Genomic DNA, 57,671 nt, shown 5'->3' on the forward strand with positions numbered 1-57,671 from the left:
ACAAAATAATATACTCATATACAACTATTTGTGAACTAAATGGGTAACCCTATAATAAAATTCCAAATTATAAGATTTATTTTGATATTGGATAGAATATTTTCATAACTTTAGAATCAAATTATAAAGCTATGAGTACTACTATCAATCGTAAGCCTGTAAGATTTTACAGTGATCCCAAAAGAGTTATTGTTCGTTTCTTTTTTCCTGGCGGAGAACCTAGAGTTCAGTCGATTATCCAAAAAGTGATTGATATGCCCGAAGAAGCAGCGAAATTGAGTTTGAATCAGTCTTTACGTAACTTTTCTGGTCGACATAGAAATATATCTAAGATTTTTTTAAAGCATTTTAATAGAACAAAAGACATCATGAAAGATCGAAATGGTGACTTAAATATTCTTTCTGATGCTAAAAAACTCCTCATAGGAGCTTTCTTTACTTCCGAGTATTCTATAGAATCTGCAGCATTTTTTAATCCTTCTATGGTAGAAGACCCAGATCAAACTGGACTTCAAGAAGGTCAGAAAAGAGTCATTATTAGTTTCCGGGCTACCGGAGAAGGACATATCTCGGCTATTGTTTTTAGAGGAGGGATATTAGATAAGGATAATAATCTGGAGCTCATCCCTACAGGGAGGTTGATTGACGAAGCTGAAAAAGTAAAAAATCATATATATACCAAGGATATTTTTCGTCAAAAACTATGTGAAATTCATGGTTTTTGTAGTGCCGATTTATCTGAAGGAATTAATAATAAGTATTTTAATAAGTTTGGGTATATCGATTTGGACGAACAAGATCAGGTGGTAAGTACAGTTCTTAATAAATTAGGAGATCATTTCGATTATCATGAAATGGACCGCGCATTAGAGGAAACCCATCATGAATTGCAAGCTGATGCTTCACAGCTGAATATTTTACAGACCATAAGATGGTTGGCCAAATCCCACTATGAGATTATATTTTCTTTGGATACAGGTATTTCTGATAGAGTGATTTTTCCCATTGCAGCATCAGAAAGCAATGGTATAGAAGATGCCCGATTTGTGAAATTCACCGATGATAAAGGTACTGTGCGTTATTATGCAACCTACACTGCATATAATGGTAGAAGTATCATGCCAAAACTTATAGAAACCAAAGATTTCTATAAGTTCAAAATCATGCCCATTCATGGGGAAAATGCTCAAAATAAGGGAATGGCATTGTTTCCCAGAAAGATTAATGGAAAATATGTGATGCTGTCGCGCATAGATGGTGTGAATAATTATATCATGTATTCCGATGATATCAATCTATGGGGAGAGGCTTTGAAAATACACTCTCCTAAGTATCCATGGGAGTTTATTCAGGTCGGAAATTGTGGTTCACCTATTGAAACAGATTATGGTTGGTTGGTTTTGACACATGGTGTTGGTGTGATGAGAAAATATGTAATGGGTGCCCTATTACTTGATTTGGATGACCCTACAAAAATCATTGGACAATTAAGTGAACCATTATTATCACCTAATGAGGAGGAAAGAGAAGGTTATGTTCCCAATGTAGTATACTCTTGTGGTTCAATCGTTAATAATGATGAGTTAGTTATTCCTTATGCAATGTCGGATACTTCATCAACGTATGCAACTGTTTCTTTGCAGGAATTACTCACAAGTTTGGTTCCTTCCGATTTAAAGAAAGGACGAACTAACCAAGTAAAAGCTAAAGCTAGAGTTTTGATAGTGGAAGATGAAGTTATCTACCAAAAGATGCTAGCTGTGATATTGAAATCTGAGGGTTATGAAGTTGAGATTGCTCCCGATGGAATTGTTGCACTCATGAAAATTGGAAAAGAACCCTTCGATGTCATTTTATCAGATATTGCTATGCCTAACCTAGATGGTTATCAAATGTTGGACTACATGAATAAGCATAACTATAATACTCCAGTCATATTTTTGTCAGGATATACGAGCATTGCTGATGAGATTAAAGGCATTGGTTTAGGTGCGGTTGATTACATTAAAAAGCCCATTGATAAAAGTGTTCTATTAACAAGATTGGAAAAAATTCTTAATTTATAGGATCATTAAAATAGGGTTCGGCGAAAAAGTAAGAGATCAAATAGGATATCATACTTTCTGCCCCTTGATTTCTATTGATGCTAAATTCTTCAATGCCATCATGACAGCCATTGGATTCTGAATCAATGAGGCTAATGTTTAGGTCGTTATATCCTAGAAACCAATAAAAGGATATGAGGAGTTTGTCTATCATTACACTGTCATTTGTCACCTGATAAGCTTTTTCATACATGATAACCATTGCCATGGCATCTACAGGTTGCTGGCCGAAAAGTGCAAAATCATCTCCTTTTCTCAACCACCTCACGTTACCTATCAGACTGAGCCAATCTTCTCTAAAACATTTAGATTCTAAAAAAAGTCTACTTTCTTCAGCTATTTGAAGATACTTGTTATCTTGCGTGATCTGATAGGCCACATATAGACTGGCTGGCATTAATCCATTATCATAAGTAATGGTATCTTCAAACCAATTCCAATCTTCCTTTCTAGTGTAGGTGTATTTATAACATAGCCGATCTGCCACATCCTTGAGCATAATTCTGTATTTTTCTTGATCTGGAAATCGTTTGATGAGTTGTTCTAGTCCTAGAATTACATTGGCGTATCCACGAGCATAACTGAGGTCCTGTATCTGGTTTTCAAATCGATTTAGCATATCAAGACCGAATGCATACATGCTGTCAGTAGGAGCAAGGTTAATCAAAAAAGCTAAAGCCCAGAAGGTTCGTCCTAATGCATCATCTGAAACACCATCTACAAAAGAAGTCCTCTGAAAATCTAGGAAATTATTGAAGCTACCATCTTCTTGTTGCATGAAAGAAATATAAGAGAGGTAAACATCCATTAATTCAAGTAACTTTCTGTCCTTTGTTTTATTCCAAACATAAAGACTTAAAACTAGGGCTCGGCTATTGTCGTCGAGACAATAGCCCGTTTTAAAATAAGGAATACTGGTTCTGGCATGTTGTAAAATACCAATTCTATCTGTTAACCTATACACATGGCTCAGGTTAAATTGAGGCACGGGTATGGTTTGAAAAATGTCTTTTTTTGATAGTTGCTCCTCCTTAATTGCTTGATGGAAAAGTGATAAATAAGAATCTCCAATGATTGGCCATGTCATTGTTTTCCCATACTCAAAAGCTTTACTTTTTAATTGGTATAATTTTTCGGGATTTTCAACAAGCTCAAGTATGATATTCGACAGTTCTATTGTATCGTTAAAATCGAACAGCCTTCCTCTGTTATCGGCGAGTAGCTCTTCGGCATGCCAATAGGGAGTAGAAATAACAGCACAACCACTGGCAACGGCATAGCTTAAGGTTCCACTGGTGATTTGAGCTTTATTCTGATAGGGTGTAACATAAATATCCGCAGCTGCTAAATAATTCTTGAGCTCGTTTTCTTTTACATATTTATTGATAAATATCACATGGTTTTCTATTTTTAATTCGTGAACCATATCCATCAAATATTCTCTATATTCCTCTCCAGCGTGTTTAATAATATTGGGATGAGTTTTCCCGAGAACAACATACAAAACCTCGGGATTCTTTTTTATTACTTTAGGAAGCGCTTTCAGTACCATATCTATTCCTTTGCTTCTTCCTATTAAGCCAAAAGTTAAAATCACTTTTCTATTTTTCCAATCTTTGGGTTTTGAAAGCTCAGAAGGTGTTAAAGAACTAAAATCTGGAACGCCATGTTGAATACGAACTATTTTTTTTGGTTGTATCTGGAAGCTATTCTTCAGAAAACCAATGGCAAGCTGATTCATGACTACCAGTTTTTGTGAATAGGCTGCAACTCTCTGAAGAACTTCTTTTTGGTGAAATGTTGGTTTTTGGAGAACAGTATGACAAGTTGTATAAATAGGGACTTTTAACCTCCTCAATAAAGCCAGCAAAAAGAGTCCACTTTCACCCCCATAAATACCATACTCATGCTGTACAAGACAAATGTCGACGCTAGAGTGATTTATATAATTAGCTGCCTCTACATAATCTTCTTTCTTCTGCTCAGAAATTGTTTTGACCACAAAAGCGGGGTATGGATACTCTTGAATAGTGTCGTTGATGGCTATGATCTCCACATCAAGTATTTCATTTTTAATTTCTGCCGATTTTAAAATAGATTGGATTAAATTTTCTGTAAACGTAGCAATTCCGCATTGACGAGGAGGGTAATTTCCTAAACAAATAATTTTCATAACCTTTTATTTTAATTCTTTTTCGCCAAAATCATTAATTAGCTAAAATACAAAAAAAATCAATAGGTGAGATAGAAGGGTGCGAATATTTTAAAGGTTTATCTATGAGGACATTTTGTGCTACAAATACAAAACAGAGTGGTTATGCTTGATTTGTTGTTAAAACCTTAACCTCCCCTTAACTATTTTTAACCGGAGCTAAAGGTATTTGAAAGCGGCTATATTTACTTTTGCTAGCAGAAACAAAACAAAAAAACGATATTATGAAAAACGGGAATCTTTACAAATTTTCAGCCTTAATAATGGCTTTGGTATTCTTTGCCACAACGAGCTTTGCGCAGACTAAAGTGAAAGAAGAAAAGAAGGAACAAAAGTATGTGATTAAGGTAGCGGTTGATGAAGATGGCGAACATACAGAGGTTGATACCATAATCATTATGCGACCAGATATTGATGTAGATATAGAATCTATCATGAAAGATATTGAGGTTGAAATGGAGCTCACCAAAGATCAAATGAGGGAGATTCATATTAATATGACTGAAGAAATGTCAGAAATGAGTAAAGTGATTAAAATGGAACTTAAAGAAGCCAATGAAGAGGTTGAGAAAGCATTGGAGAGCTTGCAAAAAGAGTTGGAAGGGCTTGATATTGAAGCTGAAGTTCGTCAAAGAATCGATGAGGCCCTGAAAACTTTAGAGGAGTCAGATTTGAGAAATGTTGCACATAAGAATAAAATATTCATTGGAGATGAGCATTCCATGTTTATGCATGAAGATAGCAATGTTGAGTATATTATTGATGGTAATGATACCACTGAAGTTCATACAAGTATGATTTGGATTGGAGATGAGGAGGATATGGAGCATCATCATGACTCTGATGTTAATGTATGGGTTGAGGAGGATGGTGAACATAAAGTAATCATCAAGAAAAGTAGCAAAGGTAAAAGTGGAAATGTAATGTTCTATAGTGGTGAAGATGGCCATAATCATGGAGAAAAAACCTTTGTAGTAGAAACGATAATTGATGGTGAAGGTTCTTATTCAGATATGATTATGATTCAAGCAGCTAGTGAAAAAGATTTCGACAAAGCTGTTGATGCTGGTTTACCAGTAAATGAAAATCAAAGACTTGAAGAAATGGATATCAATGTAAATATTGATGGTGATAGTAATCCAGTTATTGGTTTCAAAACCAATGAAGAGGGTAAAATGAAAGTCACTTATTACGACGAGAATTTTGAGAAGATTAAGTCAATGAAGCTAAAAGAGAATAATGGGATGCATGAATTCGATTTGAATAAAGATGAACTTAAAGGTTCGAACGCTAAATATTTATTGATAGAACAGAATAAAAAATATGATCTACTGAGGCTCAAATAAAACATGTTTAATATGGAGATCCTACTCGATTGAGTAGGATTTTTTTTGGCTTAGACTCTCTTTAAGCATTTTGGAATATGAACATGAAAGGTTGTTCCACGGTCTGTATTCTGCTCATACCAAATGCTTCCATTCATAAAGTTGACAATTTTTTTCGACATGGTCAGTCCCATTCCAATACCATCAAACTTTCTATTATGACCAGATTCCACTTGTCTGAAATTCTCAAAAACGGCATCACCATGAGAATCATGTATTCCAATTCCCTTGTCCCTTACGCTAATCACCAATCCAGATTCATGAATTATTTCACCATACATTAATACAGGTTTATTGTCTCCAAATTTTACTGCATTTTCCAGAATGGCGTTTACTACAGATTCTAGTTTTTCATATTGTATATATAAATATTGACTCTTAATTTCCTCAGAAAAATTGATTTCCAATTCTGCATTTGGTTTGTCATGTCTGCTTTTATAAAGATCGAAATTGGAGAAGTTTCTGTGAATAAATGTTTTCATACCCACTTTTTCTATTTTACCTAAATCAGCCTTAGATTGCAACTCACTAAATTCTAAAATACTACTCAAAACTTTTAAAAGTTGGTACCCTTGTCGATTAATAGATTCAGCAGCTACTTTAGTGTCTTCGTCATCAGGCTCATCAAGTAGAATGTCACTAAAGCCAATAATCCCATTTAACGGAGTTCTTATTTCATGAGACATGGTACTTAAAAAACTAGTTTTAATCCTGTCACTTTCTCTACTTTTTTCTAGGGCTTTTTGAATTTGTTTTTTTTCCTCTAGTAACTTCTCATTATAATCATTAATAAGATAAGCACCAATAGTTGCAAGTAAAGACATGGAACTTAAAAATAGCATATTATTGAAAAAAGTAGGGAAATGGGGACCGTTTGTACTAAATAATAACATATTTTGCAATGTAATGGCAAAGTATCCATAAACAATAATTGTTATGGAGGAAAAAACAATAATGATTTTATAATTGAGTTTAAAAATAAATGCAGCCCAAAGAATAACCAGAATTAATCCAACATAATAGTCATCATGCCCTTGTTCTTGCGGATATGCATTAAAAATCATTAAAAAAATACCTAATTGAGCAACTGACACTAAGAATGTGGTAAAAAGTCCTAGGAAATTATGGAACCTTCTCTGATAGGAAAGAATAAATGGGACGATGAGTGTTGGGCCAACTAGGTAAAAACGAATATTCCATGCAAGTTCATGTGTTTCTGGTAACATATAATAGTCTAGAAATCCATAGACAGAATAGAGTATAAAACCTGAAATAATACCTACCCTAAAAGTCTTAGGTATTATATTGGCTTGGTTAATGAAGTCCTTGGTTGACATGCTTTAATTTTAAGTTGGATAAATTTACGTTAAATCTCGTTATTTAACAAGTTATAAATGAAAAAATATTGCTGCTATTCACACAAATTTTATACTTTCGAATTCTCAAAAAAATCATATTCATGAAAGACTATAAAGCTTATTTTCAGATTAAAGCAGAACCACAAGATGTATTTACTGCCCTGACAAATCCATTTACTATAGAATTGTGGTCAGGCGACAAAGCAGAAATGAGTAAGGAAATTGGTTCTGAGTTCTCTTTATGGGGTGGAGATATCGTAGGAAAAGTACTTGAAGTTATAGAAAATGAGAAAGTAGTACAACAATGGTATTTTGGTGACGAAGATGATGAAAATCCCAGTATTGTTACCATGAAAATTTGGAAAAAAGGAGGAGGTTCAAGTGTAGAACTTAATCATACTAATATTCCTGGGGAGGCTTTTGAAAATATAGTAGAGGGTTGGGAGGAATCATATCTTGGTGCAGTTAAAGCATTATTGGAAATTTAATGGTTTCAACTAGTAAATACGACATTATAGTTATTGGAAGTGGTTTGGGCGGATTGGTTTCTGCAGCTGTTTTAGCTAAAAATGGACTTCGTGTATTGGTATTGGAGAAAGGGAAGAAAATAGGGGGGTTATTACATACTTTTAAGCGTGAGCATACCATCTTTAATACAGGGATGAACTATATTGGCGCACTTGAAGAGAATGGCTTTTTACATCAGTACTTTAAATACTTAGGGATATTAGATAAGCTTCATCTTAAGAGATTGGATATGGATGGCTTTGAGGAGCTTAGTTTTGCAAATAACTCCAAGACTTTTTATTATGGTCAAGGCAAAGAAAACTTTAAACAGCAATTAGTACAATCTTTTCCTCAGGAAAAATCTGTTATTGATCAATACACCAATAAACTATGGAAAATTACCGATAAATTTCCTCTTCTTTATTTAAATAATTATGACCAAATTAAAAAAGGAGAGGATTATTTGAATGGAGGAGCCTTTGAGTATATCTCAACTTTACAGGCAAGTGATACATTAAAGGCTGTACTTGGGGCAACCAATTCATTATATGGTGGAGTGAAGGGGAAAACACCACTCTATGTCCATTCATTGGTAAACCGACAGTTTATTGAAAGTGCTTGGCGTTTTGTTGGTGGAAGTCAGCAATTAGCTAATGCTTTAGTAGAAGTGATACAGAAGGCGGGTGGAGAAGTGATAAATCGATCTAAAGTGGTTACCATTTCCACGGAAGATTCTGATAATACTTGGATAGAAACGGAGGAAGGAAATAAATATTATTCCAAGAATATTATATCAAATATTCATCCTGCTCAAACCATGCAAATGATTGAGGATAGAAGGATTAAAAAAGTGTATCGGAAACGAATTAATGATTTGCAGAACACAACTAGTTTTTTCAATCTGTATTTGGTATTCAAGCCTAATTCTTTTCCATACTCTAATCGCAACTTTTATCATTTCATGGATAATCGCGTTTGGGGATTACAAAATGCAGATAACTGGCCTAATTTCTTTTTATTCTATACAGGATGTTCTACACAAAATCAAAAATGGGCCGATAATGCAAATATTCTTACCTATATGAATTATAACGAATTAGGGGAGTGGAGAGGGACTCAAAAAGGAATGCGTGGTGAGGGTTATGAAGATTTTAAAAATAGAAAAGCGGAAAAGCTTTTGGTAGAATTAGAAAAAAAATTCCCTGGAATTAGATCTAAAGTCCAATCTTGGTATGCCGCAACGCCATTAACATATGAACATTATACTGGCGCACCTCAAGGCTCAGCCTATGGTATAGAAAAAGACCATAATAACCCCTATAAAAGTATCATTCTTCCGAAAACTAAAATTCCTAATTTGTTTTTCACTGGACAGAATTTAAATATGCATGGAGCATTAGGTGTCACTATTAGTGCTATTTTAACCAGTGCGGAAATTCTAGGTTATGACTATTTGCTTCAAAAAATAAGAAAAGAAGTCTCCTTATGAAATTAAAGAAAGTAATTGCTTTGATATTCCTATTGATATTGTCATTTTTATTGATGACTCTACTTTGGGGCTTCAGTATTAGTCAATTAGAGGAGCCTGAATTAGCAGCATTTGAGATTAATAAGGAAGAATTGACTCAATGGAATGATACTACTTTCCAATATCAAGATGCTTGGTTACGGAAGAATAGATTTGGATTATGGGAAATGTATATTTCAGGAAGTCCTGAGGAATTAGGCATCAAAAATGGAATCTTAGCTCAAAACTTAATCAAATATCAGGAATACGCATTTGTCAAGCAAATTAAAAAGATGATTCCCTCAGAATCTTATCTTAATTTCTTAAAATACGTCCTCTCGTTTATAAACTATCAATTGCCTGAACGTATTCCAAATGAATACCTAAGGGAAATAAAAGCCGTATCTTTATTTGCTTCTGAAGATTTTAACTTCATTGGGGATAATTATGCTCGTCAACTTAATTACCATGCGGCTCACGATATTGGACATGCCATGCAAAACCTACACCTAGTTGAATGCACTGCTTTTGGCGTAAATAATGGTCGGTCTTCTGATTCTAGCCTCCTCATAGGGCGTAATTTTGATTTTTATGTGGGTGATGAATTTGCGAAAAACAAAATCATCTTATTTGTAAAACCAGAAACAGGATATTCTTTTGCCAGTATTACTTGGGGAGGGATGATTGGAGTTGTAAGTGGCATGAATGATCAGGGATTATCGATTACTTTGAATTCTGCCAAATCAGAAATTCCTCTTTTTGCGAAAACACCAGTTTCTATCATTGCTAGAGATATTCTTCAATATGCCTCTAATATTGAGGAAGCCTATGAGCTAGCTCAAAAGTATAATTCTTTTGTTGCTGAAAGCTTCATGATTTCTTCAGCTAAAGATAATCAAATGGCTATTATCGAAAAAACTCCTGAGCAAACTATTTTGTATCATACATCAGAGGATGAATTAATTTTAACCAACCATTTTCAAAGTGAGGAGCTTTCTAATTCAGAAATTAATCTAGATAATATTAAGGAGAATGTAACGGATTATAGATTTGATAGGGTAGAGGAGTTGTTGGAAGAGCAAAATAAGTTTAACGAGTATGACTTTGCAAGAGTATTGAGGGATACCAAGGGATGGGCAAATGAAGATATTGGACTAGGTAATGAGGGAGCCATCAATCAGTTGATAGCTCATCATTCTATCATCTTTAAACCCGAACAAAAAAAGTTTTGGATTTCTACTGCTCCCTATCAAATGGGTCCTTATTTATGTTATCAATTGGATAGTATTTTCCAAGAAAAGTATCCTCCATTCTTAAGCCATGATTTAGTGAATCATTTTATTCCGGCAGATTCTAATTTTCTATTGGAAGTCTATCCTAATTTTTTACAGTTTAAAAGCTTCAAAGATAAAATAGAACAGCATGCTCTGGTGGATATAGAGAAGCTGATAAATTCCAATCCTCATTATTTTTATACCTATGAACTAGCTGGCGATTATTTTCAAGTTCAAGGAAATACCAAAAGAGCTAAAGAGTATTATGATAAAGCCCTTGATTATTTTATTCCCAATCAGCATGAGGTAAATCGCATTAATGATAAAATCAGCAAAATGGAATAATTCTGAGCTTCTCGGTAATTACTATGTTTTATTTCATTTATAATAGCTTTATCTTTCAATAATTTCAATTTTTGAATCTTTTACCAATTTCATGGTTTTTATCCAAATTTCAAAATCGAGCTATTTTTAACTAGTGTACATGGTATTGTTTATAGGAAAACATCCAAAATAAGATACGATTCTCAAATTGGGAAAGTGTAGGCTTAAGATATTTTTTTAACTATCATAAAATGAGTATTATAGCTATGTTGGCATGTTTGTTGAAGAATTGAGGTGTTCAGTTTAGATACTGATAAAGCAAAGAGTTAATCAAAATCAAAAGGTCATTTGACAAGAATTATTGGATGAAAAAGCAAATAATTTCTATATTTCTATTATTACTCTTGATATGTATTCCATTGATATCTTGGTTGTTCTGGTACGGGCAAGAGGATAAGGAATTAAGTGTTTTAGTAGTGGATAAGACTGTCTTAAATAAGGATGTCCAAGAGCATAGTTCTCTAAATTGGATTCTGAACCATGAAAGATATGTAAAAGCGAATGGTGATCTTTATAATCCAGAGCTCGACTATTTTGGATTTTTCCCTGATGAAAAAGGAGGATACGAAGTAAATGATTTTAATGATTATAAGGAGTATCAACTAGATTCTTTGGTAAATGCATACGATATGCTTTACTATACTGATTTATATGGAATATATGTTGCTGAATGGTGGGATGCTTATCCAAATGTTGCACCGATGAATTATAAGAAATTACCTCCAATGGAGCGATCAAGGCATATATATGGCAAGTTGACTCCCTCAGAATTATATGTTTTAAAGGGGATGAAGGAACAGAAGAAACTCATCATGACAGAATTCAATATCATAGCTTCACCTACAAATAAAAGAGAAAGAAAAGAATTTGAAGAAATGTTTTCCATGGAATGGAGTACGTGGGTAGGAAGATATTTTGATATTTTAGATACTGCTGTAAACTTGGAGCTGCCAGGTTGGGTAAAAAGAAATTATGTAAATCAATATGGAGAATGGCCATTTGAGAAATCTGGGATAGTTTTTGTAAGAAACGATGATAGAATAGTGATAGTGGAAAATGGAATTCACCTTGAGGACGAAGTACCATATATTCATACTTCTGATAATTATTGTGAGGAATATGATTTACCTGAGGTAATGAAGTATCCTTTTTGGTTTGATATCTGTTATTTTTATGATCCCAATGTGGTTATTTCTAATTATCACTTAAGCTTGAATAAGGAAGGGGATTCTATATTAAATCATTTTAATATCCCAACAGTATTTCCAGCTGTGGTTAAAGGAGAAGGCGATTATCCATTTTATTATTTTGCAGGAGATTTTTCTGACAATCCCATTGGCTTAAAGTCCTCTAAATTTACTAAGTCAAGCTGGGGAAGTTCGTTTGCCTATTCAAATGTACCACAAGAAAGAGTTAGTTTTTTCTGGGATTTTTATAAACCCTTAACTACAAAAATTGTAAATGATTATTACTCAAAAATTCAAAAGCGATGAATAACGATTTAGTATTTGTGAGTATTGTATCGGAGGATGCTGTATTTTCCAACACCATGGAATATATGTTCAAGAAATACTATGATGGTATTGTTGTGAAAATATATTCTTCCATGTTTGAATTGAGAGAATCGGTAATTACGTCTAAGTCCGACTTGATTCTAGTTGATGAAATTGTAACTGGAGGAGCCATATTTGAGGCCATCTCTTATTTACGTCAGAACCGAAGAGAAACTTGTAGCATCCTATATTTTGGTGTGGATGTTCATGATATGAAAACCAAAGCCTTAAGAAGAGGAGCTAACTATTTTTATGAGAAACCCATCGACCCTCGAATGATATTATATGATTTGAAAAACAGTTGGATTTCATTGGAACAAAATGAATTTAATGCTACTATATGAGAAATAAATTATACCTATTCATCATTGTGTTGAATTTGATGTTTATTCAAATTTCCTTTGGACAGCTGAACGCCGATTCATTATTAAGTCAGGCTTCTCAATTGGCATTGGATGGAGAATATGATGAGGCCCTGATCAATTTAAATACACTATTAGAGGACGAACCCAATAGGATAGATGCTAATATCATGGCAGCCAATGTAAATGCTTGGAATGAAGACTATATGACAGCTAAATATTTTATTGGAGTTGTAAATAGATTAGACAATACCAATCAACAGATGTACGATAGTTGGTTGAATATACTGTTATGGAATTCTGAATATAAAGCTTTATTAGACCTTGTAGAAGTTGCTAAGAATGAGGGTTATGAAAATGATTATAATCTGAATTTAAAGAAACTTTATGCTTATCAAAATTTGAATCAATATAATAAGGCTGTTCAACAGTTTGAAGATGTAGAGGTTAAGAAGCTTTTGGATTCAGTTCCTATGCAGGAGGCTTACGATAATATGTTATTGGCAAAAAATAGAATGACTAGAGATTCTTTATTAGTGAAAGCACATGAGGAGGCCATAAAAGGAAATTATCCTACTGCGATTAAAAATGCGGATTCTGTTTTGAATATTTTCCCTAGTAATCTAAGTGCTTTAGTTATGAAAGCGAAATCTTATGCTTGGCAAGGAGAGTATGATAGTGCAAAAATATATATAGACTATGCCTATAAAAATGAACCCAAAAACGAAGAGCTTTATGATATTTGGTTAAATACACTATTGTGGAATCAAGAATATAATGAAGTGATTAACACAGCAGACCTTGCGGAAAAGAATGATTATGCTAATGATTATAATTTAGCACAGAAGAGGCTTTATGCTTATAATGGTTTAATAGAATATGATTCTGCAGTTAATGTTTTTGAACCAGAGGAACAAAAGCCGTTGCTGGATTCTACTCCTTTGTTTAATGCTTATAGAGATATCTTAATAAAGAGTAAGAAAAATACGATTACTGGATATTACGCCATTGATTTATTTGATAATAATGATCCTAAACCACAGCATTTAGCCTATATCGATTATGGTTTTAAGATAAAAAAGAATATGCTTATTTTTAGATTAAATTATGCCAATCGATTTGGAACTGATGGAATACAAGTGGAGGTAGATTATTACCATATGCTAAAGAAATCAAAATATTTCTATTTTAATTATGGAATATCTGTTATGAATGAAGTATTTCCAAAACATAGAGCAGGTATTGAATATTTCTTCCCATTAAAACTTAAGTTTGAAGCCTCAATTGGAGCAAGGTATATGTATTTTACTGATAAGCATGTTCCTATTTTAACCGGACATATTGGTAAATATTTAAATAAATATTGGTTTGCTTTCAGGCCTTATTATACAATTGATGAAAATGGAAATTCTATTTCTTTTGTTGCAAACGTAAGAAGGTTTGGAGATATTTCCTTTAATTATTGGGGTGTAGAACTGGCTTATGGTAATTCTCCCGATGAAAGATATCTACTTGATCCTATAGGGGATTATTTCAATTTAAATTCTTATCGAATTAAGCTAGAAAAAAGCTTAATGGTGACCACAACAAACGATTTGAAAATATCATTTGGCTTTGCTTATGAAGAAACGGCCAAAAGTGTATTTAGAAACCGTTATACTATTGAAATCATTTATAAACACCGATTCTAATGATGACATATATTCTTAGTAATATTCGATTTTTAATTGGAAGAGTGTTTATAGTACTATTAATAGGACTTATAATCTTTCTTACATATTTCTTTTATGTTCCCAGTGTAAGGATAGGAGATTACCAATTGATTAATCCCGTATATCAATACTTTGAACACCTAGATTGGTGGATACATATCTTGGTATATATTAGTATTTGGTCATTTATTGCTGCTTTGTTTTTTGTCATAGCTAGTGCCTATTTTATATATGTAAAAGAGAAACAACAGCAGAATGCAAAAGCATATGAAAAAGCTTTTACCGAAAAGATGATTGAGTTTTTGTATTCTGATTATTTTGATGAAGTCAATAATTATAAAGATATCTATAAGTATTTTAGAAAAAATGTAAAGAGCAATCTTGCTACTGAAGTATTTTTTAGCGTGATAGTTCAAACTCAAAATTTGATTTCTGAAGATTTTAGATATAAGTTTACCCAACTCATGGAGGATGCTAGAATTAATAAACGATTGAAATATTTCCTTTATTCTCGTAATATCAGTAAAAAGATCATAGGCTTTAAAATAGCTTCCTATTTGGGAATTAATGGTTATGAGCGTCAGATTTCTAAATATATTACCAGTAAAAATTATGCCCTTAGATATGAGTCTATTGTGGCTTATGTTAGGCTTTCAGAAACAAATAACCTAGACTTCTTGTTAACTCAAAAATACCACCTTTCTAAACTTACTATAAATACCATCTATAATGCGATAGATAGAAGTTTAAAGGTGAATAATACCAATTATCAGGATATGATAAAATCTCCTTCTTCAAGATTGAGTGTAACAGGTTCATTATTGGTTAGTGCAAATGAAAATAGAGATCAAAGAGAATTAGTAAAATCAGCATTGGAAGATAATGATGATTTATTGAGAGAAGTTGCTTGGGAATTGTATACGAGTAATGAACAATCTGAAGTAGATATCGACTTCCTATTGACCAAATATGAAACAGAAAGCCAGGAGAATAAATTACATATCATGAAGGCTTTGTCTAAAGTTGATTTAACCGAACGGATTACAGAGTTTCTTGATACTGTAATTAAGAATGATAGTATTTTACTTAAAGTATATGCACTTAGAATGTTATTTGAGCATAATGTCACCCAGTTTTTTAAATATCAAGAAATGGATGATGAAAGAATTGCATTGGCTTGTCGTGAAGTGGCAGACTTTAACATTATATAATTGATTATGACCTTACTTTTTACATTTTCCGATATATTTAGCAGTTTCTTTCTGATATATGCATTGATATTATTTATTATTTATGTACTTATCTCTATTCTTTCTACTGTTGAATTAAGGCGTTATGTTAATAAGAATAAATATTTCGATTATAGAAGTATTTTAAGCTATAAGAACCTCCCCAGTATTTCTATTATTGCTCCTGCCTTTAATGAAGAAAAAAGTATCATCGAGAATATTAGAAGTCTCTTATCCATTTATTATCCTCAAATCAATGTTATTATTGTAAACGATGGTAGTACTGATGATAGTTTGTCAAAGGCCATTGAACACTATGGACTTATAAAGGTGGAAATGGCAATAGAATACGAGGTGAAATCTAGTAAAATTAGAGGCATTTATCGTTCTATACATAGTGAATATGCCAATCTTATTTTAGTAGATAAAGAAAATGGAGGAAAAGCAGATGCTTTAAATGCTGGTATCAATGTGTCGAGGAGCGATTTATTTGTAGCTGTAGATGTGGATAGTATTATTGAGCCCGATGCGGTATTAAGACTGGTGAAACCATTTCTAGAAGAAGAAAGAGGTAGAAAAGTAATTTCATCTGGAGGAGTAATTCGAGTAGCTAATAATTGCGAAATTAAAGACGGAAGAATTACTAAAGTTAGGTTTCCTAAAGCGTTATTAGTGAAGTTTCAGGTTCTAGAGTATTTTAGAGCTTTTACTTTAGGTAGAATGGCTTGGAGTAAAGTGGATGGATTATTGATTATCTCAGGTGCCTTTGGAATGTTTGATAGAAATATTGTAGTGGCAGTGGGTGGATATGATCGTACTACTGTAGGGGAAGATTTGGAAATTGTAGTTCGCATGAGAAAGTATATGCGAAATGAATTGAAAATGAAATATAAAGTGGCATTTATACCAGATCCTTTATGCTGGACAGAAGTACCTTCCTCGTTTAAAATACTATCTCGCCAAAGAAATAGATGGACAAGAGGAGCTATTGATACCATATTGAAACACAAAGACATGATGTTTAATCCGCGTTACGGTAGAATTGGTATGGTGAGTTTTCCATATTGGGTCTTGTTTGAATGGTTAGCCCCAATTGTAGAGGTAATTGGAGTTGTATATTTTATAATTTTGATAATACTTGGAGATGTAAACTCTAGTAGCTATCTATTATTATCATTATTCGTATTGTCTTTCGCCTTTGCTTTTTCCATGTTAGGTGTTTTATTCGAGGCTATCATGTTTAATAAATATAAAGGCTATGGATATTTGCTTCAAGTGATCTTTTTTGCTCTAATTGAAGTTATAGTGTTTCACCCATTAAATGTGTATTTTGCTATTCGAGGGAACTTTAGCTTCTTCATTAAAAACAACCAGAAGTGGGGTGAGATGACACGTACCGCTTTCGATAGTGAGAATAAATAAAAAAATTATGGTATTACCTAAAATTATAAAGCGCACTTGGAATGATGCCTATTTAGTTGGTATCACAAGTGTTGATAAGCAACATGAAGAATTATTAGATATTCATGATGAAATACGAGACTTAAGCGATACGAGAGTAGAGAATCATAAAGAAGGATTGAAAAAAATACTCCAAGAACTTGAGAAGCTCACTGAAAAATATGCCAGTGTTGCTCCTGAATTACTGGATCATGATAATCAAACTCAAATCAATAAATACGTAAGCTCTTATCAGGATTTTATTAGAAAAGTTGATGAGTTTGGTCGTGCTTATACCTATAGAAATACTTTTCTATTAAAAGACATGCAAGATTATATTAAGAAATGGACCATATCTCATATCATGCAAGCTCGAACCATTAGGCGCCAGATCAAAACCAATAAATAATTTGTAGATTGGGAAAAAGATTATCAATTCAATGTTTTGATAACTGAACATGCCGATAATGTATTTGTAAATTAGATTTATCCAATAATATGTTTTCACTGTAAATGAGTTTATATATCTTGTATTTTAGATGATAAATACATTAAAAATATGTGATATCTTTTTTGATTATCTTTGAAATTTATATCAGAATGTTTGTGTTATAGCTACTTTATAAGCAAATACAGTTATTAATATTTTTTAAAGTTTAATATTACTATAAAAATGAAGAATTTTTGCCTGAAATATATATTCGTTATTGTTTTTGTTTTACAAGTTTCTGTTGTTTTGTATGCTCAAGATATTCGGATTAATGAAGTGGTTTTAAACAACAGTATTACATCAGATGAGGATGGGAATTCTCCTGATTGGTTTGAGCTATATAATTATGGAAACACCCCTATTGCTCTTCACAATTGGAAAATAACAGATGATGAATCTGATTTGTCTAAATGGAGCTTTCCAGATATTGAATTATATCCCAATGAGTATATCTATTTATGGGCCTCTTCAAAAGATATAAATACCTGTTCTTACCCAAGAACTATCATCAAGCAATTTGATGTGTTTAAATATATAATCCCTACTTCGGAGCCTTCAGCTTCATGGACTAGCCTTAATTTTAACGATTCGGGTTGGGAAGAAGGAGGGTCTGGATTTGGTTATGCTGATGGCGATGACGAAACTATTGTGCCCGAAGGAACAAAATCTGTTTTTGTAAGAAAAACATTTATTGTGGAAGAATATGATGATATTAGCTCATTAATACTCCATATAGATTATGACGATGGTTTTGTAGCTTACATTAATGGAATAGAAGTTGCAAGGGCAAATATAGAAGGTTATCCTCCTGAATTTGATGATGGTACCCCAACGGATCATGAAGGTCAGATGTCTGATGGTGATAGTCCAGACCAATTTGATGTAGAGAATCCTTTAGACCTTCTTAATGATGGCGAAAATGTATTGGCTATACAAGTTCATAATCAAGAAAGCTCCTCTTCTGATTTAACCTTAATCCCATTTTTATCAATAGGTTATTCTAGCAATCATCCTATTGGGATTCAACCTCCAGCTATTTTAAACCTTTCTCCTGTGGCTCTTCATACTAATTTTAAGCTTTCAGCTGATGGTGAAACATTAACATTAAGCAATCCAAATTTAGACATTATAGATCAGTTTGTAGCAGGTAGGGCTCCGGCAAATATGGCACAAGGCATTTCTTCTGCTGGAAATCAAGTATATCTTAGTGAACCTAGTCAGGGAGCTGTTAATAGCGGCCCTGAATATCAAGGGTATATTGAAGAGGCAGTTGTGTTTTCAGAATTAGGAGGTATGCTTAGTGGAAGTATTAACCTTTCTCTTTCTGGGCAGACACCAGGCCAAGAAATTAGATATACCACTGATGCTTCTTTGCCAACGATCACTTCCACACTTTATACATCACCTTTGTATATTGATAGCACCACAGTGATTAGAGCAAGTATATTTCAGCCTAATTATTTCACCGCTGGCCCTTTTAGTAATACTTATGTATATAATAGCAACCATGAATTGGATGTCATGCTACTCACCACTGATCCCGTGAATTTCTTTGATGAAGAATACGGAATTTATGTACTAGGAGAAGAGGGCACCTATGATGAAGATTCTCCACACTGGGGAGCTAATTTCTGGGAAGATTGGGAAAGACCTATTCATGCAGCTTATTATAAAGCAGGTAGCAATGATATAGCTATAGAATTTAATGCAGGAGTGAAAATATATGGTGGATATAGTAGAGGACAAAATGAACAAAGATCTTTAGCGTTTTATGCAAGAAAAAAATATGGAGTATCAAAGTTTAAATATCCATTTTTTGATAAGCTCCCTTATGATGAATTTGAGGCTTTTGTGCTTAGAAACTCTGGCCAAGATTGGTTGATTTCATCAATAAAAGATGCAGCATTAACTAGCTTAATGGAAGGTTCGGGTCTTGATTATCTTGAATTCCAACCCGTTGTTACTTATTTGAATGGAGAGTATTGGGGAATGTATAATATGAGAGAAAAAACCAATGAGCATTTTTTAGCCTCAAAACACGGTGTAGATCCAGATGAAATTGTAATTTTAGATGCAGACAACCAAGAAGGCCATGGGTATAACGAAGAATATGCTGCCTTATTAGACTATGTTGAAAATACAGATTTAAGTATTAATGAAAACTTCAATTATATAGAAGAACAAATAGATATATCTAACTTTGCTGTATATCAAGTAGCCCAAATATATTATAATAATAGCGATTGGCCAATTCATAATCTTAAATTATGGAAGTATCCAGAAGGAAAGTGGAAATGGATTTTATATGATTTAGATTTTGGTTTTGGCCCTTGGTGGCAAACAAATAGTTATTGGGAGAATGCTTTGTTTAGAGCTTTGGATCCAATTGGAGAAGAATATCCAAATCCTAAATGGTCAACATTATTGTTTAGGCAGTTGATTGAAAACTTAGGTTTTAGAAACCAATTTATTAATCGATATGCTGATGAGTTAAATACTCGTTTTTTACCTGAAAATGTGATCTCTCATTTTAATGAACTTTCAAATAATATTCAATCAGAAGTTGATGATCACTATACTCGATGGGATGCTTTTTCCATTGATCAAGAATACTATGTTTCTGAAATGAATGATTGGGCTGAAGCTAGACCTAGCCGTGCGAAAGAGCATATTATGGAACAATTCGATTTGCCTGCTATGCATCAATTAACGATTGATATTGAGGATGTTTCGCAAGGATTGGTTGAGCTTAATAATAACTTAAGGATACAATCACTGTCTTGGTCAGGAGAATATTTTGAAACGGTTCCAGTTATTCTAAAAGCAATTCCAGAATTAGGTTATACATTCTCACATTGGTCTGGAGCAAGTACTTCTACAGAGAGTGTAATAAGTATTGATTTAGAAAGCTATACTTTGGTATCTCCTCATTTTATTGAGACTACAGTAGCTCCTTTGCTTATAAACGAAATTAATTATAATTCGAGTGACGATCATGATGCTGATGATTGGATAGAAATATATAATCCTAATGAAGAGGAGGTTGATGTTTCAAATTGGCAAATTAGGGATGAGCTTGATGTGAATTCTTTTACCTTTCCGGTATCTACTTCTATTGCAGCTAAAGGATATTTGGTGATTGCTAAGGATGTAGAAGATTTTGAATCGGTATTCCCTAATGATATTAATCATATTGGTGATTTGGGATTTGGTTTAAGTGGTGGAGGAGATGCCGTTCGTTTGTTTAATGATCAGGGTATTTTGCATGATATCGTGGTGTTTACCGATAGTTTGCCTTGGCCAATGTGTGCTGATGGAGCAGGTCCAACAATGGAACTAATAAATCCAGATTTAGACAATTCTATTGCAGAAAACTGGGATTGTGTAAATGATTTTGGTAGTCCTAATTATGAAAACTCCAGAGCATTTGGCATAGAGGAAACTCCAGTAAGTCAGATTAGAACCTATCCCAATCCGGTTAACGATAGACTATATATAACAGGTCTAGAGGAGGCTGTTGAAATGAATATTTATAATATTTCTGGGCAATTGGTTTTATCAACTCATGCTCAAAACTACATGAATGTAAGCCATCTAGAATCAGGGATATATATACTTAATATCATCAAAGGAAAAGAGCTATCTACCCATAAGTTAGTAAAAAGGTAAAAGACTTATGGTTTCAGTAGTTTCTTCATGAGAACGTTATTTCTTATATATTACTAATATTAAGCATTGTGTTTTTGTTTGTAGTGTTAAATGATTTCAGAATTATGGTGTTAGGCTAAGGTCTAAAGGAGAGGTATAGCTGAAACTTCGCTGAGTTTTATTAGTAAGCCTAAATGATACAGATAGGTTGATAATACACACTATAAGCTATTATTGTATAAATCAATAAGAGAATATATATATTGGTATATCATTTAGATAGTGGAGCTTATTACTCTTATTTTTTGTTAAATGATAGCTAGATCGTATTAATTCTAAATACAGATCCACAATTTGCTATTCCTATTCTTTTGATTATTTTTGTTTCCCATTAAAATTTGAAAATTTGAAAGCGTTTTTTTGGAATTTTCAGCATCAAAAGTCGATTTTTTATTACGTAACAAATGAAAAAAAAAGTATATGAGTTTTAAAATAATTGTATTAGCCAAGCAGGTTCCCGATACCAGAAATGTTGGTAAAGATGCCATGAAAGCTGATGGTACAGTGAATCGTGCTGCACTTCCGGCCATTTTTAATCCGGAAGATTTAAATGCATTGGAATTTGCTCTTAAGGTGAAAGATAGAGTGGAAGGTGCTGAAGTTATTGTTTTAACAATGGGGCCATTTAGAGCTGCAGAAATCATTAGAGAAGCCATGTATCGTGGCGCCGATAGAGGATATTTAGTTACTGATAGAAAATTTGCAGGGAGTGATACCCTTGCAACATCATATGCCATTTCTTTGGCCGTTAAAAAATTAGCTCCATTTCATTTGTTGGTAGCTGGTCGACAGGCTATTGATGGAGATACTGCTCAGGTAGGTCCTCAAACTGCTGAAAAATTAGGAATTCCTCAAATAGCTTATGCTGTAGATATTTTAGATATAAACGAAAAGGAAATCACCATCAAACGTAGAATTGAAAGAGGAGTAGAGACTGTGAAATGTGCTTTTCCTTTGGCTGTTACAGTTCCTAGCTCCGCTGATGACTGTCGCCCTCGTCACGCTAAGAAACTAATGACCTATAAACATGCTCGTACTGTTACTGAATTACAAAACGAGACAAAAGATTATACCGATTTATATACTGCTCGTCCTTATTTGAAGATTGAGGAGTGGTCAGTAGAAGATATTGGAGCTGATGTGGAACAACTAGGTCTTTCTGGTTCTCCAACCAAAGTAAAAGCTATCGAAAATGTAGTTTTTGCTGCCAAAGAATCCAAAACATTAAGCAGTACCGATCAAGATATTGAAAGCTTAATGGTAGAGTTATTAGAAGGTCATATCATCGGCTAAAACCATTAAAAGTAAAGAAATGAACAACGTTTTTATATATTGTGAACTCACAGAAGAGAAGCATATCGCCGATGTGAGTAAGGAGCTACTAACCAAAGGTCGTTCTTTGGCCAATGAACTAGGAGTTAAAGTAGAAGCTATCGTGATTGGTCACGAGCTTCAAGGGATTGAAAATGAGATTTTCCCATTTGGTGCCGATATGGTTCATTTAGCTGACCATAAAAGTTTAAGCCCATTTACTAGTGGTGCTCATGCTAAGGTATTAACTTCTGTTTTACAACAAGAAGAACCACAAATTGCACTTTTTGGAGCTACTTTTAATGGCCGTGATGTAGGACCAAGAGTGGCTTCTGCTTTAAAATGTGGATTAACGGCTGATTGTACCAGTTTGATTATTGGCGATCATGAAGATAAAAAAGCAAAGAAAGACTATAAAAATCTTTTATATCAAATTCGTCCAGCTTTTGGTGGAAACATCATTGCCACTATCATCAACCCTGAAACTAAGCCTCAAATAGCAACAGTTAGGGAGGGTGTGATGAAGATGGAAGTCTTTGATGAAAATCATAAAGGGGAAGTAAAGAATTTTGATGTAGCGGCTGTTTTAGAGGATATTGATATTGCAGTTCAGATTATCGAGCGTCATATTGAGCCTGCTAAAGTGAATATCAAAGGATCTCAAATTATCATCGCTGGTGGTTATGGTGTTGGTAGCAAAGAGAACTTCAAATTACTACAGGATTTAGCCGAAGTTTTAGGTGGTGAAGTTGGCGCTTCTCGTGCGGCTGTAGATTCTGGTTTTGCGCCTCACGAACGTCAAATTGGTCAAACTGGAGTTACTGTTCGTCCTAAATTATATATTGCTTGTGGAATTTCTGGTGCGGTTCAACATACTGCCGGTATGGGAGAATCCTCTCAGGTAATTTCTATTAATACTGATCCTGCTGCTCCTATCAATCAAATTGCCGATTATGCAATTATAGGAAAAGTAGAGGAGGTTATTCCTAAGATGATTAAGTATTACAAGAAAAACTCCAAGTAATCATTAGCTGCCCATTGGTAGTTTAAAAATTGAAAAAAATGGCAAATTTTTATACAGACAATAAAAACCTGAAATTCCACCTCGAGCATCCTTTGATGAAGAAATGTGTGGATTTGAAAGAAGATAATTATAAGGATCAAGAAAAGTATGATTATGCTCCTCTTGATTTTGAAGATACATTAGATACCTACGACAAAACTTTAGAGATTGTTGGAGAGATTTGTGGTGATATTATCGATCCCAATGCCGAGGATGTTGATCACGACGGGCCTCAATTAATTGATAACGAAGTTATATATGCCAAGGGAACATCTCAAAACTATCAAGCATTAACTGATGCTGGTTTAATTGGAATGTCACTTCCTAGAGAATATGGAGGATTAAATTTCTCTATCGTACCTTATGTAATGGCTGCAGAAGTGGTTTCTAGAGCTGATGCTGGTTTTGCTAACATATGGGGATTACAAGATTGTGCAGAAACACTTCATGAGTTCGGTGATGAGGCCATCAAGAAAGAATTTCTTCCTAGATTTAACGAAGGTGCCACTGCTGCAATGGATTTAACTGAACCAGATGCTGGTTCCGACCTCCAGGCGGTGATGTTAAAAGCGACATATAACGAAGAAGAAGACCAATGGTACCTAAACGGAGTGAAGCGTTTTATCACCAATGGTGATGCTGATATTTCATTAGTGTTGGCACGTTCTGAGGAGGGGAGTTCAGATGGTAGAGGACTTTCATTATTTGTTTATGACAGAACAGAGCAAAAAGTAATCGTTCGCCGTATCGAGAATAAAATGGGTATCAAAGGTTCTCCAACTTGTGAATTGGTATTTAAAGATGCACCAGCAAAACTAGTAGGTTCTAGAAGATTGGGATTGATTAAATATGTGATGTCTTTGATGAATTCTGCACGTTTAGGTGTAGGAGCTCAGTCTGTAGGTATTGCAGAAGCTGCTTATCGTGAGGCTTTAAAGTATGCCAAAGAACGTGAGCAATTCGGAAAAGCAATTATCCAGTATCCTGCTGTTTATGAGATGTTGACAAGAATGAAAGTAAAAACTGATGGTATTAGAAGTTTACTTTATGAAACAGCTCGTTTTGTAGATATTTATAAGTCATATGGCTTTTTAGCTGAGAATCGTAAATTAACTCCTGAGGAAAGAAAAGATCAGAAATACTTCTCTAAGAAAGCCGATTTCTTCACGCCTTTATTGAAATTAGTATCTTCTGAATATAGTAATGAGATTTCTTACGATTCATTACAAGTTCACGGTGGAACTGGTTTTATGAAAGATTTTCCAATTGAAAGAATCTATCGTGATGCCCGTATAACCACCATTTACGAAGGTACTTCTCAGTTACAAGTGGTAGCGGCTATTAGAGGTGTAAGCACTGGCGGATATTTGGATTATATCCGTGATTATGAGCAACAAAACTATAGACCAGAGTTACAGCACATCAAGCGTCGTTTAATTATTATGACAGAGCAATACACTAAGGCTGTACAAATGGTCCAACGTGATAAAGATTCTGATCTATGGGATTTCCATGCACGTAGAATGGTGGAGATGGCTGGAAATATCATTATTGGATACTTATTGCTAAATGATGCGCAAAGAGATATGGAACATAAAAAATCAGCTGATATTTTTGTGCAAATCGGAATGGCACAAAATGAAGATAAATTCAAATATATTGAGAATTTTGATTTGAAAGATTTAGGGCTCTATCAAATTTCTACTGAAGATATTGATGAATAATTAATAATAGCGGTTTACAGGTGGTTTCTAGCCTGTAAACCGTTTTTTTAAACGCATCTATGAACTCATTTATCGTTATAATCGCTGTGATTTTTGTTATAGCGATAGGATTCAGAAAGATTATAAATTTATTTCTTCACAAATTGATTTTTGGTGAGTATAGCCGAAAATATGTATTGAAATTCAAACAATACACAAGGAAAAAGCCACACCCTTATTGTTTCAAAGACGATTTCTACTACCATATTCTTTCTATTCATAAAGCAGTTGATAGTCCAATTCAATACCAAAGTGAAAAAGTATTTGACTTTGATGATTTGAGTTTTGGTACACATTTGAAAGAGACTTTGAAGGAAAGAGGTAAGCCCGATTGTTTCACAGTTAGTGAAGAGAAGGAAGTGGATTTTGGAGTGATGGGTTATAAAAGTAGATTGTTTCATAGCAATGAAAAAACACTGCTTTATCACTGTGGAAATGAGTATTTCATGGGTGAATATGTTTTTAGTAGTATTAATGAAGAAACAGCAGAACTAGTGGTGGGGATGCTAAAAGAGAAATTTCATCAAGATATAGAGTATAATAAGAACTTTACGATTACCGATAAAGCTGGTAATTACGTATATTTTACCGATACGGGATTTTACTTGTCTATCAAGTTCTTTAATAAGGATTTTCTTACCATTAAGAAGATATTGGAAGTTACCACTGCGAATACTGAAAATGGTTTAACCCCATTAAATGGAATCGGTAGGATTTCTTGTGCAGATTAATGTACATCAGAGCTGCAATGTCGATATTTCGTATAGAAAAATGAAACCCCAAGTACAAAAAGAGAAGCTAATATTCCTAAACCTATATTATAGTAGATTGGTGCTGAGAGTGCCATTCTTATAATGATAGTGGCTACTGCAAAAGCGGAGTTTCTAAATACCACAATATAAGAGTAATTATATCGGAGCGATAATAATACAAGAAATATATCGGCAAATATGAGAATGGTATAAAAGTTTTTGAAGAAGTCGAAAGCTTGAGAATGCTGAAGATAGAGGATGATATCATAAATACCCGAAGTCAGAAATACCATAAACAATATCAGGCTTGTTACTTTCTTAAACATGATAAATCGGGTTTGGCTCTCTGGATCGTCAGTAATTGGAGTGTGTTTTAGTGTTTTGTTGATGAGCAGAATAATAATAAAAATAGCCATGGCTCCAAAAGCATCTGATAACATACTGATGACGGGTTCAAAATCAGCCCAGTTATTTTGCTCGTAAAACTCTCCAAACTGCTTAAATGCACTTCTCAATAGAATAAGACTTAGGATTTCTAATTGCTTCACCAGAGAGGAGGAAACAGAATTAGATAAGGTGAAAACCAAGCCTACTACCTCAATTAATAATAAGAGTGAAAAGCTAATTTGAATAGATTGAAATATATTTTTTGGAAATAGGTATTCAAGGTTTTCCGGAACTAGTCCTAAATATAAAAACAGCGACATCCCCAAAGAAATCAAAAAGCTTAGAACAAGCAATGTTGCTAATCGGGAATGTGTTTTCTGGTTTTCCCATACCTGATGCACACGATTGTAAAACCTAACGATAAATTGTATAGAACGTTCCATTTATTTAAGCTTATTAAGCAATTCTTTTTGACATATTCTTGAGTCGTTTAATAGGTTCAATATTTCTTGATCACTTGGGTTTATAATGTATTTTCCATCTTTTTTTGTTGATCTCACTTTCCCTTTCTCAATATGCTGATTTACTAATTTTATCTGCTCTTTATTTTCAATATCAATACAAAAAAGGCTAAGTTGTTCAGAACTAAGTTGCGCTGCAATCATTTCCCAATAACCATCCTCATTCTTGAAATTCATAAAATAGTAGCTGTCTAATTTTTTCAGAACCAAATCGGCTCCTAATTCACCCTGTAGGAAGCTTTGATTGTTCATTTCACCATAACTATATTTATTGCTGGCAATACAGAGGGTATCTCCATCGCTGTCTACATAGTAACCTTGGAGTTCGGATGGGAATTCCGCTAATGATATTTGATCCTTTGGAATAGGATGATGATACACAATATTGCTACATGAGCTTAAAAATACGATGACGAGAGATAAGGTAAGATATTGTAGTCTTTTCATAATGAAATATTTGTAGGTGAAACATTATGCCTTTAGACAAATATAATTAAAATTTCATTGTTAACAAAGTCATATTTACTAGTCCTTATTTCCTGCATTAATTCTGTATTTTTGAGTTAAATATTGAAGTTATGAACTACCATTTTATTGCTATAGGTGGAGCTGCCATGCACAATTTGGCCATTGCATTACATTTAAAAGGAAACCAAGTGACAGGTTCCGATGATGAAATTTTTGAGCCTTCCAAAGGAAGATTGGATAAATATAATCTCTTACCAAAAGAAATGGGTTGGCAGCCTAAGAAAATAAATAGTAATATTGATGCTATCATATTAGGTATGCATGCCAGAGCAGATAATCCTGAATTGGCAAAAGCTAAGGAGCTAGGATTAGAAATATATTCCTATCCTGAATTTCTTTATGAGCAATCGAAGGATAAAACTAGGATTGTGATAGGCGGAAGCCATGGGAAAACAACCATCACGGCAATGATCCTCCACGTGTTAGACCAACTAAATATTAAAACCGACTATATGGTTGGGTCCAAGTTAGAAGGTTTCGAAGTCATGGTGAAGCTCAGCGATGCACCTTATATTGTATTAGAAGGTGATGAGTATTTGTCTTCACCAATAGATAGAAGACCTAAATTCCATCTTTACCATCCTCATATCGCTTTGTTGAGTGGTGTGGCTTGGGATCATATCAATGTATTCCCAACTTTTGATATCTATCTGGAGCAATTTGAAAAGTTTATTGGCTTAATAGAAAAAGATGGCAGCCTAATTTATTGTTCCGATGATAAATATTTAGCCGATCTTTATAAAACAGTAAGAGAGGATGTTGAAGTAATAGCTTATGATGTTCCAGAATTCACCATTAATGCTGATGATTATAAATCAAAAATAAAATATCAAGGTCATTCCTATTCCCTTTCTGTATTTGGGAAACATAATTTGATGAACCTCGAGGGGGCTAGACGAGTATGTGAGCAAATAGGAGTGGAGACTAAAGATTTCTATAATGCCATTTCGAGTTTCACTGGAGCCAGCAATCGTTTAGAAACCATTGGAAAAAATGACACTTCTACTATTTATAAAGATTTTGCCCACAGTCCATCTAAACTGAAAGCGACTACCACAGCAGTGAAAGAACAATTTACCGATAGAAAATTATTCGCTTGCATGGAACTCCACACTTTTAGTAGTTTGAATAGTGAGTTTTTAAAAGAATATAGAGGAGCTATGGATAAGGCAGATGTGGCCATAGTATATTTCAATCCACATACCATCGCACATAAGCGCTTAGAATCCATTTCAGAAGAACAAGTAAAACAAGCCTTCGCCAGAGAAGATTTAGTGGTATTTACCGATTCAAAAAAGTTATTAGAACGACTTTACTCAGAAAACTGGGAAAATCAGAACCTGCTCTTAATGAGTTCCGGAAATTTTGATGGCGTGGATTATGCTGAATTGGTTGGGCATTTGCTATAAGGTAATTCCCACTTTTAATATGACTTAAAAAGTATTACCAATGATTAATCAAAATGTGTCTATATTTTTCTTTTTGACTGAAAGCCACTTTAGTCATATAACCGTATTTACCAATGTAGAAGAATAATGGCATATGGAGAATTTCGACTTGCATTTAGGTTTTTTTTTTTCTTTTGGCCAATACACATGTTTTTGAAGGGCTAATTTATAAGAAAATTAAAAATAAAGGTCAACAATTTTTATCTGAATATTTGTGCCAATTATTCAGATAAAAACATATAGAGTCTATGGGGTTTAAGTGGTTGTTATAGCTTTGATTAAGTATAGTTGCAGGGTGTAAAAAAGCCGATATCCCATCAAGGAATATCGGCTCATATATGATTGTCAATTCTGATTATCCATTCATGGACATCAAGAATTCTTCATTATTATCAGTAAATTTTAATTTGTCTTTTACAAAGTCCATAGCTTCCACAGGATTCATGTCTGCTAAGTGATTACGTAAAACCCAAATACGTTGCATGGCTTCTTTGTCAATTAATAAGTCTTCTCTTCGAGTACTAGAAGCAACGATGTCAATAGCAGGGTAGATACGCTTATTAGAGATTTTTCTATCCAACTGAAGCTCCATATTACCAGTACCTTTAAATTCTTCAAAGATAACTTCGTCCATTTTAGAACCCGTTTCGGTAAGAGCGGTAGCGATAATAGAAAGAGACCCACCTCTTTCAATATTACGAGCCGCTCCGAAAAAACGTTTTGGTTTTTGTAAGGCATTGGCTTCAACACCACCTGATAATACTTTACCAGAGGCTGGAGATACTGTATTATAAGCACGAGCAAGACGAGTAATAGAGTCGAGAAGAATCACAACATCGTGACCACTTTCTACCATTCTCTTGGCTTTTTCTAATACTATATTTGCTATTTTTACATGTCTTTCTGCTGGCTCATCAAAGGTAGAAGCTATCACTTCTGCTTTTACGCTTCTTTCCATATCAGTAACCTCTTCAGGTCTTTCATCAATCAATAATATGATTAAATAAGCTTCAGGATGGTTGGTAGCAATGGCATTGGCCACTTCTTTTAAAAGAACAGTTTTACCAGTTTTGGGTTGCGCAACAATTAATCCTCTCTGACCTTTACCGATAGGAGCAAACAAATCGATTAATCTAGTTGAAATAGTGCTTCCTTTATGTCCTGTTAAATTGAATTTCTCTTCTGGGAAAAGAGGAGTTAAATAATCGAAAGGAATACGGTCTCTAATTTCTTCAGGTGTTTTTCCATTAATGGTAGAAATTTTAATCAATGGGAAATATTTTTCACCTTCTTTTGGAGGACGAATGCTACCACGTACTGTATCACCAGTCATTAATCCAAATAATTTAATCTGAGATTGAGAAACATAAACATCATCTGGAGAATTTAGATAATGATAATCAGAGGAGCGCAAAAATCCATAACCGTCAGGCATGATTTCTAAAACACCTTCACTATTAATGATTCCGTCGAAATCGTAAACAGGTTTCTTTTCTCTATCTTCACGAGGGTTAGGAGTATTTCTTTCCTGTTGACGACGAGGGTTCGGAGTTCTACGATCATTATCTTTAGCTTCAGGTTTGCGATCGTTATCGTTGTTTTCAGCTTTACGATCGTTATCACGAACATCAGATTTACGAGGAGCTTCTTTTCTTTCTGGTCTGGCTTCTCTTTTTTCTCGAGGAGCTTCTGTTTTTTCATTATCCGAAACAACAGCTTTATCTTCTTTTTTAGCTTCTGGTTTGTCAGTACTTTCTCTAGAGACTTTTTCAGTGTACTCTTTTGTTTCTTCTTTAGCTTCTAATTTCTTCTCACGAGGTTTAGCAGCAGCTTTTCTTGGGTTTGGTCTGTTTTTAGCAGGCTTATTTTGTTCTGCAGAGAATAAATCGGCACCAGCTTCTTTCATTTCACTAATAAGCTCGGTGTTATTACTTTTCTTAGGAGCAATTGGGGGAGCTTTTTTTTCTACCTTTTGGGTATCTTCTTTTTTCGCTTCCGCTTTTGGTTTATTAGCTTCAGGTTTTCTCTCTCTTCTTTCAACATTGGTAGAAGCATCGGGAGCTCGGTTGATCCTTTTTCTGTTTTTATTTGGTTTAGATTCTTTTTGTTCCTTTTCTAAAATTTCAGGGGTGGGATTTAGAGCTTGGTGATCGAGGATTTTATAGATCAAATCCTGTTTAAGCAGTTTTTCGAACTTTGGAATTTGTAAATCTTTTGCAATGTCTTTGAGCTCCAATACTTTCTTGCTGCTCAACTCAATAATATCGTACATAAAATGAAAATTATGATTAGTTTCTTCTTAAAAATAAAATTACGGGAATTTATTATTTACCGAATGATTATTAGGAATGTTTGTGCAAATATAATATTTTTTAATTAGGACATTTATTTTTCCTAGAATTTTTTCAAATGAGAGGAAGAACCTATCTTTGCCATTCAAAATTTATTAGTGATGATACAAAGAATTCAAAGTCTATATTTAATACTAGCTGCCATTGCAGCCTCCCTTATGTTTGCCTTTCCCTTGGCTAAGTTTTATGGTTCTAGCAACCTTGCGCTTTATGTTTATCAGGTAAACTTTTTCGACCCCAATCCAAGTTTGCAATTAAGTTCGATGTTTTTATTGCCATTAATGGGAATTGTCATTCTTATTATTGCATTAAGTATTATCACTTTGGTGTCTTTTAAGAACAGAAAACGCCAACTATTACTAACAAAAATCAATATGGCAACTACTTTAGTACTTTTAGCTGGTTATTTTTTAGGTTATATGGGGATTTTGGAAAAAAGTGTCGGGAATCCACCAGAATATCAATTTGCAAGCTTTATGCCCGTTTTGGTTTTTGTCTTTTTATTTCTAGCCAACAGAGGCATTACAAAAGATGAAAAACTGATTCGTTCTATGGATAGGTTGAGGTAAGTTTTTGAGTTAAAAGGCTAAGAGGTTGGGAAGTTTAATGTTTCGGCAGTAGATAAACATCAGTCATGCAAATATTAACTGTTCACTGTTAGCTATTATTTACTTTCTGTTCTACCCAAATAAGATTTTCCTCTGCGTATCCTCTTTCCTTCATTTTTTGCAATAAATGCACTTTTACAGCATCTTCTAATTGTGGATTTCTACTCAATATCCATAAATACTTTTCGGAGGAGGATCCAATTAAAGCCCATTGGTAATCTTTTTCATCAAGCTCCATAACAAAATAATCGTCGTAGAAGATCCAGAAGAACGAGACTTTGAGTTTTCCGGGTTCTTGAGGGTTTGGGATTTTGGCTTTTCCCACCGCTTGACTCAGTTTGCCTTGTAGCCCTCCTTTATAACCTTGGTTCAATACTTTTATTTTGCCATCCTCTTGCATTGAATAAGTTGCGGTTACACCACTCAATCCGCGTTCAAATGAATGGTCAAAACGTGCTATTTCATACCATTTTCCAAGAAATTTATCCAATTCCAAATGTTCTACCGTTTTTGTTCTTTTCATATCTTTAGTTGAGCTACATCCAGTGCTTATGATTATCACAAACAGGGATAAGATTAAAATAAGTTTGTTCTGTTTCATCATTTATTTTGTTCTTTTTGGGGTTTGAAAGGGTAAACCAATGAACTTTCGTTACTTCTGCTTTCTGTCTTGCTTTTCCTGACATTTTAACCAATTCGATTATCTGTCATCCGTCATCCGTCATCTTCCTCCTAAAACTTCACCATGATCCCAACAGTAGGCAAAACAGTTCCCGATTCATTAGCAACGCTTTGTAATACATAATCTTGTCCGTTATTAGTAGTCATATAGGAACCATCTGGATTTTTTTCTCTAATCACATAATCCTGACCAGCAACTTTAAAATTATATACATTCTGAATGTCTAAATATACCATTAAACTCCAATTATCGAAGAAATAGTTTTTGTCGATTCTTAAATCTAATTGATGGAAAGGATCGTAGCGAAGGGTATTGATTTCACCATAATTATAATAGGCTTGACCTCTGGCATCCCAAGCTTCAACATTGGCTGAGGTTTCTAGGTCATAAGGCGTATAAGGTAGTCCACCCACATAACGCCATTTAAAACCAGCTCTCCAGTTTTTCTTAAACTGCTTACTACCAGTTAGGGTAAGCAAGTGTTTGCTGTCCCAAGAGGAGGGTACTAAATCATTATTGATGTCAGTAAATTTACTTCTCACATAAGTATAGGAGGCCAAAAGTGTAAAGTTTGTGAAATTGATTCTTTGCAATACTTCAAGGCCAATGGCTTCTCCAGTTCCTGTAAATACTGCTGGTACTGCTCCTGCAACACTGCTGTATTCTGCACCTTGGTTAGCTAAACTTGAACCCGTAACTAAATCAATAGGGTATTGAAAATAATCCTTATAGAAACCTTCGACTGATAAGGTCATTGGAGAATTAAAGCGGTATTCTGCACCCAAATTATAGTGGTTGGCACCAATGTATTCTGCTGTATTTTCATTCATCAATATACCCTCGTTATTCCTAAAACCAAGCGTGGTGTAGGAAGGCTGCTGATAATATCTACCTACTCCTGCATTCAACTGAACTTGGTCTGTTAAAGAGTAACTTAATGCTAATCTTGGAGATAGTTGATTGATGAGATTTGCCATTTTGCTGTTATAGTTATTACCATCACTACGTAAACCCAAACTCACTAGTAATCTGTTTTTGAGAATAGTTTTGGAAACTTGGCCCGATAAACCATACTTAATCACATTAATATTGGTATTATAGTTCAGCGTAAACAAGGAATCCTCTAAAAATAATTGCTGTATGGTTTGATTTTCATATTCTGCATATTCCGTATTCACTCCGAAATTATACTTGAAACCATTTTTCTGATAATTTAATTCATAGCGAAACTTATTTTCTGATTCTCTAGACTTATAATCAAAGATTTTATCTTTACTTTCGACGTTATCTGGATATTTGTAGAACTCATTATTTAACATGTTTCTGCTCAGAACCAAGGTATGGTAACCATTGTCGAAGAAGTGCTTATAAACACCTCCAATGGTATAACTCCACTGATTATTCACTGGAATTTGTGCCAATTGATATTCTTGGCCTGCATCTGGGTTTTCAATTCCTGTATTCAAACTCAATTGATCTAATGAGCCCAAGCTGATAATGGTCAACTGATTTTTAGGATTGAAATTGGTTTTTAGCTTAAATTGATAATCGTTGAAGGTGGGAAGAAAGGGTAGTCCAATGGCGGAAAATAGAAACTGTAAATAACTTCTTCTTACGGAGAAAATATAACTGGTTTTATCTCCAATTGGGCCATCCACGGTAAAGGCTGCTTCACTGGCACCTAAGCTAACTTGAAAATTGGTTTTGTCTTTGCTTCCTTCTTTTTGCTTGAAATCTAAGATTCCACTTAAAGCATTATATTTTGCAGCAGGAAAAGAACCACTATAAAAATCTACAGTTTGAATAAAGTCGGCATTAATAATACCAACAGGTCCTCCTGATGCTCCTTGGGTGGAGAAGTGATTCAACACCGGGATTTCCACACCATCGAGGAAAAACCTATTCTCACTCGGACCACCACCACGAATAATCACATCGTTACGAAAAGCAGGAGTGGAACCTACGCCAGGAAAGGACTGAATAACTCTAGAGATATCTCTATTACTACCTGCATTGCCTTCTATTTGCTTCGTTCCTATGCTTTGCATAGATAATGGAGCCTCCTCAGTTTTCTTTAAGTAATCCACTTTTACGACCACTTCATTAAGTTCGTTTTGTGAAGGTTCAAGTCCAATCTCAATAAATGGTGTTTTACTATTGCTGATCAAGATATCGGAGCTGATACTGCTTTGATAGCCCACATAAGATACTCTAAGGTTGATATATCCTGGTTCAAGACCGGTGATGATAAAGTTTCCGTCTAAATCACTTGTAGAACCTATGGTCGTTCCTTCAACTATGATGTTAGCAAATGGAATGGGATCGTTGTTTTTTGCATCGTTGACAATACCTCTAACTTCACCCTTTTGGGCGAATATTATGGAAGTAAACATCAATAGGCTGAAAAGTATATATAGTTTTTTCATTTTAGTTATTTTGAGAATTGATTCTTACTTCTATGCTGTTAAATATTTTTAGAGCCGAAGTAAGTGTGTTTAAATTAGTAAATAGTTTTCCGCTCTCTCCCTTAGCATCTCCATGCCCAATTGGGTTTAAGAAAAAGGACTCCGATGCGGAATTAATCTCCACTGCATATACGATACTAGGTTGCGCAGAATGCTGATAAGCTTTGTTTTCTGGATATTTATTATTCGTCCAAAAGCTGTTCCAATCCCATGATTGATTGACCTCTAAAAAGATTCTATATTTCTTATCCAAATTCATGGAGGAGGTTTTTATTTCAAAATTTTGTTCTGGAGTTGCTCCAGTATAAGCGTCTACAAATGGTTGCTCGGGACTAGGAATCAATTGACCATTAGTTTCGCCTTTCTTGTGAGACCAGTATGGAAGTGCTGCTGGTTGATAGGATGGACCAGATTTTTTTATCCAAATACTATCACCTTGCATTTCATATCCAAAAATACCACTAGCATATGACTTCGTAATAAATAAGGTTTTTATATAATGACCTTCCAAATCTTCCATCCATAAAACATAAGTTGGGCGATTATAACCTATGCCATTTATAAAATTAATGGTCATTTCTGGTCCATTATCCTCTGAATCAATGAGAATAGTCATTTTGCTTTCAGTTTCAATTTTTGTGGTTTTACACTGTATAAGCAATAAGGATATTGCTAATAAACTGATAAAATATAGGTAAAATTTCATAATTATACTTATTTGTATTTATTTTGCAAATATATTACAAAAACATAGTAATAAAGTTTTAAAAAATTGTGAAAATTTAAATTTACTACGATGTCGGAGCAAATTAAGTTGATAAAGGAGATTTTAGACCATGTGGAGGCCTATAAATTAGAGGTGGGGAATACTGACATAAAAGAGTTTGCCATTTATTTAAAAGATAAAGTGCTTTTAGGTGAGGCAAATTCATCAAATTCAGATTTTGATAAAAATAACTATCAACAATATAAAACATATCCTGAAGTAGAGTTTTCCACTTTGCTCACTTCTTTATATCGCTTTGCGCGTCATTATGTAAAAAAGGCATTCACCAATACTTCCATTAAAACCATTGATGAATTTGGTTTCCTCGCTACACTTTTAAAAGAAAAAAGCCTATTAAAAAATGAGTTGATTCACAAGCATTTATTAGAAATATCAAGTGGTAGTGAGATCATTAAGCGTTTGATTCGGAATGAATTGATTTATGAATATCCTGATGCCAAAGATAAAAGAGCAAAACGAGTTTCTCTCACTGAAAAAGGGATAAGAGAGGTCATGTTTGCCTTCGAAGACATGCACAAGGTGAGTGAAATAGTGATAGGAAATTTGAAAAAAGAGGAGCTCAATGAAGCGCTTTCTGTTTTTAATAAGTTGAATTTCTTTCATTTACATATTCATGAAGCAGATAAGAGTACTAGTTTGGAGGAGTTACACGAGAAGTATGTGATTGGTAAAATAGTTGACAGATAGTAGATGACAGTTAATAGTTAAAAAAAAGATAACTGCTTTTATTATATCGAACTGTTAACTGTTAGTTTTTAACTGTTAACTAAAAGTTATGAAAAAAAATATATTAATAAGCGGAGGTAGTGGATTAGTAGGACAAGAAATTGCTGCTCTTTTTCAAAAACAGGGACATGAGATTGCCATTTTAAGTCGAAATCCTGACAAACAAACAATTCGTTCTTTTTACTGGGATGTAGAAGACGATAAAATAGATGAGGAGGCTATCGAATTTGCTGATGTGATTATTCATTTAGCTGGGGAAAATATTTCTAGCAAAGCTTGGACACCTAAGCAAAAAGAAAAAATAATCTCCAGTCGAACCCAATCTACGCAATTGCTTTTTGATATGGTGAAAAAGAAATCTAAGAAATTAGATGCCTTTATCTCAGCTTCTGCAATTGGTTATTATGGAACCTTCACCTCAGATAAAATATTTAAGGAAGAGGATGCTGCAGGAGATGATTTTCTAGCAGAAACGGTAAAACTATGGGAAACCAGTGTTCAACAATTCACTATGCTCAATATTCCAACAGCCATACTCAGAATAGGAGTGGTGATGAGTGAAAAGGGAGGAGCATTAGTGAAAATGCTAAAACCTGTAGAAATGGGTTTTGGTGCAGCTTTAGGCTCAGGTAAACAGTGGATGCCTTGCATAGCGCTTAATGATTTAGCTAGACTATTCTATTTCGTATATGAGCAGAAGTTGCAAAATCAGACTCCTCAAAACACACTGATTTATAATGCTGTAGTTCCTAGTCATATCAGCAACAAAGAATTAATGAAATCCTTAGCCAAAGCCAAGAAAAAGCCCTTCTTTATGCCTGCGGTACCCTCCTTTGTGTTTAAACTTATTTATGGGGAAATGTCTTCCATATTATTAGAAGGAAGCAGAGTTTCCTCGGATAAAATAATAGGGGAGGGTTTTAATTTTCAGGTGACTGATATTCAGGAATTGTTTTCTGAAAATTAGAAGCTAGAAGTTAAATAGTTATAAGTCTTAATCATTAAACTTTACCAAAGCTTGTCGGCCTCTATTTACATGAAGCTGAGTAATGTCAGGACGAGAATAATGGCCACTTGGGTCAAAGTTCTGTCTTTCTTCGTATACGCTATTCAAATCTAATTCTGCAGTTATTAGTTGTTCTTCCCCGATTTGAGGAGGAATAATCCATTCGCCATCGGGGCCAGCAATACAAGAGCCTCCATTGGCTAGCATTTCTGGTGCTTGAGCTAAAATTAGATCCAAATGAGGAGTCTCGGCAGGAAAATCTTCTTTTCGCATCAATCCACTGGCGCTAATCACAAAAGAGCGGCTTTCTTTGGCTACAAATCTTGTGATATCATTGGTGATTTGAGCACTTCCTGGCCACACGGCCACATGCAGGTTTTCACCTTGAGCATAAAGAGCGGTTCTACTTAAAGGCATCCAATTCTCCCAGCAGTTTAAACCTCCTACAGTAAATCCTTCTAGCTTATGAACTCGTAAACCATTTCCATCTCCAGGGGACCAGCATAACCTTTCTTCAAAAGTAGGTTGAAGTTTTCTATGTACCGATTTTATCTCACCGAGCTTATTGATATAAACTAGAGAACAATAAATACTATGGCCTCCTCTGTTTTCTGCACGTTCTGCAATTCCCAGGTATACTGCAGTTTTAAGTTGTTTGGCTGTTTCGCAAACATCTTTTAAATCTCCTCGTTCTATATTGATACTATTCTTTAGATAATGAGCAAATATTTCCTTTTGAATTTTTGAATTAAACTCAGCTCCATTGGTTAGTGAAATCCAAAAAGGGTAACCCGGTAATAAGGTTTCGCCAAAGGTTACCAAACTACAGGATTCTTTTGCAGCTTCTTCTATAAATGATATTACTTTTTTAGTGCTTTCTTCCTTGTTTAACCATACTGGAGCTATTTGTGCAATTCCAATTTTTATTTGAGTATTTTCCATGGCATTGTTATTAAATCTTCTTCTTCCTATCCAAATCAAATACTTCCAAATCATCAATTCTTCCCCTATCCAATACAAAACGAATACAGGTAATGCTTTTATGATAACCATTATTTCCGGCAGCGCCAGGGTTAATATGGAGGAGTCTTTTCTTTTTATCAGGCATCACTTTTAAGATATGGCTGTGCCCACTGATAAAGATATCTGGAAGATGAGCTTCTATGAGTTGACGAGCACGGGGTTGGTACCTTCCGGGATAACCTCCAATATGTGTCATATATATTTTTAGGCCTTCCACACCAAATATAGCATCTTCTGGCCAGGCTTCTCTGATTACAGAATTATCAATATTCCCAAAGACGGCTCGCACTGGAGCTATTTCTTTTAAATCTTCAATCACTTGTGCATCTCCCACATCTCCGGCATGCCAAATCTGGTCACAATCTTTCAAGAAGTTCTTCACTCGAGGATGCAAAACACCATGTGTATCTGATAACAAACCTATTCTCTTCATTCAATTTTCAATTGAGTTAACAGTGAATAACTAACAACTAATAGTTTGGTTTTGTTTGGAGATTAGTCATTTAAATTTAGTTGTTCACTGTTCACTTATTCCTTAATACTTCGAATTCCCAAAATTAACTGTAATCTGATATTCGCTTCTCACATATTCTCCGTTTGCTTTGGCTGGTTCCCATTTGAGCATTTGAATCAAACGATAGGCCTCCTCGGTACAGCCTCCGCCAAGTCCTTTAATTTCTCTGAAATTACTCAATCTGCCACTAGGCTCAACTATAAATGCAATTTCTACTTCTCCTTTAATTCCTTGTTTTACTGCTGCGTCAGGAATTTTAATATACTCTGAAATAAATTTATAAACATTTACTTCTTTATTTTTATAAAATGGCTTTGTCTTTTGCTCCAACTTGCTATTTGGCCTTAATGTCATTTCTGACGAGTAGGGAGTATATGGAAAAGGAGGTTGATCGTATCCTCTTTTTTTGACCAATTTATCATATTTCTTAATTTTAAATTTTTGATATTTTTTTTCTTGTGACGCACATACTGCGCCATCTTTATTGCCAGGAACCCAAGTTAAATACTTCATCATTTCGATATAAGCTTGGTCTAATTCTGGATGAACAGATTGAACCACTTTGAAATCTTTACCGAAACCATCTTCTCCCACCGTAAAAAAGATGATGATTTCTCCTTCGGCCTTGGCTTCCTTGGCCGCTTGTGGATAATATATTTCCTGTTCGAAAACCATTTTATAATTATAGCTTCCTCCAACAATTTCAGCGGGATAGGAAATGAATTGAGCAAAAATGCTATGGCTAATCATAGCCAATACAAATAGAAATATGGACTTTTTCATAATTGTGTGTTTAGATGTTCAAAGATAATAAAAAACCAAAGATGGAAACCTAAACTACTGTTATTACTGTGCTTATACTTTTATTTATTCAAGTGGTTTTTTGGCATAACTTTTGGTCTATAAGTAAGTCTTAAAAACATATAACTATGAATCGATTTCTTAAGTTTTTTGGTTTTCTTTTAATCATGGCCACTCTAGTTTCTTGCTCTCAAAGCAATAAACTCAATAAATATAATACAGCAAAACAATATGTTGATGAATTTCCAGGTAGGATGATGCAGCAACAGGTGTTTCATGTAAATGATAGCCTGTCAGAACTATCTATTAGGGTATTACCATCATTAATTCCTAATTTAAAGAGCAATCAGCTGGAAATATATAGCTATATGACTTTAACTTATGCGGTTTATACTTCCATGAATAAAAAGGATGTGATAGAAACGGACTCCTATAAGCTTAGTGAATTATTGGCTTTTGATCAGATCCAAAATGGAGTGGCTCAGATAAAAATTCCACTTCCTTTGGTGCAAAATTCCAATTATGTGATTTTGGTGAGCCTTCAAGACCCAGTAAATAAAAGCAATTATTTAAAGTTTCTGAGGATTTTTAAAACTGAGGATGCCGCTGAGAATTATAGAGTCTTAGATGAGAACAATGAAATATCTTGGTTTCCATGGTTAGAGTATGGAAAGCAAGTCAGAATACAGTATCGGTATACAGGTGCTAAGGTTCTTCACCTAAGTTATATAAAACCACAATTTTCTCCAGCAAAACCACCATATTCCAATCTAGAACAAGTGGAATTTTCTAAACCAGAAATTTTTGAAGGATTCGATCTTGGTTTGCAAGATGGTCTTTCTTCTTTAATACAATTACCAAAATCTGGAGTTTATAAAATCCATGCAAAAAAGGATGATTTAGCAGGAAAAACCATAGTGCAGTTTTATGATGACTTTCCATCAGTAAGCTCCGATGCTCAAAAAGTGTTTGCCCTAAGATATTTAAATGCCAGAAAAGAATTTTCAATGATGTTGGGCGACGACCCTGCTCATACCATTAATGAATTTTGGTATTTTGAGGACAGAACAAAGGAGAGGAGTCAGGAAATGATGAAAACCTATTATGCCCGAATGTTAAGAGCGAACAGAATCTTTACTACCTATAAAGAAGGCTGGAAAACAGATCGAGGAATGATATTTATGATTTATGGTCCTCCAGATCATGTGTATCAAGAACAGGCCAGTGAGGTATGGGAATATGGTCCTGATGCCGATTATAATGATCTTAAGTTTGTGTTTAACATCGTGAACACGCCGCTAATAGATAAAGAATTTGTACTGGAGCGCAGTGAAAGCTATAAAAGCTCTTGGTACCAGTTATTAGATCATTGGCGAAACCAATAGTTAGTGCTTGCTAGAAAACGCCAATTTCTTCGTTACTCTTGTTTTGAAAACAGTTATCCCGACATTTATAGTCGGGACGCCTGACTTTCAAAACTGCGAAAGCCTCGAACTTGACGTCTTCTGACTAAGCACTCCAAAATTAAGCAGTTTTCGTGCAGGCACTAGTTAGCTCTGCTGTAAAGTAGATTAGAGACAGATATAAAAAGAATAACTACTTAATGGGCTTGTCAAAAGACAATCTGAAAACAGCGCTTTTGCTATTAGATGAAAAAAATCTCAAAAAATAGGGTTACGAAAACCCCAAAAAGAGTATTAATAGATATATCCCTCCTCAATTATTTCTTTTCAGTCATTATTCAATTTAAATTTACGTATATAAAGAATATTACTATATTTGTTCAAGTTATTTTTTAAATTATCGCATGGAAACCATAGAAAAGTCTAATATACAAATATATAAGGCGAAAAAGCAAAATAGACATACCCCCCCCCGTATTACTACCTATAGAGCATATATTCAGTACTGTTTTATTAATTTCTTTGTAAAAGTATAGGGCTATGTTTGGTGTGATACAAAGCAAAAAAAGGATTTATCAATTGGAGGCAAGCGAATTTACTTAGCTGGCTGGCGGCCATTGTTTCGCTTATTTGGTCAATTTGTTATGATAAAAAAGAAACAATCAGCCCGTCCTTAGCTCTCACCATTTTCGCAACAAATCCGGGGTAAACTTAGAATCGGGCCGAATAAGCTACAAAAGTAGTAATAATATATGCTGATAGCAATTAAGTAATGTTATCGGTGAGAGAAAGTCATTGGAATTTAATTAGAAGTACATTCTTTGAGCTTTCTTATAATTTCTTTTCATTCATGAAAAAGTAGTTATGGTATGCTATTATAATAGCATTTATGGTTTCATCTGTTTCTGCACAAACAGATATAAAAAAAGTAGAAAACAAACTAGAGTTGGATAATTCAAATAATAAAAATGGTAAAACCCTTACAAATTACTGGACACTTGCCAATAAAGCAGATTTATATTACGATGCTGATAATGTGGGAATTGGAACTAGCAGACCGAATTCTAAATTAGATGTTAGCGGAACAATTTCTGCAACGGGTTTAATTTTGCCAAGGGGGAATACAGGAGATGTTTTAACCGCTGGTAGTTTTGGAACAGCCTATTGGGCTGCACCAAGCACAGGAGGTAGTGGAGGTGACCCTTCGCCCTGGAGTACGGAAAGCAATGGTATAAGTTATAATTCAGGAACTTCTGCTAATGTTGGTATTGGGAAAGCAAGTACAAGTGGTTTTAGATTAGATGTAAACGGTAAAATTAGAACTAATTCAGAGTTAAATTTTGCTTCAACAACAAATGGTTTGATAAGTTTTGGAAGTTCAACTACTGGTAAAACGATTCTACTAAAATCACTATATGGAGGTGGTGGAGCTGGGAAAGCTAGTTTGAGAGGTATGAGTATTGATAAATGGGGAAATGTTGGAATTGGAATCGATGATGCCAATGATGCCAATGCACTTGAGGTGATTGGGAGAACAAAAACTACAAATTTCCAAATGACTAGTGGTGCTGGAAATGGCAAGGTCTTAGTTTCCAACAGTGCGGGTTTGGCCAGTTGGAAAAGTATAGGAACTGTAACAGAACCAGGTTTATGGGAAGAAAGTAATGGCAATATTTATAGAGCTAATGGCAAAGTAGGAATTGGAACGAATAACCCCCAATCTCCATTGGATATTGATTTTGGGTCACAAACGATAGGATTGAGATTTGTTGGAGCAACATACTCTGGAGGCAATACCTATTCTGATTTTCTAATGGAGACTAGTCATGAGTCAGGTAAACCTGAATTAACATTTAAAACTAGTTCTAGTAGTGCTCGTTATAATTGGGCTTGTCAAGGAGTAGATAAAATGACATTAGAAATGGTTTATTATGGTGATCCAAGTGCCACAAGGCTTACCCTTCACGACGGAACCTTCATTACAAAAAAAATAAAGATAACAACCAATACCGATGTTACAGGTTACGTTTTAACAGCTGATGCTGATGGTGATGCAAGTTGGCAAGAACCCCAATTTAAGGATATAAATGGAAATCTATTTTTTAATGGAAAAATTGGTATAGGAACAGAAAATACTGGAATTCATGAGTTAGCAGTTAACGGCTCCATTAACGCCAAAGAAATTATAGTAACCGAAACAGTCCCCAGTTCCGATTATGTATTTGAACAAGATTACCCATTAATGCCCTTAACAGAGCTAGAAAACTACGTAAACACTAAAAAACATTTACCAGAAGTAAAGAGCGCCAAGGAGTTTGCCGAAAATGGATACAACCTTGGGGAAATGGATGATGTCTTATTAAGGAAGGTGGAGGAATTGACTCTTTATATTATCCAACAGCAAAAGGATATTGCTCAACAGCAGAAGGAGATAGATAGTTTAAAAGAAAAACTTGAAAACCAATAAAAACATAACAATATGAAAAATATAGTTTTAATACTTGCAGCACTTCTAATTGGGTTGAGCTCTTGTAAAAAAGATGAGGAGACGGAACCACAAATTAGTAAGGATGATTTGCTATGTCAAGAATGGAATATTGATAAATATACGATAAATGGGGAAGTAGTAAATTATATGATGGATTTTCAATGGGAGTTTATTGGTGATGGAAAGCTAATCAATACCTTTGTTACCACAGGAATTACAGATACAACAACTTGGGCTTGGGTTGATAATCAAGAAAATATTGAAATTGAAGGTTTTGATAAAGGTTTAAAGGCATCAAAACTAAAAAAGAGACTTTTCAAATATGATATTACGAAACTAAACTCATCCAATCTAATATTGGAATCGCTAAATGAAGATGAAATTATCATCATTGAATTTAAAAGGTAGTATTAGAAATTTAGTTAAATAATAAGAATATGAAAAGATATATAATAAAGATAATTATAATTATTTTTCTAGTAAATCTGATTCCTCCAACTACATCTGCTCAAGATCTTAGTGAAGAACTGCATGAGAAGTATTGGTGGTATAGACATAGGTTCCGGCAGTACTTTATAGACATAGGAGCAGGCGAGGGTAAAAGCTTAGTAGCATCGAGGCATAAATGGAGAGGACAAAACATTTCAGTTGGAGATCAGACTATTAAATTAGGATGGTATATGGGAGTTCTTGCACTGGAGTCATACCAACTAGAAGCTGAAGTGGATGAGTTTAATGATATGACATTGACAGAGCTTTATTACGCTTTGCAAACATATGAGAGATTAGATATGTGTGAAGATAAAGCCCCATGGAACCAAACAGCAGAACATGATGGTTTTTTTATGCGCCATGATGTGTCTTTAACTGATGGAACTTATGGCTTAGGCTATGGTAATGGCCCATTTAATTTCGATATGTCCAATTTTAATCAAGGTATAGACCCTTCAATAGATCATTACACAAAAGCTGTACCAGGAATGCCATTTTATGCAGATAGATTTTGGGCTGATAATAAATCTGTACCTCCTTCATATGAAGAGCAAAAGTTTGAAGAAATGAGTATTGATCAGGCAGCTGCTTTATTAATGGGTTTAGCTCTAGTAAAGAAATTTGCCCCTGATGGTTTCGTATGGTTTTATAATACTGAAACAGGTTATAATATGCCATTTAACTTTCGACAATGTGCTAAAACAAACGCGTTGAAAATAGCAGAGCATTTAAGAGAAGGTGCAACTGATGGATTAGAACTCCTTGAAGAAGACAATATTTGGTGGTCTTTGGCCGTTGCGAATTCTGTAATACCTGCCACCCCTGCTCATCCTGAGTTTTATGGAGTGCAAAATTGGGTTGTGAAAAATCCTCATGGAGATAAAGTTGGTAGAGAGGCTTGGAATGCTAGATTTATAAGATATGGTGTTAAAAAGGCTGTGGAGGAAATTACAGGTGAAACATTTAATCAACAAACTGGAAATGGAGCTAGTATTTGGGAATTCATTGCTGTTTTACAAGATTTTTCATTTTGGATTGGCCCTTATTATTCTAGAATTATTTTAGCTAATTTAGCTGTTGTTGGTGATTCTTGGGATCATTCATTAGGTCCTATTCAACTTAGAAGAACACCTGGTGTAATTTATAGACTTTTGAAAAAAACTAAAGAAGATGTTCGTACAGATCATGAGCTGTTTTATGGATTACTCTGGTCAGCTTTGCACATAACCGAATGGGAAGACAATTACCGTAAAATACAAGAACATGATTATATTGAAAGAATAGAGAGTATATTAGCTTCCGCTCCATTATGTGGGCCTTATAACTATAGTTGGAAGGGAAATGGAATTGAGCAAAATATTCCTTTTGATTTTGATGGTTGTGATGATTGTTTACTTCCAAATATGGCACCTCCAGGATGGCGAGCAGGAAATAGGTTTCAAAATGGTCCAGAAGAATTTAAATCAGGAATAAATGATAGTCATGGTATTTATAATGGGATTGATTATATGATGATGTATTTACTTTATAGAAGGTACCAAATGTGGCATCTTGGTGAACATAATGGTTATGCTTATTTTCGGAATATGGTTTATTCTAATGTTGAACAATCATACCCTTTTGAAAATAATGGAACAGATTTTGGTACTATTCAAAATCCAGCAAACTTAAGGACTTTTGAAACTATGAATTATAATGGAAGTATCGGAAGTGCTTCAAATGAAACTGGTAGTTTAAATCTTATTGCTGGTCATAAAATTAAGCTCACACCTGGGTTTCATGTATACCAAGGCTCATCTTTCAGTGCAAAAATAGAAGAGTATAATTGTTTTGAAATCTCTAATAGTAAATCTTCTTTTAGGGATAATAATTATATTAAACCAATTAACAATGATTTGGGTGTTATGTATCAATCAAAACTTGATTCTGACAATAAAACTGCAGCCATTGAAATACATAATAATTCAAATATTGTATTATATCCCAACCCTGCTAAAACTGAAATAAAAATTGCTTGTGATATTGACACAGATCAAATGATTTATAAAATCTTCAATCAACAAGGTCAATATTTATTTGAAGGTAAACTATACCAAAATAAAGGAATTAATGTTAATGACCTATCAAATGGTTTTTATTATATCGAAATATTTAATAAAAAAGGCATAGCATTTAGAGAAAAATTTATTGTAAAACACTAAAAAATATGATATGAAAAAAGCGTTTTTTTATCTCCCAATAATTCTATTGATTTTAATAATCAGTTCCTGTAATGACTGTAAAGAGCCAGGTTGTCCTAATTTAACATCTGATGAGTCATCCTGGTTCCCGTATAATGAATATGACTCCTTGATTTTCAAAGATAATATATCTGATACAATTTTGAATTCAATTTTAAGGGGCTATGAGAATGGTTCAAATCTTTATACCCCATCTAATGGTGATGAGTGTAATAAATATTGTAATGCTGGAATGGGAATCCGTTCACGGTATTCTATTAATAATCAAGAAGTGTTTAAGAGCAATTTTTTTATTAATAGAATAAATGAAACTCTTTATGTGGTCATACATCCTTTTGCAAGTATAGATGGTAGTCATCATGACTCGGAGAGTTATTTCGATTTGAGGTATGCCATAAAATTAGACAGCATAAACATTAATGGGAACTTGATTAAAGATGTTTATCATTATACCTGTAAACCACAGCAAGAAGAAGTAGCTGAAACCTATGTAAAAAAAGGCATGGGCTTGGTAAAAATAGTTTTTAGAGATGGACAAGAATATGAGTTGGTAGAGCATATAAAAGCGAAATAAACAATAAATTGTCAGGGCGCGAATGAATTGTATTATGTGAAATATTCGCACCCTGACTTCATTTATTCAAAAACAAAACAAATGAAACGAACATGAATTTTAGCATTCTAACTATACACACGAGAATGATTAAAATTCATCGAGAGTTCCATCTGACAAATGAAAATAAATTATAAACAGATGAAAAAATCAATTTTAACATTATTCATTTTTGCAGTGCTATTTTCAGCCTGTAAAAAAGAGGAGGAAGAAGAGCCAACACCTCCTACAAAAGAAGAATTATTATGCCAAACATGGAATGTTGATACCTATTATTTAAATGGCCATGGCTATGCCTATCTCACTTGGCAATATGTTTGGAAATTTAAAACCGATGGTAGCATAGAGTGGCGTAAAATAGAAAATGGTGAGCTTTACAAAACCACCAGTTGGGCTTGGGCCGAAAACCAAACCGCATTGGATATCACAGTTCCCGATTGGAATGACAAAACAGCCCGCACCACAATTAAAAAGCTTACAGAAACTGAAATGATATTAGAACCAGGGGAAACTGATATTGTTTTGGAAATGACCTTTTCTAGGTAGCTTAGCTGGACCGCTCCTGTTTTTCGCACTGGGAAACCCTTACCAAAAACGAAATATTTTTGTCAAATGTTTTTGCTCATCAGTAATTATTAAAACTTGCTTTTCTGTAGGTTTATCATTAGGATTGGTGACTTTTATCTCATTGAAAGCCATAGCTATTATTATGATCTGTACCGGACTAAGTTTAATTATTTTTGTATTAATGAGTTCCCATATAACTATGGAGAGTATACAGTCCATAATTTTTAATGAGTCCTATTGATGAAAACAAGAGGAGTAACTCTGATGGGATAAGATTTATATTCAATTTCTTTGTCAAATACGAAACCAAAATCAATATAGCATACATCATTCTTTTGTCTTAATATTTTTCTTTTTGATTGTACTTTTAAGCTAAAAGTACCAAAATCTTGTCCAAACAAATGCCCTACCTCCTCTATAAAAATGATGATTTTTTAGCGCTAAGTAGAAAAATAATGACAATGTAGGATTCTAATGGTATTCAAAATCTCGATATAGATTCTTTTACATTGCAAATTCTGTTGTCATCATTTTAAAACGTAAACGCCTTAGCGAAAAATCTATCATTTTTACATTCACCACTCAGCTGGCCTCCCTGTTTGGACAGGCCTTCCCGCAGTCTTCGAATCAAGAATCTAGAAATAATAGAACTGTAGAGCTTCAAATAGAAAATAATGGTATGTATAAATGGTTTTACCCCCGCAAAGTTTATAAAGACTTCCACAGGAAGTCTACTCCGCCTTATCAGGAAGTCGTTAAACGGAGTAAATGGATTGAAGGAATAATAAACAATACTGTTTGACGCTCGTTAGTGACACTCTGTAGGATGTCACTATAAGGAGGAGTTTATTGTTTTTCCGAAAATTCATTTGTGGAGTAGACTTGCTGATACAGCGGCTGTTTTTGCTGCCCTTTTTCGAAAAAGGGCATAATAAAAAATATTTAAACAAATATTAAGCTGGGACACCTAAAATCAAGCTCACTAGTTTCTAGATTATTACTGCAATAAATTGATTGATGGTCATCTATATAATAATTACAATATGGCTATATGATATACGCCTGAGCTTTCAATATTATTTCTAAATTTGCAAGCTTATAGAAAAATTATAATGAACATATTAATAGGTAAAGACGCATTAGATTTAAAAGCCTTTGAACAAGTTGTTTTACATAAAGCTAAAGTGGAGATTGCTCCCGAAGCTATTGAACGAGTTGAGAAAAGCTTCAAATTTCTAAAAGATTTTACTGCTGAAAAAATCATATATGGTATTAATACTGGTTTTGGCCCAATGGCTCAATATCGTATTGACGATGCTGATTTAAAGCAGTTACAATATAACTTAATTAGAAGTCATGCTGCTGGAAGTGGCCATATCATTGACGAAATATATATTAGAGCGGCTATTCTAGCTCGAATGAATACTCTTTTATTAGGATATAGTGGGATTCATGTGGAGGTGGTGGAGCAATTGGCTCGTTTCCTCAACTTGGAGATTTACCCGATCATACCAGAACATGGTGGAGTAGGAGCTAGTGGTGATTTGGTTCAGTTGGCTCATATTGCCTTGGGCTTGATTGGCGAAGGTGAAGCTATCTATAAAGGAAAGCGTCAGCCCATGGCTGATATTTTTGCCAAGGAAAACTTAACACCGATAGGAATTCATATTCGTGAAGGATTGGCTTTGATTAATGGAACAAGCACCATGACAGGGATTGGTCTTGTTAACCTCATCAATGCACGAAATCTTTATGGCTGGGGAATCTATTCCAGTGCCATGCTGAACCAAATTGTAGAAAGCTATGATGATCATATTTCCTCTGCTTTAAATGGCGTGAAAAAGCATAAGGGACAGAATGAGACTGCTGCTCATATGCGTGAGCTTCTCTCTGATAGCAAGCTCCTCCAGAAGCGCGAAGAAAAGCTTTTCAATGGAACCAATAGCGAAAAAGTATTCTCTGAGAAAGTTCAAGAATATTATTCTCTACGTTGTGTACCTCAGATTTTAGGGCCTGTTCTTGAGACTATTGAGAAGAGTGAAGAAATTTTAATCGGTGAAATAAATTCAGTAAATGATAATCCAATTATCGACGCTGAAGCTCAAAATGTATTTCATGGTGGGAACTTCCACGGCGATTACGTTTCATTCGAAATGGATAAGCTTAAAATGGCCACCACCAAATTGTCCATGCTCATGGAGCGTCAGTTGAATTTTTTATTGAACGATAAAATCAACGAAAAACTTCCTCCATTTGTGAATTTGGGTGTTTTAGGTTTGAATATGGGAGTTCAAGGTATGCAGTTTACTGCCACCAGCACCGTTGCTGAAAATCAGATGTTGAGTAATTCCATGTATGTACATAGTATCCCTAATAATAACGACAATCAAGATGTGGTGAGTATGGGAGCCAATTCAGCGTTAATAGCAGAAAAAGTCATTAAAAATAGTTTTGAAGTGATGGCTGTTCATATGATTGCCATCATTCAAGCTGTAGATTATCTGAAGTTTGATGACAAATTATCTTCTAAAACCAAAAGTACTTTCCTTGAATTAAGAAAAGTGGTTCCAAGGTTTGAGCAAGATGGAATCGGATATACTGATATTCAAAAGATGAGAGACTTCATATATAATCATCACATAGCTATTTAATATATGGGAAAAAACTACGCCCTTGTTACTGGAGGTTCCAGAGGAATTGGCAAAGCCATCGCCATCAAATTAGCCAGTGATGGATTTCATATCATCATCAATTATCGTTCTAATCATACCGAAGCTGAAATCACATTAAATCAGATAATTGAAGCTGGTGGTTCTGCAGAGTTACTTCCTTTTGATGTTTCTGATTTAGAAGCCGTTCAATCCGCTTTAGATTCTTGGCAAGAGAAAAACCCAGAAGCTTATATTCAAGTTTTGGTGAATAATAGCGGAATTAGAAAAGATGCCCTTTTGGTCTTTATGAAAGATGAAGAATGGAGCGATGTTTTAAATACCAATTTGAATAGTTTCTTCTATGTCACTCGTCCCCTAATCAAAAACATGCTCCTCAAAAAATCGGGGAGAATCATCAATATGGTTTCGTTAAGTGGATTGAAAGGCTTGCCGGGACAGACTAATTATTCAGCTACTAAAGGAGGTGTGATCTCAGCTACCAAAGCATTGGCACAAGAAGTAGCTAGGAAAAAAGTAACCGTAAATGCAGTCGCTCCGGGCTTTATTAAAAGTGATATGACTGCAGATATTGATGAAAAAGAACATAAGAAATTGATTCCTATGAATCGTTTCGGAAAACCTGAGGAGGTTGCTGATTTGGTATCCTTCTTGGCATCAGAAAATTCTTCCTATATTACAGGACAGGTGATATCAATTAATGGAGGTTTGTATACATAAAATAATCTTATTATGGCTCAACGTGTAGTAATTACAGGATTAGGAATTTATAGTACCATCGGTCTGAATGTGGACGAGGTAAAAGAATCATTATACCAAGGTAAATCAGGCATTGGCTTCGAGCAGGAACGTATCGATTTTGGCTATCAAAGTGGTTTAGCAGGTCATGTGCCGGAGCCTACACTCAAAGGGAAAATAGATCGCAGAATGAGGATAGGATTAGCCGAACAAGGAGCCTATGCTTTTATGGCTACGGAAGAAGCGATGCAAATGGCGAAAATTGACAATGATTATCTGGAGAAAAATGAAGTTGGAATTCTTTATGGAAACGATAGCTCAAGCAAAGCTGTTGTGGAAAGTATCGATGCACTAAGAGCCAAAAAAGATACGACACGAATTGGTTCAGGTTCTATTTTTCAATCTATGAATTCTACCATTTCCATGAATCTTTCTGTGATTTACAAATTGAGAGGAATAAATACAACCATCAGTGGAGCTTGTGCCAGTAGTTCTCATGCTATCGGAATGGCTTATCTGCTCATCAAGCAAGGTTTACAAGAAGCCATAGTTTGTGGTGGTGCACAAGAATTAAACTTATATGCCATGGGAAGTTTCGATGGTTTGGGTGCATTTTCTATGCGTAATAGTGATCCCACTAAAGCTTCTAGACCATTTGACAGAGATAGAGATGGTTTGGTGCCCAGTGGAGGAGGAGCCACATTAATTGTGGAGACTTTAGAGTCAGCTCAAAAAAGAGGAGCTACTATTTTAGCTGAAATCAAAGGATATGGTTTTTCTAGCGATGGAAGTCATATTTCTCAACCTAATGTGGATGGGCCAGGTCGTTCAATAAATATGGCATTAAAGCAAAGTGGTTTAATGGCTTCTGATATTGATTATGTGAATGCACATGCCACATCTACTCCGGTAGGTGACGCCAATGAAGCTCAAGCACTTTTCAAAACTTTTGGAGGGAAAATTCCTGTTTCTTCTACCAAATCCATGACAGGTCACGAAATGTGGATGGGCGGCGCTAGTGAGGCTATTTATTCCATTCTCATGCTTCAAAACGATTTTATGGCTCCAAATATCAACTTTGAAAATCCAGATGAACATTCCGCTAAATTAAATATTGTTCAACAGACCAAAGAGGCCAGTTTTAAAAGGATTTTATCCAACTCTTTTGGCTTTGGAGGAACCAATTCTTCACTAATTATTGAAAAATTTGCTAAATAATTAATTGCTGCTATTAAATTCTAATTTTTCTTTTAATTTTGTATGCCCAAAAAATGGAGAGATTAATGGAAAAGAATGTTATTATTTCTAAAGTTAACGAGTTTTTAATTGATGAATTTGAGATAGAGGAAGAAGACCTTCTTCCTGAAGCTACTTGGAAAGAGATGGGTATTGATAGCCTTGACTTTGTAGATATAGTAGTGGTAGTTGAGAATGTTTTCGGACTTGTAATTAAAGGAGAAGATATGGTAGGAGTAAAGACTTTAGACCAGTTTTACGATTTCATCCATCTTCGAATAAACTCTTAAGTTATGCCTTCCTGGAAAGGCCAATCAAGAGGAACACCCCTCGGTTATCAGATTTTTATTTACCTCATTAAATATGCGGGCATTCGTTCTGCCTATTTCTTATTATATTTTGTGGGTTTTTATTTTGTCTTCTTTGGCAATAAGAAACCACAACGTTTCTATTTTCAAAATATACTTAAACAATCTAAGTTCAAGGCATTTTTTAGCCGTTATAAAAACAACTTTCGTTTCGGTCAAGTATTGATAGACAAAGTAGCAGCCCTTTCTGGCCATGGTCAGCAGTTTACCTTCGATTTTGATGGAGAAGAGCATTTGCGAAATATGAGCGAAGGTGGTTTTATGATTGGTGCCCACATGGGAAATTGGGAAGTGGCCGGAGAATTATTAAAGCGTCTCGATACCAAAGTAAATATCCTAATGCTCGAGAATGAGCGTGATAATATTAAAGCCATTTTAGATGATGCCCAATCGGAAAAGACCATGAATATCATCCCTCTAAAAGATGATTTAAGCCATATTCTAGCCATAAAAAATGCTTTGGACAGAAATGAAATGATTGTGATTCATGGGGATAGATTTGTAGAAGGAGCACCTTTTATTCCTTCAAAACTCATGGGTAGAGATGCTCATTTTCCATATGGTCCCTTTTATTTGGCAGCGCGATTTAATAAGCCAGTGAGCTTTGCCTTTGCATTTAAAGAAACCGCTAAGCATTATCATTTTTATGCTACTGAAGGAAAAACCTATCCCAAAATAAAAAGTATAAAAGATAGAAAAGTAGTGAGTGCTGCTATTTTGGAGGATTATATCAAACAGCTCGAAACCATGATTGAAAAATATCCCCATCAATGGTTTAATTTTTTCGAGTTTTGGGAGGAGGAAAAAAACTTAAATTAGCAGCATGGAAAAAAAGAAGGTTTTAGTGGCTTATTATAGTCAGTCGGGGCAAGTAAGAGAAATTATCGACCGTTTTTTAAGTCCCTTTGATTCTGATGAAAACTATGAGTTCTTTTTCCACCAAATTCAACCCCTCAACGACTATCCTTTCCCATGGACCAGCGAACAGTTTTTCGATTCATTTCCAGAATCTGTTACCGAGGTAGGCTGCGATTTAAAACCTTACCCTCCTCAGCTCAAGCAGAAATATGACTTAATTATATTAGGTTTTCAAACTTGGTTCTTATCTCCATCAATACCCACTACCGCTTTCCTTCAATCTCAAGATTTTAAAGATTTAGCAAAAGATACACCCATTATTACTATCAATGCTTGTCGTAATATGTGGTTTATGGCACAAAGAAGTATTCGAAATTATATTTCAGAAGCCAAAGGAAACTATATTGGTCATTTAGTTTTATTCGATAAAGTAAATAACCTAACCAGTGTCATCACTATTATGCATTGGGCTTTTACTGGACGAAAAGATAGAAAATGGGGATGGCTACCAAAACCAGGAGTCTCCGACCAAGATATTCAGAACAGTAATATCTATGGGGAAATTCTAAAAGAGAAGTGGGAGTCAGATCAGTTAAATGAGCTGCAAGAAGAGTATATTGCTAATAATGGAGTTCAGGTGTTACCTCATTTAATGAGCATGGAGCACAAAGCCAAAAGGATTTTTAAAATTTGGACCAAATTTGTGCTAAAAAAAGGAGGTCCAGGTAATCCAGCTAGAGTAGGTAGATTAAAACTATTCAAAAACTATCTTCTCTTGATGATTTTCCTCATGGCACCAATCGCAACAGTTGTATTTTATATCACTTATCCTTTGTTCTTTTTGAGGATTAGGAGGAATATAAAATACTATCAATCAGTGGTTTCTTAAGATTTTAACATTGTTTGCTATTGCTTAATAAACTTTGATTGATAAAAGTCATCAGAGTTTTTTATCTCAAATACATAAACTCCATGCTGTAAGTCTTTTATATTTATGTATGAGTTTTCTACTTGTATTAACTTAGAATATACACATTCTCCTTGAATATTCGTTATTTCAATAAGGTATGGAACATCAATAGCAGTAGGGCCTTCAAAACTTATATAGTCTCTGCTTGGATTTGGATAAATACAAATATTATCTTTTGCAATTGTATTGATATTTGTAATTAATGGATCTATACTTCTAATCAATTTATCTTGCTTTATACCATAGAGTAGGTTATTCTGATCGATATATAACTTCTTAATATATTGTGAGTTTTCATCTTGGATGTTTTCGAATGTTTCTCCATTATCATTAGAACGATATATACTCCCATTACTTGTTACAAATATTTCATTTTCTTCACTTATAGCGATATCTGTTATATGATAGCCATTAGCAACTTTTTCAAATTCTGTTTGGCCTTCAAGAAGTGCATAGATTCCATTTGGCTCAGGATAAAAACTATCCCAATCTCCAGTAAATACTTCATTTAAAGGGTTGATTTCTAAACAGTATACTTGGTGATTAAAAAGACCTGTAAAATCCCATGAATATCCACCATCAATAGATTTGTATACTCCGCCAGTATTATTATTCATTCCTATTGTACTCACATATAGTTCTCCAGAACTCGTCATATCTATATCAGAAGCATAGGCATTACTCTCACTATTAATATAAGTATGTTCCCAAGAATTGCCACCATCAAATGAGAATGTGATTAATGAACCATTTCCTCCCCAAAGACTAACATAAATGGTATCGTTTCCTATGCAGAATATTTTCATTACATTACCGAAACTCACATCCGGTAGGTCTGCAACTTCCCATGTCTGACCATTATCTTCTGACATCACAATACTTTCGGGGCCATTTTTTCCTAGAAATATTTTACCATTTTCATTAATATCAATACAGGATATACTTAATGATCCATTATTAAACATAGTTTCCCAAGTTTGGGCATTGTCAATAGACCGGTATAATGCTCCTATTTCTGTAGTAGCACCAGTTCCAATAAAAATATGACCTTGATTGTTGGTACTAATACATTTAATTGAAACTGTGTCTGGAAAATACAATTGTTCCCAAAAATCTTGTGCAAAGCTGTGTAATTCCATTACTAGAAGGAAAAAGAGAAAAAAAGATTTTAGTTTGAGGAACATGTTTTAACGTTTATAATTGGGTTTTATACTATGCTAGCTAGTTTGATATGAAGAAGTAAAAGTATTAAAAAATTTTGAAATCCCTTTTTGGTTAACCTAAGTGTTTCGTTAGTAGTTTTCTCATCAATTAATAATCAGTATTCTTCTTTTTAGTCTGATTTTGAATAGCATGATTCCTAATCTTGAAAAGCTGATAAATTGCGAGGATTTAATATATTTGCAGGTTCCAAAACTAAAGAATACGCAAGTGAATCACGTTTATATAACTGCATTATCAAAATTTTTACCCAATCAACCAGTTCCTAATGAGGAAATGGAAGATTATCTAGGGCTTATTGATGGAAAACCATCCAAATCTAAGAGAATCATCCTTCGCTATAATAAGATTAAAACTCGTTATTATGCTTTGGATAAAAATGGTAATAGTACCCATAGCAATGCGCAACTTTGTGCCGAAGCCATTCGTAATTTAGAGAGCTCCAACTTTTGTCTGAAAGACATGGAATTATTGGCAGGAGGTTCATCATCGCCTGACCAGCTTTTACCCTCTCATGTCTCTATGGTACAAGGAGAATTAGGACCTGATACTATTAATTCAACAGAGATATTGTCGGCTGGAGGAAGCTGTAATGCCGGTATGCAAGCTTTAAAGTATGCTTACCTCAGTGTGATGTCTGGCAATACAAAGAATGCCGTAAGCTTTGGTTCCGAGAAACAGTCTACTTGGATGCATGCCAAAAACTTCAAGTTAGAAAGCGAAAACTGGAAAGACTTAGAGAAACAACCCATCATAGGTTTTGAAAAAGACTTTTTGAGATGGATGCTATCAGATGGTGCTGCTGCTGCTTTACTAGAAAATAAACCCAATAAAGAAGGACATTCTTTAAAGATTGAGTGGATAGAATTTCGATCTTTCTCCAATGAGCTGGAAACCTGTATGTATGCTGCTTGTGATAAATTAAAGGATGGCAGCATAAAGCCTTGGCGTGATTATGATGCTGAGGAGATAATGACTAAAAGCCTTTTCTCCTTGCGACAGGATGTGAAGCTTTTGGGTAAGAATATCATCAAAAAAGGAGGTGAGTTTTTACGAGAAGTCATGGACAAACGAGATTTTGGAGTTGATGATGTGGATTATTTCCTTCCTCATCTTTCTTCTGAGTTTTTCCGTGCACATATCATCGAAGACTTAACCAATAACGATATAGTCATTCCTCAGGAAAAATGGTTTACCAATCTCACCAGAGTGGGAAATGTGGGTGCTGCCAGTGTTTACCTGATGATGGAAGAATTGTTCAATACCAATAAACTGAAAAAAGGAGATAAGCTATTACTAATGGTGCCTGAATCGGCTCGTTTTTCTTATGCTTATGCGCTACTAACTGTGGTGTAAAAAGCCATGTGGTTTTGAATATTCGTTACGACTTTGTTGAAAATATCGTCAACTAAGTTATTTGACTCAGTATTTAATTAATGATTAATTAAAAAACAAAAAGATGAAAAAGCAAATATTATTCTCAATCATTGCCATTTTAATGATAAGTATGACTATAATGGCCCATGCTCCTAAAAAGATAATCTTAACTTTTAACAAAGCCTCTAGTACTTTAACTGCGGATATGATTCACAAAGTAAAAGATGTGAATTCTCATTATATTTCTGATGTCACAATTTATGTGAATGGTGAAGAAGTTAAAGTCACTACTTTCGAAAAGCAAGCAGAAATTCTAAATGAAGAAGCCGATTTCAAATTGGATGGTATTAAAGCAGGTGATGAAATTAAATTGGTAGCCAAATGCAATAAGTTTGGAAAAAAGGCTGCAAAAATAGTGGTAGAATAATGGTCTCTGGATTGGAAAATATTAAGAAATACATTCCACAAA

49 protein-coding genes (1 of these 49 running past the window's edge) are annotated in these 57,671 nt (G+C 34.4%); 35 read left to right on the top strand and 14 right to left on the bottom strand.

Going from position 1 to position 57,671, the window contains the following annotated elements:
- Positions 1–131: 131 nt before the first annotated feature.
- Positions 132–2,066 carry a response regulator gene (locus tag HNS38_RS06270; protein ID WP_172279166.1) on the top strand — a complete coding sequence of 645 codons (1,935 nt, stop codon included), beginning with the start codon at positions 132–134 and terminating at the stop codon, positions 2,064–2,066.
- On the opposite strand, the gene HNS38_RS06275 is transcribed toward HNS38_RS06270, so the two are convergent.
- Positions 2,056–4,278 (bottom strand): glycosyltransferase, encoded by a 2,223-nt coding sequence (locus tag HNS38_RS06275; protein ID WP_172279164.1) that lies wholly within the window; start codon positions 4,276–4,278, stop codon positions 2,056–2,058. The two genes, HNS38_RS06270 and HNS38_RS06275, sit on opposite strands and share 11 nt — an antisense overlap.
- Before the next feature lie 263 nt (positions 4,279–4,541).
- Between HNS38_RS06275 and HNS38_RS06280 the strand changes: the two genes are divergently transcribed.
- On the top strand, positions 4,542–5,663 hold the full coding sequence (locus HNS38_RS06280) for a hypothetical protein (protein ID WP_172279162.1): 1,122 nt from the start codon (positions 4,542–4,544) through the stop codon (positions 5,661–5,663).
- 50 nt (positions 5,664–5,713) lie between these two features.
- Here the strand turns inward: HNS38_RS06280 and HNS38_RS06285 are convergent, their stop codons facing one another.
- Positions 5,714–7,039 carry a HAMP domain-containing sensor histidine kinase gene (locus tag HNS38_RS06285; protein ID WP_172279160.1) on the bottom strand — a complete coding sequence of 442 codons (1,326 nt, stop codon included), beginning with the start codon at positions 7,037–7,039 and terminating at the stop codon, positions 5,714–5,716.
- A gap of 122 nt (positions 7,040–7,161) precedes the next feature.
- Between HNS38_RS06285 and HNS38_RS06290 the strand changes: the two genes are divergently transcribed.
- The 14 genes from HNS38_RS06290 (at position 7,162) to HNS38_RS06355 (ending at position 26,094) form a co-directional block, all read left to right on the top strand.
- Complete coding sequence (locus HNS38_RS06290; protein ID WP_172279158.1) at positions 7,162–7,548, top strand: SRPBCC domain-containing protein; 387 nt, start codon at positions 7,162–7,164, stop codon at positions 7,546–7,548.
- The gene (locus HNS38_RS06295) at positions 7,548–9,056 is read left to right on the top strand and encodes an NAD(P)/FAD-dependent oxidoreductase (protein ID WP_172279156.1); all 1,509 of its coding nucleotides are present in this window, start codon (positions 7,548–7,550) and stop codon (positions 9,054–9,056) included. The genes HNS38_RS06290 and HNS38_RS06295 overlap by 1 nt, the downstream gene beginning before the upstream one ends.
- Positions 9,053–10,693, top strand: coding sequence for a C45 family peptidase (locus HNS38_RS06300; RefSeq protein ID WP_172346159.1), 1,641 nt, complete (start codon positions 9,053–9,055; stop codon positions 10,691–10,693). The genes HNS38_RS06295 and HNS38_RS06300 overlap by 4 nt, the downstream gene beginning before the upstream one ends.
- Before the next feature lie 344 nt (positions 10,694–11,037).
- Complete coding sequence (locus HNS38_RS06305; RefSeq protein ID WP_172279152.1) at positions 11,038–12,225, top strand: hypothetical protein; 1,188 nt, start codon at positions 11,038–11,040, stop codon at positions 12,223–12,225.
- Positions 12,222–12,629 (top strand): response regulator, encoded by a 408-nt coding sequence (locus tag HNS38_RS06310; protein WP_172279150.1) that lies wholly within the window; start codon positions 12,222–12,224, stop codon positions 12,627–12,629. The genes HNS38_RS06305 and HNS38_RS06310 overlap by 4 nt, the downstream gene beginning before the upstream one ends.
- Positions 12,626–14,338, top strand: a complete 1,713-nt coding sequence (locus HNS38_RS06315; RefSeq protein ID WP_172279148.1) for a YaiO family outer membrane beta-barrel protein — start codon at positions 12,626–12,628, stop codon at positions 14,336–14,338. Before HNS38_RS06310 ends, HNS38_RS06315 begins: the two co-directional genes overlap by 4 nt.
- Complete coding sequence (locus tag HNS38_RS06320; protein ID WP_172279146.1) at positions 14,338–15,570, top strand: hypothetical protein; 1,233 nt, start codon at positions 14,338–14,340, stop codon at positions 15,568–15,570. The genes HNS38_RS06315 and HNS38_RS06320 overlap by 1 nt, the downstream gene beginning before the upstream one ends.
- A 6-nt stretch (positions 15,571–15,576) precedes the next feature.
- Positions 15,577–17,010, top strand: coding sequence for a glycosyltransferase (locus HNS38_RS06325; protein WP_172279144.1), 1,434 nt, complete (start codon positions 15,577–15,579; stop codon positions 17,008–17,010).
- A gap of 7 nt (positions 17,011–17,017) precedes the next feature.
- On the top strand, positions 17,018–17,437 hold the full coding sequence (locus HNS38_RS06330; RefSeq protein WP_172279142.1) for a hemerythrin domain-containing protein: 420 nt from the start codon (positions 17,018–17,020) through the stop codon (positions 17,435–17,437).
- Between the two features lie 264 nt (positions 17,438–17,701).
- Positions 17,702–21,187 carry a CotH kinase family protein gene (locus tag HNS38_RS06335; RefSeq protein ID WP_172279140.1) on the top strand — a complete coding sequence of 1,162 codons (3,486 nt, stop codon included), beginning with the start codon at positions 17,702–17,704 and terminating at the stop codon, positions 21,185–21,187.
- A 459-nt stretch (positions 21,188–21,646) separates the two neighbouring features.
- The gene (locus HNS38_RS06340; protein WP_172279138.1) at positions 21,647–22,519 is read left to right on the top strand and encodes an electron transfer flavoprotein subunit beta/FixA family protein; all 873 of its coding nucleotides are present in this window, start codon (positions 21,647–21,649) and stop codon (positions 22,517–22,519) included.
- 19 nt (positions 22,520–22,538) lie between these two features.
- Complete coding sequence (locus HNS38_RS06345; protein ID WP_172279136.1) at positions 22,539–23,561, top strand: electron transfer flavoprotein subunit alpha/FixB family protein; 1,023 nt, start codon at positions 22,539–22,541, stop codon at positions 23,559–23,561.
- A 38-nt stretch (positions 23,562–23,599) separates the two neighbouring features.
- Positions 23,600–25,324, top strand: coding sequence for an acyl-CoA dehydrogenase family protein (locus tag HNS38_RS06350; RefSeq protein WP_172346160.1), 1,725 nt, complete (start codon positions 23,600–23,602; stop codon positions 25,322–25,324).
- A 59-nt stretch (positions 25,325–25,383) separates the two neighbouring features.
- The gene (locus HNS38_RS06355; RefSeq protein ID WP_172279132.1) at positions 25,384–26,094 is read left to right on the top strand and encodes a hypothetical protein; all 711 of its coding nucleotides are present in this window, start codon (positions 25,384–25,386) and stop codon (positions 26,092–26,094) included.
- Here HNS38_RS06355 and HNS38_RS06360 read toward each other — a convergent pair.
- Positions 26,091–26,945 carry a hypothetical protein gene (locus tag HNS38_RS06360; protein WP_172346161.1) on the bottom strand — a complete coding sequence of 285 codons (855 nt, stop codon included), beginning with the start codon at positions 26,943–26,945 and terminating at the stop codon, positions 26,091–26,093. The genes HNS38_RS06355 and HNS38_RS06360 overlap by 4 nt on opposite strands.
- Positions 26,946–27,470, bottom strand: coding sequence for a hypothetical protein (locus HNS38_RS06365; protein WP_172279128.1), 525 nt, complete (start codon positions 27,468–27,470; stop codon positions 26,946–26,948).
- 131 nt (positions 27,471–27,601) lie between these two features.
- On the opposite strand from HNS38_RS06365, the gene murC reads away from it, so the two are divergent.
- Positions 27,602–28,960, top strand: a complete 1,359-nt coding sequence (gene murC / locus HNS38_RS06370) for a UDP-N-acetylmuramate--L-alanine ligase (protein WP_172279126.1) — start codon at positions 27,602–27,604, stop codon at positions 28,958–28,960.
- 394 nt (positions 28,961–29,354) lie between these two features.
- Here the strand turns inward: murC and rho are convergent, their stop codons facing one another.
- Positions 29,355–31,271 carry a transcription termination factor Rho gene (rho, locus tag HNS38_RS06375; RefSeq protein WP_172279124.1) on the bottom strand — a complete coding sequence of 639 codons (1,917 nt, stop codon included), beginning with the start codon at positions 31,269–31,271 and terminating at the stop codon, positions 29,355–29,357.
- Positions 31,272–31,451: 180 nt separating this feature from the next.
- Here rho and HNS38_RS06380 point away from each other — a divergent pair, with 180 nt between their 5' ends.
- Positions 31,452–31,919, top strand: coding sequence for a DUF4293 domain-containing protein (locus tag HNS38_RS06380; RefSeq protein ID WP_172279122.1), 468 nt, complete (start codon positions 31,452–31,454; stop codon positions 31,917–31,919).
- Positions 31,920–32,007: 88 nt separating this feature from the next.
- On the opposite strand, the gene HNS38_RS06385 is transcribed toward HNS38_RS06380, so the two are convergent.
- Genes HNS38_RS06385 through HNS38_RS06400 form a run of 4 tightly spaced genes read right to left on the bottom strand, consistent with a single transcriptional unit; the run spans position 32,008 to position 35,811 of the window.
- Entirely contained in the window at positions 32,008–32,481 is a 474-nt protein-coding gene (locus tag HNS38_RS06385; RefSeq protein ID WP_172346162.1) for a lipocalin family protein, read from the bottom strand.
- A gap of 13 nt (positions 32,482–32,494) precedes the next feature.
- Complete coding sequence (locus HNS38_RS06390) at positions 32,495–32,644, bottom strand: hypothetical protein (protein WP_172279118.1); 150 nt, start codon at positions 32,642–32,644, stop codon at positions 32,495–32,497.
- A gap of 46 nt (positions 32,645–32,690) precedes the next feature.
- Complete coding sequence (locus HNS38_RS06395) at positions 32,691–35,066, bottom strand: TonB-dependent receptor (protein WP_172279116.1); 2,376 nt, start codon at positions 35,064–35,066, stop codon at positions 32,691–32,693.
- Position 35,067: 1 nt separating this feature from the next.
- Positions 35,068–35,811, bottom strand: coding sequence for a hypothetical protein (locus HNS38_RS06400; protein ID WP_172279114.1), 744 nt, complete (start codon positions 35,809–35,811; stop codon positions 35,068–35,070).
- Between the two features lie 90 nt (positions 35,812–35,901).
- Here HNS38_RS06400 and HNS38_RS06405 point away from each other — a divergent pair, with 90 nt between their 5' ends.
- The gene (locus HNS38_RS06405; RefSeq protein WP_172279112.1) at positions 35,902–36,579 is read left to right on the top strand and encodes a MarR family winged helix-turn-helix transcriptional regulator; all 678 of its coding nucleotides are present in this window, start codon (positions 35,902–35,904) and stop codon (positions 36,577–36,579) included.
- A gap of 88 nt (positions 36,580–36,667) precedes the next feature.
- Entirely contained in the window at positions 36,668–37,585 is a 918-nt protein-coding gene (locus HNS38_RS06410; protein ID WP_172346163.1) for a TIGR01777 family oxidoreductase, read from the top strand.
- Between the two features lie 27 nt (positions 37,586–37,612).
- Here the strand turns inward: HNS38_RS06410 and HNS38_RS06415 are convergent, their stop codons facing one another.
- From HNS38_RS06415 to HNS38_RS06425, 3 genes are all read right to left on the bottom strand, one after another.
- Positions 37,613–38,566, bottom strand: coding sequence for a carbon-nitrogen hydrolase family protein (locus HNS38_RS06415; protein WP_172346164.1), 954 nt, complete (start codon positions 38,564–38,566; stop codon positions 37,613–37,615).
- 10 nt (positions 38,567–38,576) lie between these two features.
- The gene (locus tag HNS38_RS06420) at positions 38,577–39,080 is read right to left on the bottom strand and encodes a metallophosphoesterase (protein ID WP_172279106.1); all 504 of its coding nucleotides are present in this window, start codon (positions 39,078–39,080) and stop codon (positions 38,577–38,579) included.
- Between the two features lie 102 nt (positions 39,081–39,182).
- Positions 39,183–39,944 (bottom strand): energy transducer TonB, encoded by a 762-nt coding sequence (locus tag HNS38_RS06425; protein WP_172346165.1) that lies wholly within the window; start codon positions 39,942–39,944, stop codon positions 39,183–39,185.
- 146 nt (positions 39,945–40,090) lie between these two features.
- Between HNS38_RS06425 and HNS38_RS06430 the strand changes: the two genes are divergently transcribed.
- From HNS38_RS06430 to HNS38_RS06455, 6 genes are all read left to right on the top strand, one after another.
- The gene (locus tag HNS38_RS06430) at positions 40,091–41,347 is read left to right on the top strand and encodes a GWxTD domain-containing protein (RefSeq protein WP_172279102.1); all 1,257 of its coding nucleotides are present in this window, start codon (positions 40,091–40,093) and stop codon (positions 41,345–41,347) included.
- A 907-nt stretch (positions 41,348–42,254) separates the two neighbouring features.
- Complete coding sequence (locus tag HNS38_RS06435; protein WP_172346166.1) at positions 42,255–43,832, top strand: hypothetical protein; 1,578 nt, start codon at positions 42,255–42,257, stop codon at positions 43,830–43,832.
- 12 nt (positions 43,833–43,844) lie between these two features.
- The gene (locus HNS38_RS06440; RefSeq protein WP_172279095.1) at positions 43,845–44,261 is read left to right on the top strand and encodes a hypothetical protein; all 417 of its coding nucleotides are present in this window, start codon (positions 43,845–43,847) and stop codon (positions 44,259–44,261) included.
- Between the two features lie 29 nt (positions 44,262–44,290).
- Positions 44,291–46,546, top strand: a complete 2,256-nt coding sequence (locus HNS38_RS06445) for a T9SS type A sorting domain-containing protein (protein WP_172279093.1) — start codon at positions 44,291–44,293, stop codon at positions 46,544–46,546.
- 10 nt (positions 46,547–46,556) lie between these two features.
- Entirely contained in the window at positions 46,557–47,159 is a 603-nt protein-coding gene (locus tag HNS38_RS06450; RefSeq protein WP_172279091.1) for a hypothetical protein, read from the top strand.
- A 180-nt stretch (positions 47,160–47,339) separates the two neighbouring features.
- The gene (locus HNS38_RS06455) at positions 47,340–47,744 is read left to right on the top strand and encodes a hypothetical protein (RefSeq protein WP_172279088.1); all 405 of its coding nucleotides are present in this window, start codon (positions 47,340–47,342) and stop codon (positions 47,742–47,744) included.
- A 39-nt stretch (positions 47,745–47,783) separates the two neighbouring features.
- Here the strand turns inward: HNS38_RS06455 and HNS38_RS06460 are convergent, their stop codons facing one another.
- Positions 47,784–47,984: a hypothetical protein gene (locus HNS38_RS06460; protein ID WP_172279086.1), complete on the bottom strand. Its 201-nt coding sequence runs from the start codon at positions 47,982–47,984 to the stop codon at positions 47,784–47,786.
- 893 nt (positions 47,985–48,877) lie between these two features.
- Between HNS38_RS06460 and hutH the strand changes: the two genes are divergently transcribed.
- The 6 genes from hutH to HNS38_RS06490 all read left to right on the top strand — a co-directional run bounded on the left by hutH (position 48,878) and on the right by HNS38_RS06490 (position 54,523).
- The gene (hutH, locus tag HNS38_RS06465) at positions 48,878–50,416 is read left to right on the top strand and encodes a histidine ammonia-lyase (protein WP_172346167.1); all 1,539 of its coding nucleotides are present in this window, start codon (positions 48,878–48,880) and stop codon (positions 50,414–50,416) included.
- A gap of 3 nt (positions 50,417–50,419) precedes the next feature.
- Positions 50,420–51,154, top strand: a complete 735-nt coding sequence (gene fabG, locus HNS38_RS06470) for a 3-oxoacyl-ACP reductase FabG (protein ID WP_172346168.1) — start codon at positions 50,420–50,422, stop codon at positions 51,152–51,154.
- 12 nt (positions 51,155–51,166) lie between these two features.
- Positions 51,167–52,390 (top strand): beta-ketoacyl synthase, encoded by a 1,224-nt coding sequence (locus tag HNS38_RS06475; RefSeq protein WP_172346169.1) that lies wholly within the window; start codon positions 51,167–51,169, stop codon positions 52,388–52,390.
- 65 nt (positions 52,391–52,455) lie between these two features.
- The gene (locus tag HNS38_RS06480) at positions 52,456–52,698 is read left to right on the top strand and encodes a phosphopantetheine-binding protein (RefSeq protein WP_172279168.1); all 243 of its coding nucleotides are present in this window, start codon (positions 52,456–52,458) and stop codon (positions 52,696–52,698) included.
- 3 nt (positions 52,699–52,701) lie between these two features.
- Positions 52,702–53,595 carry a lipid A biosynthesis acyltransferase gene (locus tag HNS38_RS06485; RefSeq protein WP_172279078.1) on the top strand — a complete coding sequence of 298 codons (894 nt, stop codon included), beginning with the start codon at positions 52,702–52,704 and terminating at the stop codon, positions 53,593–53,595.
- A 4-nt stretch (positions 53,596–53,599) separates the two neighbouring features.
- Positions 53,600–54,523, top strand: a complete 924-nt coding sequence (locus HNS38_RS06490) for a dialkylrecorsinol condensing enzyme DarA (RefSeq protein WP_172279076.1) — start codon at positions 53,600–53,602, stop codon at positions 54,521–54,523.
- 17 nt (positions 54,524–54,540) lie between these two features.
- On the opposite strand, the gene HNS38_RS06495 is transcribed toward HNS38_RS06490, so the two are convergent.
- Positions 54,541–55,788, bottom strand: a complete 1,248-nt coding sequence (locus tag HNS38_RS06495) for a T9SS type A sorting domain-containing protein (protein WP_172279074.1) — start codon at positions 55,786–55,788, stop codon at positions 54,541–54,543.
- A gap of 169 nt (positions 55,789–55,957) precedes the next feature.
- Here HNS38_RS06495 and HNS38_RS06500 point away from each other — a divergent pair, with 169 nt between their 5' ends.
- The 3 genes from HNS38_RS06500 to HNS38_RS06510 all read left to right on the top strand — a co-directional run.
- The gene (locus HNS38_RS06500; protein WP_172279072.1) at positions 55,958–57,181 is read left to right on the top strand and encodes a beta-ketoacyl-ACP synthase III; all 1,224 of its coding nucleotides are present in this window, start codon (positions 55,958–55,960) and stop codon (positions 57,179–57,181) included.
- 103 nt (positions 57,182–57,284) lie between these two features.
- Positions 57,285–57,629, top strand: coding sequence for a hypothetical protein (locus HNS38_RS06505; protein ID WP_172279070.1), 345 nt, complete (start codon positions 57,285–57,287; stop codon positions 57,627–57,629).
- Positions 57,629–57,671: the 5' portion of a hypothetical protein gene (locus HNS38_RS06510; RefSeq protein ID WP_172279068.1), read on the top strand. It continues 392 nt past the right edge of the window; the window shows 43 of its 435 coding nt (coding positions 1–43); it begins with the start codon at positions 57,629–57,631; the stop codon falls past the right edge of the window. The genes HNS38_RS06505 and HNS38_RS06510 overlap by 1 nt, the downstream gene beginning before the upstream one ends.

Source organism: Lentimicrobium sp. L6, from assembly GCF_013166655.1.
Taxonomy (GTDB): Bacteria; Bacteroidota; Bacteroidia; order Bacteroidales; family UBA12170; genus UBA12170.

What these genes read in the sequence shown, in the direction of transcription:
- HNS38_RS06425 (WP_172346165.1), bottom strand. Translation starts at nt 39,944, where the DNA reads ATGAAAAAGTCCATATTTCTATTTGTATTGGCTATGATTAGCCATAGC.
- HNS38_RS06455 (WP_172279088.1), top strand. Translation starts at nt 47,340, where the DNA reads ATGAAAAAATCAATTTTAACATTATTCATTTTTGCAGTGCTATTTTCA.
- HNS38_RS06280 (WP_172279162.1), top strand. Translation starts at nt 4,542, where the DNA reads ATGAAAAACGGGAATCTTTACAAATTTTCAGCCTTAATAATGGCTTTG.
- HNS38_RS06305 (WP_172279152.1), top strand. Translation starts at nt 11,038, where the DNA reads ATGAAAAAGCAAATAATTTCTATATTTCTATTATTACTCTTGATATGT.
- rho (WP_172279124.1), bottom strand. Translation starts at nt 31,271, where the DNA reads ATGTACGATATTATTGAGTTGAGCAGCAAGAAAGTATTGGAGCTCAAA.
- HNS38_RS06395 (WP_172279116.1), bottom strand. Translation starts at nt 35,066, where the DNA reads ATGAAAAAACTATATATACTTTTCAGCCTATTGATGTTTACTTCCATA.
- HNS38_RS06405 (WP_172279112.1), top strand. Translation starts at nt 35,902, where the DNA reads ATGTCGGAGCAAATTAAGTTGATAAAGGAGATTTTAGACCATGTGGAG.
- HNS38_RS06490 (WP_172279076.1), top strand. Translation starts at nt 53,600, where the DNA reads ATGGAAAAAAAGAAGGTTTTAGTGGCTTATTATAGTCAGTCGGGGCAA.
- HNS38_RS06400 (WP_172279114.1), bottom strand. Translation starts at nt 35,811, where the DNA reads ATGAAATTTTACCTATATTTTATCAGTTTATTAGCAATATCCTTATTG.
- HNS38_RS06505 (WP_172279070.1), top strand. Translation starts at nt 57,285, where the DNA reads ATGAAAAAGCAAATATTATTCTCAATCATTGCCATTTTAATGATAAGT.
- HNS38_RS06335 (WP_172279140.1), top strand. Translation starts at nt 17,702, where the DNA reads ATGAAGAATTTTTGCCTGAAATATATATTCGTTATTGTTTTTGTTTTA.
- HNS38_RS06340 (WP_172279138.1), top strand. Translation starts at nt 21,647, where the DNA reads ATGAGTTTTAAAATAATTGTATTAGCCAAGCAGGTTCCCGATACCAGA.
- HNS38_RS06360 (WP_172346161.1), bottom strand. Translation starts at nt 26,945, where the DNA reads ATGGAACGTTCTATACAATTTATCGTTAGGTTTTACAATCGTGTGCAT.
- HNS38_RS06445 (WP_172279093.1), top strand. Translation starts at nt 44,291, where the DNA reads ATGAAAAGATATATAATAAAGATAATTATAATTATTTTTCTAGTAAAT.
- HNS38_RS06435 (WP_172346166.1), top strand. Translation starts at nt 42,255, where the DNA reads ATGGTTTCATCTGTTTCTGCACAAACAGATATAAAAAAAGTAGAAAAC.
- HNS38_RS06385 (WP_172346162.1), bottom strand. Translation starts at nt 32,481, where the DNA reads ATGAAAAGAACAAAAACGGTAGAACATTTGGAATTGGATAAATTTCTT.
- HNS38_RS06485 (WP_172279078.1), top strand. Translation starts at nt 52,702, where the DNA reads ATGCCTTCCTGGAAAGGCCAATCAAGAGGAACACCCCTCGGTTATCAG.
- HNS38_RS06380 (WP_172279122.1), top strand. Translation starts at nt 31,452, where the DNA reads ATGATACAAAGAATTCAAAGTCTATATTTAATACTAGCTGCCATTGCA.
- HNS38_RS06290 (WP_172279158.1), top strand. Translation starts at nt 7,162, where the DNA reads ATGAAAGACTATAAAGCTTATTTTCAGATTAAAGCAGAACCACAAGAT.
- HNS38_RS06300 (WP_172346159.1), top strand. Translation starts at nt 9,053, where the DNA reads ATGAAATTAAAGAAAGTAATTGCTTTGATATTCCTATTGATATTGTCA.
- HNS38_RS06440 (WP_172279095.1), top strand. Translation starts at nt 43,845, where the DNA reads ATGAAAAATATAGTTTTAATACTTGCAGCACTTCTAATTGGGTTGAGC.
- HNS38_RS06365 (WP_172279128.1), bottom strand. Translation starts at nt 27,470, where the DNA reads ATGAAAAGACTACAATATCTTACCTTATCTCTCGTCATCGTATTTTTA.
- HNS38_RS06495 (WP_172279074.1), bottom strand. Translation starts at nt 55,788, where the DNA reads ATGTTCCTCAAACTAAAATCTTTTTTTCTCTTTTTCCTTCTAGTAATG.
- HNS38_RS06285 (WP_172279160.1), bottom strand. Translation starts at nt 7,039, where the DNA reads ATGTCAACCAAGGACTTCATTAACCAAGCCAATATAATACCTAAGACT.
- HNS38_RS06410 (WP_172346163.1), top strand. Translation starts at nt 36,668, where the DNA reads ATGAAAAAAAATATATTAATAAGCGGAGGTAGTGGATTAGTAGGACAA.
- HNS38_RS06460 (WP_172279086.1), bottom strand. Translation starts at nt 47,984, where the DNA reads ATGGACTGTATACTCTCCATAGTTATATGGGAACTCATTAATACAAAA.
- HNS38_RS06500 (WP_172279072.1), top strand. Translation starts at nt 55,958, where the DNA reads ATGATTCCTAATCTTGAAAAGCTGATAAATTGCGAGGATTTAATATAT.
- HNS38_RS06420 (WP_172279106.1), bottom strand. Translation starts at nt 39,080, where the DNA reads ATGAAGAGAATAGGTTTGTTATCAGATACACATGGTGTTTTGCATCCT.
- HNS38_RS06330 (WP_172279142.1), top strand. Translation starts at nt 17,018, where the DNA reads ATGGTATTACCTAAAATTATAAAGCGCACTTGGAATGATGCCTATTTA.
- HNS38_RS06450 (WP_172279091.1), top strand. Translation starts at nt 46,557, where the DNA reads ATGAAAAAAGCGTTTTTTTATCTCCCAATAATTCTATTGATTTTAATA.
- HNS38_RS06320 (WP_172279146.1), top strand. Translation starts at nt 14,338, where the DNA reads ATGATGACATATATTCTTAGTAATATTCGATTTTTAATTGGAAGAGTG.
- HNS38_RS06475 (WP_172346169.1), top strand. Translation starts at nt 51,167, where the DNA reads ATGGCTCAACGTGTAGTAATTACAGGATTAGGAATTTATAGTACCATC.
- hutH (WP_172346167.1), top strand. Translation starts at nt 48,878, where the DNA reads ATGAACATATTAATAGGTAAAGACGCATTAGATTTAAAAGCCTTTGAA.
- HNS38_RS06355 (WP_172279132.1), top strand. Translation starts at nt 25,384, where the DNA reads ATGAACTCATTTATCGTTATAATCGCTGTGATTTTTGTTATAGCGATA.
- HNS38_RS06480 (WP_172279168.1), top strand. Translation starts at nt 52,456, where the DNA reads ATGGAAAAGAATGTTATTATTTCTAAAGTTAACGAGTTTTTAATTGAT.
- HNS38_RS06350 (WP_172346160.1), top strand. Translation starts at nt 23,600, where the DNA reads ATGGCAAATTTTTATACAGACAATAAAAACCTGAAATTCCACCTCGAG.
- HNS38_RS06315 (WP_172279148.1), top strand. Translation starts at nt 12,626, where the DNA reads ATGAGAAATAAATTATACCTATTCATCATTGTGTTGAATTTGATGTTT.
- HNS38_RS06310 (WP_172279150.1), top strand. Translation starts at nt 12,222, where the DNA reads ATGAATAACGATTTAGTATTTGTGAGTATTGTATCGGAGGATGCTGTA.
- fabG (WP_172346168.1), top strand. Translation starts at nt 50,420, where the DNA reads ATGGGAAAAAACTACGCCCTTGTTACTGGAGGTTCCAGAGGAATTGGC.
- HNS38_RS06275 (WP_172279164.1), bottom strand. Translation starts at nt 4,278, where the DNA reads ATGAAAATTATTTGTTTAGGAAATTACCCTCCTCGTCAATGCGGAATT.
- HNS38_RS06270 (WP_172279166.1), top strand. Translation starts at nt 132, where the DNA reads ATGAGTACTACTATCAATCGTAAGCCTGTAAGATTTTACAGTGATCCC.
- HNS38_RS06345 (WP_172279136.1), top strand. Translation starts at nt 22,539, where the DNA reads ATGAACAACGTTTTTATATATTGTGAACTCACAGAAGAGAAGCATATC.
- HNS38_RS06430 (WP_172279102.1), top strand. Translation starts at nt 40,091, where the DNA reads ATGAATCGATTTCTTAAGTTTTTTGGTTTTCTTTTAATCATGGCCACT.
- murC (WP_172279126.1), top strand. Translation starts at nt 27,602, where the DNA reads ATGAACTACCATTTTATTGCTATAGGTGGAGCTGCCATGCACAATTTG.
- HNS38_RS06325 (WP_172279144.1), top strand. Translation starts at nt 15,577, where the DNA reads ATGACCTTACTTTTTACATTTTCCGATATATTTAGCAGTTTCTTTCTG.
- HNS38_RS06390 (WP_172279118.1), bottom strand. Translation starts at nt 32,644, where the DNA reads ATGTCAGGAAAAGCAAGACAGAAAGCAGAAGTAACGAAAGTTCATTGG.
- HNS38_RS06415 (WP_172346164.1), bottom strand. Translation starts at nt 38,566, where the DNA reads ATGGAAAATACTCAAATAAAAATTGGAATTGCACAAATAGCTCCAGTA.
- HNS38_RS06295 (WP_172279156.1), top strand. Translation starts at nt 7,548, where the DNA reads ATGGTTTCAACTAGTAAATACGACATTATAGTTATTGGAAGTGGTTTG.